The 54,508-nt window shown below is 70.4% G+C and carries 58 protein-coding genes, 1 tRNA gene and 3 pseudogenes (2 of these 62 cut by a window edge); 30 read left to right on the top strand and 32 right to left on the bottom strand.

Annotated elements, in window-relative coordinates:
• The 8 genes from ACIG3E_RS33025 to ACIG3E_RS33060 all read left to right on the top strand — a co-directional run.
• Positions 1-1,505, top strand: partial view of a hypothetical protein gene (locus ACIG3E_RS33025; RefSeq protein WP_399623249.1) — the 3' portion only. It extends 439 nt beyond the left edge of the window; the window shows 1,505 of its 1,944 coding nt (coding positions 440-1,944); its start codon lies off the left edge, out of view; it ends in the stop codon at positions 1,503-1,505.
• 106 nt (positions 1,506-1,611) lie between these two features.
• Entirely contained in the window at positions 1,612-1,818 is a 207-nt protein-coding gene (locus tag ACIG3E_RS33030; protein WP_399623250.1) for a hypothetical protein, read from the top strand.
• A 195-nt stretch (positions 1,819-2,013) separates the two neighbouring features.
• Positions 2,014-2,265, top strand: a complete 252-nt coding sequence (locus tag ACIG3E_RS33035; RefSeq protein WP_399623251.1) for a hypothetical protein — start codon at positions 2,014-2,016, stop codon at positions 2,263-2,265.
• Positions 2,266-2,332: 67 nt separating this feature from the next.
• On the top strand, positions 2,333-2,473 hold the full coding sequence (locus ACIG3E_RS33040; RefSeq protein ID WP_399623252.1) for a hypothetical protein: 141 nt from the start codon (positions 2,333-2,335) through the stop codon (positions 2,471-2,473).
• 230 nt (positions 2,474-2,703) lie between these two features.
• Positions 2,704-3,303 (top strand): hypothetical protein, encoded by a 600-nt coding sequence (locus ACIG3E_RS33045; protein ID WP_399623253.1) that lies wholly within the window; start codon positions 2,704-2,706, stop codon positions 3,301-3,303.
• A 159-nt stretch (positions 3,304-3,462) separates the two neighbouring features.
• Positions 3,463-3,765: a hypothetical protein gene (locus ACIG3E_RS33050; RefSeq protein WP_399623254.1), complete on the top strand. Its 303-nt coding sequence runs from the start codon at positions 3,463-3,465 to the stop codon at positions 3,763-3,765.
• Positions 3,766-4,016: 251 nt separating this feature from the next.
• Positions 4,017-5,084: an aminotransferase class I/II-fold pyridoxal phosphate-dependent enzyme gene (locus ACIG3E_RS33055; protein WP_399623255.1), complete on the top strand. Its 1,068-nt coding sequence runs from the start codon at positions 4,017-4,019 to the stop codon at positions 5,082-5,084.
• Positions 5,085-5,404: 320 nt separating this feature from the next.
• Complete coding sequence (locus tag ACIG3E_RS33060) at positions 5,405-5,938, top strand: hypothetical protein (protein WP_399623256.1); 534 nt, start codon at positions 5,405-5,407, stop codon at positions 5,936-5,938.
• A gap of 86 nt (positions 5,939-6,024) precedes the next feature.
• On the opposite strand, the gene ACIG3E_RS33065 is transcribed toward ACIG3E_RS33060, so the two are convergent.
• Positions 6,025-6,207 (bottom strand): hypothetical protein, encoded by a 183-nt coding sequence (locus ACIG3E_RS33065; RefSeq protein ID WP_399623257.1) that lies wholly within the window; start codon positions 6,205-6,207, stop codon positions 6,025-6,027.
• Between the two features lie 506 nt (positions 6,208-6,713).
• Here ACIG3E_RS33065 and istA point away from each other — a divergent pair.
• Both istA and istB read left to right on the top strand, forming a co-directional pair.
• The gene (gene istA / locus ACIG3E_RS33070; RefSeq protein ID WP_399623258.1) at positions 6,714-8,354 is read left to right on the top strand and encodes an IS21 family transposase; all 1,641 of its coding nucleotides are present in this window, start codon (positions 6,714-6,716) and stop codon (positions 8,352-8,354) included.
• Positions 8,351-9,136 (top strand): IS21-like element helper ATPase IstB, encoded by a 786-nt coding sequence (gene istB, locus ACIG3E_RS33075; protein WP_399623259.1) that lies wholly within the window; start codon positions 8,351-8,353, stop codon positions 9,134-9,136. Before istA ends, istB begins: the two co-directional genes overlap by 4 nt.
• 4 nt (positions 9,137-9,140) lie before the next feature.
• Here istB and ACIG3E_RS33080 read toward each other — a convergent pair whose 3' ends face one another.
• From ACIG3E_RS33080 to ACIG3E_RS33090, 3 genes and pseudogenes are all read right to left on the bottom strand, one after another.
• On the bottom strand, positions 9,141-9,491 hold the full coding sequence (locus tag ACIG3E_RS33080) for a hypothetical protein (protein ID WP_399623261.1): 351 nt from the start codon (positions 9,489-9,491) through the stop codon (positions 9,141-9,143).
• A gap of 425 nt (positions 9,492-9,916) precedes the next feature.
• Positions 9,917-10,104, bottom strand: a pseudogene (locus ACIG3E_RS33085) (IS5/IS1182 family transposase); the annotation flags it as partial.
• A complete protein-coding gene (locus ACIG3E_RS33090) occupies positions 10,053-10,913 on the bottom strand; it encodes a multiprotein-bridging factor 1 family protein (RefSeq protein ID WP_399623262.1) in 861 nt (286 codons plus the stop codon). The gene ACIG3E_RS33090 and the pseudogene ACIG3E_RS33085, both read right to left, overlap by 52 nt.
• A gap of 296 nt (positions 10,914-11,209) precedes the next feature.
• On the opposite strand from ACIG3E_RS33090, the gene ACIG3E_RS33095 reads away from it, so the two are divergent.
• The 7 genes from ACIG3E_RS33095 to ACIG3E_RS33125 all read left to right on the top strand — a co-directional run bounded on the left by ACIG3E_RS33095 (position 11,210) and on the right by ACIG3E_RS33125 (position 18,095).
• A complete protein-coding gene (locus tag ACIG3E_RS33095; protein WP_399623264.1) occupies positions 11,210-11,605 on the top strand; it encodes a hypothetical protein in 396 nt (131 codons plus the stop codon).
• Between the two features lie 100 nt (positions 11,606-11,705).
• Entirely contained in the window at positions 11,706-13,082 is a 1,377-nt protein-coding gene (locus ACIG3E_RS33100) for a winged helix-turn-helix domain-containing protein (protein ID WP_399623266.1), read from the top strand.
• Complete coding sequence (locus tag ACIG3E_RS33105; RefSeq protein WP_399623268.1) at positions 13,079-13,897, top strand: DciA family protein; 819 nt, start codon at positions 13,079-13,081, stop codon at positions 13,895-13,897. Before ACIG3E_RS33100 ends, ACIG3E_RS33105 begins: the two co-directional genes overlap by 4 nt.
• Positions 13,898-14,275: 378 nt before the next feature.
• Complete coding sequence (locus tag ACIG3E_RS33110; protein ID WP_399623270.1) at positions 14,276-14,803, top strand: hypothetical protein; 528 nt, start codon at positions 14,276-14,278, stop codon at positions 14,801-14,803.
• Between the two features lie 8 nt (positions 14,804-14,811).
• Positions 14,812-16,992: a Mucin-19 gene (locus tag ACIG3E_RS33115; RefSeq protein WP_399623272.1), complete on the top strand. Its 2,181-nt coding sequence runs from the start codon at positions 14,812-14,814 to the stop codon at positions 16,990-16,992.
• Between the two features lie 80 nt (positions 16,993-17,072).
• Positions 17,073-17,741, top strand: coding sequence for a hypothetical protein (locus tag ACIG3E_RS33120; RefSeq protein WP_399623274.1), 669 nt, complete (start codon positions 17,073-17,075; stop codon positions 17,739-17,741).
• Positions 17,742-17,930: 189 nt separating this feature from the next.
• A complete protein-coding gene (locus ACIG3E_RS33125; RefSeq protein WP_399623490.1) occupies positions 17,931-18,095 on the top strand; it encodes a DUF397 domain-containing protein in 165 nt (54 codons plus the stop codon).
• A 126-nt stretch (positions 18,096-18,221) separates the two neighbouring features.
• Here the strand turns inward: ACIG3E_RS33125 and ACIG3E_RS33130 are convergent, their stop codons facing one another.
• The 18 genes and pseudogenes from ACIG3E_RS33130 to ACIG3E_RS33215 all read right to left on the bottom strand — a co-directional run bounded on the left by ACIG3E_RS33130 (position 18,222) and on the right by ACIG3E_RS33215 (position 35,588).
• Entirely contained in the window at positions 18,222-19,175 is a 954-nt protein-coding gene (locus tag ACIG3E_RS33130) for a hypothetical protein (RefSeq protein ID WP_399623276.1), read from the bottom strand.
• 1,118 nt (positions 19,176-20,293) lie between these two features.
• A pseudogene (locus tag ACIG3E_RS33135) lies at positions 20,294-20,467 on the bottom strand (DUF5999 family protein); the annotation flags it as partial.
• 63 nt (positions 20,468-20,530) lie between these two features.
• Positions 20,531-21,004 carry a hypothetical protein gene (locus tag ACIG3E_RS33140; RefSeq protein ID WP_399623278.1) on the bottom strand — a complete coding sequence of 158 codons (474 nt, stop codon included), beginning with the start codon at positions 21,002-21,004 and terminating at the stop codon, positions 20,531-20,533.
• Between the two features lie 2 nt (positions 21,005-21,006).
• The gene (locus ACIG3E_RS33145) at positions 21,007-21,462 is read right to left on the bottom strand and encodes a DUF6082 family protein (RefSeq protein ID WP_399623280.1); all 456 of its coding nucleotides are present in this window, start codon (positions 21,460-21,462) and stop codon (positions 21,007-21,009) included.
• Between the two features lie 61 nt (positions 21,463-21,523).
• On the bottom strand, positions 21,524-23,713 hold the full coding sequence (locus ACIG3E_RS33150; RefSeq protein WP_399623282.1) for a hypothetical protein: 2,190 nt from the start codon (positions 23,711-23,713) through the stop codon (positions 21,524-21,526).
• 83 nt (positions 23,714-23,796) lie between these two features.
• A complete protein-coding gene (locus ACIG3E_RS33155; protein ID WP_399623284.1) occupies positions 23,797-24,288 on the bottom strand; it encodes a hypothetical protein in 492 nt (163 codons plus the stop codon).
• 217 nt (positions 24,289-24,505) lie between these two features.
• Positions 24,506-26,317, bottom strand: coding sequence for a glycoside hydrolase family 15 protein (locus tag ACIG3E_RS33160; RefSeq protein WP_399623286.1), 1,812 nt, complete (start codon positions 26,315-26,317; stop codon positions 24,506-24,508).
• Positions 26,318-26,461: 144 nt separating this feature from the next.
• Positions 26,462-26,989: a hypothetical protein gene (locus tag ACIG3E_RS33165; RefSeq protein WP_399623288.1), complete on the bottom strand. Its 528-nt coding sequence runs from the start codon at positions 26,987-26,989 to the stop codon at positions 26,462-26,464.
• A 128-nt stretch (positions 26,990-27,117) separates the two neighbouring features.
• Positions 27,118-27,795: an HAD family hydrolase gene (locus tag ACIG3E_RS33170; protein ID WP_399623289.1), complete on the bottom strand. Its 678-nt coding sequence runs from the start codon at positions 27,793-27,795 to the stop codon at positions 27,118-27,120.
• Between the two features lie 150 nt (positions 27,796-27,945).
• The gene (locus ACIG3E_RS33175; RefSeq protein WP_399623291.1) at positions 27,946-28,521 is read right to left on the bottom strand and encodes a hypothetical protein; all 576 of its coding nucleotides are present in this window, start codon (positions 28,519-28,521) and stop codon (positions 27,946-27,948) included.
• A gap of 38 nt (positions 28,522-28,559) precedes the next feature.
• Positions 28,560-29,819 (bottom strand): acyl-CoA dehydrogenase family protein, encoded by a 1,260-nt coding sequence (locus ACIG3E_RS33180; RefSeq protein WP_399623293.1) that lies wholly within the window; start codon positions 29,817-29,819, stop codon positions 28,560-28,562.
• The gene (locus ACIG3E_RS33185; RefSeq protein ID WP_399623295.1) at positions 29,797-30,480 is read right to left on the bottom strand and encodes a GAF domain-containing protein; all 684 of its coding nucleotides are present in this window, start codon (positions 30,478-30,480) and stop codon (positions 29,797-29,799) included. The genes ACIG3E_RS33180 and ACIG3E_RS33185 overlap by 23 nt, the downstream gene beginning before the upstream one ends.
• Positions 30,481-30,509: 29 nt before the next feature.
• Positions 30,510-31,115: a GTP-binding protein gene (locus ACIG3E_RS33190; protein WP_399623297.1), complete on the bottom strand. Its 606-nt coding sequence runs from the start codon at positions 31,113-31,115 to the stop codon at positions 30,510-30,512.
• A complete protein-coding gene (locus tag ACIG3E_RS33195) occupies positions 31,084-31,464 on the bottom strand; it encodes a DUF742 domain-containing protein (protein ID WP_399623299.1) in 381 nt (126 codons plus the stop codon). Before ACIG3E_RS33195 ends, ACIG3E_RS33190 begins: the two co-directional genes overlap by 32 nt.
• Before the next feature lies 1 nt (position 31,465).
• Positions 31,466-31,900, bottom strand: coding sequence for a roadblock/LC7 domain-containing protein (locus ACIG3E_RS33200; protein WP_399623300.1), 435 nt, complete (start codon positions 31,898-31,900; stop codon positions 31,466-31,468).
• Positions 31,897-33,549: an ATP-binding protein gene (locus ACIG3E_RS33205; RefSeq protein WP_399623301.1), complete on the bottom strand. Its 1,653-nt coding sequence runs from the start codon at positions 33,547-33,549 to the stop codon at positions 31,897-31,899. Before ACIG3E_RS33205 ends, ACIG3E_RS33200 begins: the two co-directional genes overlap by 4 nt.
• A 132-nt stretch (positions 33,550-33,681) precedes the next feature.
• Positions 33,682-34,218 carry a hypothetical protein gene (locus ACIG3E_RS33210; RefSeq protein ID WP_399623302.1) on the bottom strand — a complete coding sequence of 179 codons (537 nt, stop codon included), beginning with the start codon at positions 34,216-34,218 and terminating at the stop codon, positions 33,682-33,684.
• On the bottom strand, positions 34,215-35,588 hold the full coding sequence (locus ACIG3E_RS33215; protein WP_399623303.1) for a DUF6302 family protein: 1,374 nt from the start codon (positions 35,586-35,588) through the stop codon (positions 34,215-34,217). The genes ACIG3E_RS33210 and ACIG3E_RS33215 overlap by 4 nt, the downstream gene beginning before the upstream one ends.
• Positions 35,589-35,854: 266 nt before the next feature.
• Between ACIG3E_RS33215 and ACIG3E_RS33220 the strand changes: the two genes are divergently transcribed.
• From ACIG3E_RS33220 to ACIG3E_RS33235, 4 genes are all read left to right on the top strand, one after another.
• Positions 35,855-36,763, top strand: a complete 909-nt coding sequence (locus ACIG3E_RS33220) for a helix-turn-helix domain-containing protein (RefSeq protein WP_399623304.1) — start codon at positions 35,855-35,857, stop codon at positions 36,761-36,763.
• Between the two features lie 13 nt (positions 36,764-36,776).
• The gene (locus tag ACIG3E_RS33225; RefSeq protein ID WP_399623306.1) at positions 36,777-36,980 is read left to right on the top strand and encodes a DUF397 domain-containing protein; all 204 of its coding nucleotides are present in this window, start codon (positions 36,777-36,779) and stop codon (positions 36,978-36,980) included.
• A gap of 219 nt (positions 36,981-37,199) precedes the next feature.
• The gene (locus ACIG3E_RS33230; protein WP_399623308.1) at positions 37,200-38,606 is read left to right on the top strand and encodes an XRE family transcriptional regulator; all 1,407 of its coding nucleotides are present in this window, start codon (positions 37,200-37,202) and stop codon (positions 38,604-38,606) included.
• Positions 38,603-39,487 (top strand): phosphotransferase family protein, encoded by an 885-nt coding sequence (locus tag ACIG3E_RS33235; RefSeq protein ID WP_399623310.1) that lies wholly within the window; start codon positions 38,603-38,605, stop codon positions 39,485-39,487. Before ACIG3E_RS33230 ends, ACIG3E_RS33235 begins: the two co-directional genes overlap by 4 nt.
• 416 nt (positions 39,488-39,903) lie before the next feature.
• Here ACIG3E_RS33235 and ACIG3E_RS33240 read toward each other — a convergent pair.
• Positions 39,904-40,057 (bottom strand): annotated as a pseudogene (locus ACIG3E_RS33240) (SNF2-related protein); the annotation flags it as partial.
• Between the two features lie 109 nt (positions 40,058-40,166).
• Positions 40,167-40,967, bottom strand: a complete 801-nt coding sequence (locus tag ACIG3E_RS33245; protein ID WP_399623311.1) for a hypothetical protein — start codon at positions 40,965-40,967, stop codon at positions 40,167-40,169.
• A 103-nt stretch (positions 40,968-41,070) separates the two neighbouring features.
• Between ACIG3E_RS33245 and ACIG3E_RS33250 the strand changes: the two genes are divergently transcribed.
• Positions 41,071-41,736: a hypothetical protein gene (locus ACIG3E_RS33250; protein WP_399623313.1), complete on the top strand. Its 666-nt coding sequence runs from the start codon at positions 41,071-41,073 to the stop codon at positions 41,734-41,736.
• A 456-nt stretch (positions 41,737-42,192) separates the two neighbouring features.
• Here the strand turns inward: ACIG3E_RS33250 and ACIG3E_RS33255 are convergent, their stop codons facing one another.
• On the bottom strand, positions 42,193-42,543 hold the full coding sequence (locus ACIG3E_RS33255; protein WP_399623315.1) for a hypothetical protein: 351 nt from the start codon (positions 42,541-42,543) through the stop codon (positions 42,193-42,195).
• A 178-nt stretch (positions 42,544-42,721) separates the two neighbouring features.
• Here ACIG3E_RS33255 and ACIG3E_RS33260 point away from each other — a divergent pair, with 178 nt between their 5' ends.
• From ACIG3E_RS33260 to ACIG3E_RS33275, 4 genes are all read left to right on the top strand, one after another.
• On the top strand, positions 42,722-43,873 hold the full coding sequence (locus ACIG3E_RS33260) for a hypothetical protein (RefSeq protein WP_399623317.1): 1,152 nt from the start codon (positions 42,722-42,724) through the stop codon (positions 43,871-43,873).
• A gap of 139 nt (positions 43,874-44,012) precedes the next feature.
• Positions 44,013-45,017, top strand: a complete 1,005-nt coding sequence (locus tag ACIG3E_RS33265) for a hypothetical protein (RefSeq protein ID WP_399623319.1) — start codon at positions 44,013-44,015, stop codon at positions 45,015-45,017.
• Between the two features lie 109 nt (positions 45,018-45,126).
• Entirely contained in the window at positions 45,127-45,651 is a 525-nt protein-coding gene (locus tag ACIG3E_RS33270) for a hypothetical protein (RefSeq protein WP_399623320.1), read from the top strand.
• Between the two features lie 105 nt (positions 45,652-45,756).
• Positions 45,757-46,182, top strand: a complete 426-nt coding sequence (locus tag ACIG3E_RS33275) for a hypothetical protein (protein WP_399623321.1) — start codon at positions 45,757-45,759, stop codon at positions 46,180-46,182.
• A gap of 141 nt (positions 46,183-46,323) precedes the next feature.
• Here the strand turns inward: ACIG3E_RS33275 and ACIG3E_RS33280 are convergent, their stop codons facing one another.
• Both ACIG3E_RS33280 and ACIG3E_RS33285 read right to left on the bottom strand, forming a co-directional pair.
• On the bottom strand, positions 46,324-46,569 hold the full coding sequence (locus ACIG3E_RS33280; RefSeq protein WP_399623323.1) for a hypothetical protein: 246 nt from the start codon (positions 46,567-46,569) through the stop codon (positions 46,324-46,326).
• Positions 46,570-46,649: 80 nt separating this feature from the next.
• Positions 46,650-46,973: a helix-turn-helix domain-containing protein gene (locus ACIG3E_RS33285; RefSeq protein WP_399623325.1), complete on the bottom strand. Its 324-nt coding sequence runs from the start codon at positions 46,971-46,973 to the stop codon at positions 46,650-46,652.
• 559 nt (positions 46,974-47,532) lie between these two features.
• Here ACIG3E_RS33285 and ACIG3E_RS33290 point away from each other — a divergent pair.
• The 4 genes from ACIG3E_RS33290 (at position 47,533) to ACIG3E_RS33305 (ending at position 49,898) form a co-directional block, all read left to right on the top strand.
• Positions 47,533-48,015, top strand: a complete 483-nt coding sequence (locus tag ACIG3E_RS33290; RefSeq protein ID WP_399623327.1) for a hypothetical protein — start codon at positions 47,533-47,535, stop codon at positions 48,013-48,015.
• A 338-nt stretch (positions 48,016-48,353) separates the two neighbouring features.
• A complete protein-coding gene (locus ACIG3E_RS33295) occupies positions 48,354-49,028 on the top strand; it encodes a hypothetical protein (RefSeq protein ID WP_399623329.1) in 675 nt (224 codons plus the stop codon).
• Between the two features lie 46 nt (positions 49,029-49,074).
• A tRNA-OTHER gene (locus tag ACIG3E_RS33300) sits at positions 49,075-49,147 on the top strand.
• Between the two features lie 187 nt (positions 49,148-49,334).
• Entirely contained in the window at positions 49,335-49,898 is a 564-nt protein-coding gene (locus tag ACIG3E_RS33305; protein ID WP_399623331.1) for a hypothetical protein, read from the top strand.
• A 36-nt stretch (positions 49,899-49,934) separates the two neighbouring features.
• On the opposite strand, the gene cas6e is transcribed toward ACIG3E_RS33305, so the two are convergent.
• The 5 genes in view from cas6e to casA are tightly spaced (at most 11 nt apart) and all read right to left on the bottom strand, a layout consistent with a single transcriptional unit that may run on beyond the window.
• Complete coding sequence (gene cas6e / locus ACIG3E_RS33310; protein WP_399623333.1) at positions 49,935-50,657, bottom strand: type I-E CRISPR-associated protein Cas6/Cse3/CasE; 723 nt, start codon at positions 50,655-50,657, stop codon at positions 49,935-49,937.
• On the bottom strand, positions 50,654-51,370 hold the full coding sequence (cas5e, locus tag ACIG3E_RS33315; protein WP_399623335.1) for a type I-E CRISPR-associated protein Cas5/CasD: 717 nt from the start codon (positions 51,368-51,370) through the stop codon (positions 50,654-50,656). The genes cas6e and cas5e overlap by 4 nt, the downstream gene beginning before the upstream one ends.
• On the bottom strand, positions 51,367-52,554 hold the full coding sequence (gene cas7e / locus ACIG3E_RS33320; RefSeq protein WP_399623337.1) for a type I-E CRISPR-associated protein Cas7/Cse4/CasC: 1,188 nt from the start codon (positions 52,552-52,554) through the stop codon (positions 51,367-51,369). The genes cas5e and cas7e overlap by 4 nt, the downstream gene beginning before the upstream one ends.
• Before the next feature lie 11 nt (positions 52,555-52,565).
• Positions 52,566-53,168, bottom strand: coding sequence for a type I-E CRISPR-associated protein Cse2/CasB (gene casB / locus ACIG3E_RS33325; protein WP_399623338.1), 603 nt, complete (start codon positions 53,166-53,168; stop codon positions 52,566-52,568).
• On the bottom strand, positions 53,168-54,508 hold the 3' portion of the coding sequence (gene casA / locus ACIG3E_RS33330; protein WP_399623339.1) for a type I-E CRISPR-associated protein Cse1/CasA. It continues 183 nt past the right edge of the window; the window shows 1,341 of its 1,524 coding nt (coding positions 184-1,524); its start codon lies beyond the right edge, outside the window — the gene reads right to left on this strand; its stop codon occupies positions 53,168-53,170. Before casA ends, casB begins: the two co-directional genes overlap by 1 nt.

Genomic DNA, 54,508 nt, shown 5'->3' on the forward strand with positions numbered 1-54,508 from the left:
CCACCACGCAGTCCGCGCCGGTGAACACGCCGCCGCTGCCGCCCACCGAACCCGAGGCCATCATGAAGTTGTGGGGCCGGTACATCTCCGACCCCCGCAACGGCACCCACAAGCACCAAGTCCTGTCCGACGTCGTGGTGCGCCCGCGCGTGTGGACCGGCGTGATCACCGCTCCGGCGGGCGCGGCGGTCACCGTGACCGAGGCAGCGGTCTCCAGCGTCTTTCGCATCCCCGCACCCCAGGTGAAGATCACTGATGGGTATCACGCCGGCGACCGCCGCATCACCGTGCACCGCCAAGCCCCAGCCGAGCTGGACCCCAGCACGCTGGCCGGAGCCTGGCGCAAGTGGGTGGCCTCGTCCGTGATGCCCGGCTCCCACCTCGTGGACGTCCAGCAGGACCCGTTCACCGGCGGTGAAGTCGCCTACGTGGTCGCCGACGAAGACACCCCCCGCCTGATCATTCCGTCCCAGAGCGACCTGGCCGGCGCCCTGCGCACCACCACCCTCCTGTGCTCCTACACTCCCGTCCCCGGCAACCCGCGACGCGGCGTCATCCGCACCATGAAGGACAACCCCCTGGAGCAGGGAGTGCCCTTCCCCGGCCGGGACGTGCTGGTCGCCTCTGAGGGCGGCTACGTCCAGATCGGCCGCCATGTCTCCGGCCGGCCCGCCCGCCTGCAGTTCAAGGACCCCAAGCTCGGCGCCCGGCACATCTTCATCGCTGGCGTCACCGGCTCCGGCAAGGGCGGCATCGTCCAACTGGTCGCCCTGGCCGACCACGTCAACGGCCACGGCATCATCTACTCCGACCCCAAGGGCTCCTCCAATCCCGACGTCGAGACCATGTCCGCCTACTCCGGCCTCGGCGAGGCCGGGTGCATCGGTGGCATGCGCGTGGCCTACGCGCTGATGAAGTGGCGGATCCAGCAGTCCGCCCGCCTGGGCATGAAGAACTTCATCGCCACCCCGGACCGCCCGTGGATGCGCTACATCCTCGACGAGGCCCACGTGCCCCTCGCCGAGCTGGAGGAGCACAAGAAGGAAGCCAAGATCATGCTGGAGGCCCTCGCCGCGAAAGCACGCTCCCTGGGCATGCCCCTGTGCATCGTGAACCAAGCCGTCAACGCGGACAAACTGGGCGGATCCACAACGCTGCGCACCAACGTCATCCAGGGCGGATCGCTGGTCATGCTCCGCACCGACACCGACCAGCGGAACCTGACCACCACCGGATTCGAGGGCGTCGACCCCGGCGCCATCCCGGCCACCTGGGACCTGTCCGAACAGCCCTTGGTCTTCGACGAGTCCACCGTCCTGGCCGACCCCGTGTCCACCTACAGCCTGGGCTACACCCTCGGCCCCGGCGGCACCGCGGAGATGATGCGCGGCTTCATCCTCGAATCCGCTGGACCGCACATCCACCACGACGAGATCGTCCTGCCCCACGACTGGCCCGACTGGCAATACCGCGAGGAGATCGCCGCGACCTCCATCCCTCACTGACGGCGACGAGGAGGAGCACACCTCAGCCACCTTCTACGGCGGAGCCGACCTGGCCAAGCCGAAACCGGCCACGGCCGCCGACAAGATCGTCCAAGCCATCGAGGAAATGGGCGGCGCCTTCTCCTACGTCGACCGGTCCTCCATTGCCGACCTGCTTGGCCTGGAGGACTCCACTCTGAGCAACACCCTGACCGCCCTGAAGAAGAAGGGGCGAATCCACCTGGAGATCGTCGACGGGAAAGAGGTGCGCGCCCGCTACGCCCTGGGTCCCGACCCCACCGCGCTTACCGCGGACGAAGAACCGACCACCTGACCTCCGCCGGGCCGTTTGGCGGCCCGGCGGCGCAGTCTGTCCACAGCACACCTCACCTAACGTCGTTCCCGACGCCCCCGTGCTCGCGCGCCTTACCGCCGATCACTGTCCCGGGACCGGGCCTTCGCGGGCCCGGCCTCCACCACCACGACTCGCGGCGGGCGCACGGCAACCCGCCCGGGAAGGGAGGAACCCATGTGCTTCATCTGCCGCGTCCTGATCGCGGTGGCCCTCGCACGCATCACCGCCCGCCTCCTGCTGTACGCGCTGGCCGCCGCGCTGCTGATGGCCCTGACCGTTCCCGTCCGGGCCTTCGTGCTCACGACGTGGGACACCCTGACCGCACCCGCCATCAGCGGCCTCGTCGCTGCCCTCGCGGCCGCGGTCCTTGTGTCACGCCGCCTGGCAGACCGCGCGGCCCGGAAAGCCGCACCCTTTGACTCTTAAGACGTGCGGCGACCTCTGGTGCGGAGTAGCGTCTTAAGAGGCGTAATCGTTGCTCTGAGGGAGCTCTGTGCCCACCGACATCCGCGACGAGGCGTCCATCGCCTTCGGCAGCCACGTGCCCGAGCACATCGACACGTCCTGCCTGGCGCTGATCACCGTCACCCTCGTCATCGCCTGCCTCGCCATCGCCATCGCCATGAAGCGATGACCCAGCATCGCCGACCGGCGCGGACCACCCAACTGCACACCCACACCCCCGGCTGGGGGCGCCTGCCCCGTGCTCGGCAGGCGGCCCTACCCTTTCCCGGGCCCGATGCCGCGCATCCAGCGACCGCTCTGCGACCTCCGGCACCGCCGCCCCGAACCCAGAGGAGGAGAACGACCATGAGACCTCACCCCTCCATGCGGTGCCAGTGCGGCGCCGCCAGCCTGGTAGCCGTGCCCCACCGCCAAGCCGACGGCGGCACCGGCATCACGATGGTGACCTGTACTTCCTGCGGCCTCGCCTGGGATCGCGACATGACTCCCACGGGCCACGGGCCGAACTACGCGCAGGCCTACGGCGACGGCAGCCCGTCCCTCCTCGACGAGGAACTGGCCCTGCTGCTCCTGGCCGAGGACATCAAGGAGCGCGCCACGGCAGCACTCGCCGGCCGCGGCCCCGGCATCGAGGGCAGTGAGCATCGCGACTTCCTTCTGCGCAAGGCCGCCTACCTGGACCGGGCCGCGCGCGAGCTCGAACTCGGGTGGTTCACGCGCACCCTCGACGACACCAGCGTCACGAGGGCCAGCCAACAAGCACGCGATGCCGCCGACGAGTTCTTGGCCTTCGAGCTTCGCCACCGCAGTGGCTTCGCTCTCGGGCGGATCGGGGCCGACGCGCCGGGCTGGTGCGGTGTGGACGGGACACGCGGCTACGTTCGCCAGGAGTACCTTGCCTGGCGGCAGGCCGAGGAGGATGAGGCGGACCAGGACCAGGTCCTGCCGCGCCGCGCCAGTGCCGGTGAGCTCTTCGACGCGGACGGAAGGCCCTTGTGAGATGAGGTGCGACGGCAGTCAACAAGGCGGCCATCTGGCGGGCCGTCGCCTGCCAGCCGGTCACGCCTTCGACTTGATCATCATGCCGCGCATGCACGGACTAGACCCGGCTGGCGGTGCCCACCGTGCCGTCTGTCACCTGACGGCCGGGCGGAGCTGATGCAGTCCGTCAACGACCGCTACGTCGCGAGCGCCCGGACCCCGCCGGGGCGGGCCCTGCGTCGTTGGGCGGTGGCACGAGGCCCCTACGTGCGCGCCGTCGATGAAGCACTGGCCCATGCGCGAGCCCGCGCCGCTGGCCTGCCGGAACCCTCCTTCCCGCGGCTCTACGCGCGCGGGGCGCTGCCGCTCATCCACCGGCACACCGGCGACCGCCGCCTCCTGGACGAGGAGTCCGGTGTCAGCATCCGCACAACCGCCTCCGAAGTACGGGGCGAGCTTCCCAACTCCCATTTCCTGTAGCGCATGTGGCGACCGTCTCGCCATGACAGGCATGCCGCCCACGACAGCCCCGGTCGTAGGGAGCTTCGGGTGGGCGCCGAGAAATGGGCAGATCGTGGCGCGCTGCTCCTGCGCGAAGATCAAAGAGCAGCGCCATACCCCGCAACCTCAGACAGCCGAACTCGCAAAATCTGTCCACAGGATCGTCCTTGCAGAATATGGCTGTACCCCAAGGGCGTCCTTAACGGGCCATGGAGAAGGAGGCGAATTGCGTGCTGAAAACGCTCAGTGCGAGTCTGCGTGAGAGACGGCAGGGCGGAGACCTGACGTCCTTTCCGGACGGTGTGATCCGATTGGACCTCAGTATCTGCTCCAACACCCTGGGGCCGCCGCCGAGCGCGGTGAGAGCGGTCCACAACCTCGTCACCGCGCGCCCGGAGAGCCTCGTCCCCCCTCCCTACGCCGCCGAGCGCACGTACGCGCAGCACTACGCCGCGTACCTCGGCGTGAAACCCAAGCATCTGATATGCGGGCGGGGCGTCACCGAGTTCCTCTTCAGGCTCTCCAAGCTGCTGTACTTCGAGAAGGTGGCCCTCGTCGTCCCCGAGTACACCGAGACGATGAACCGCTTCCACTACGCAGCCTTCTACGCACCCCAGCCCGGCCAGCAGGACACCGCCGAGGATCGGCTGGAGCGGATCCGGCAAGCCATGCAGCGGCACCAATTCGTCGTCATCTCCAACCCCAGCAACCCGCTGGGCCTGAGCGCCACACGCCAGCAGCTGGTGGCCGTAGCCGGACAGAACCCGGGCAGCACGCTCATCGTGGACGAGGAGTATGTGCACCTGGGCCCGCCGGGCGTGAGCGTCGTCGGAGCGCCCGGGAACATCGTGGTCCTGCAGTCCACCGGCAAGACGTTCGGGCTCACCGGTACGCGCGCCGGTGTGCTGTGGACCCGGAACAGCCAGCTGCGCGAGGCCGTCGCCCGGGAGATTCCCAGCTGGCCGCTGTCCTTGCTCGACGTCGCCGCGACAACGGCGGCGCTGCGCGACACGGAGTGGATCGAGAACACCGTGCTGCGCGTGCGCCGCAATGCGCAGCGGCTGGAAAGGCTTCTCGCTGCGTACTTCGGAGCGGCTGTTGTTCCTTCGCAGATCCACTACCGGTTCGTGTACCTGGACAGCCCGGAGCCCGTAGCTGCCCACCTTGAGGAACACGGTATCGCTGTCCGAAGTTTCGACGGTGACATTCGCGGAAGGGCTTCCGGGATACGCGTGATGACGCCCCAGACGGACGAAGACTTCGTCTTGCTGGAACAGGCGCTGCATTCCCTTCCCTGATAGGTTACGAGGCTCACCATGCGCATCACGTTCGACTCGGAAACTGACTCCTACGAACACGTCGTACGCGTCCTGCAGGCCGCCTTCGGCAAAGCTCAACCGGCCGGGCCCTCCCCGGTGGCCCCCTATGCGGGGAAGTTCGTCCTAGAGCCCCTCCCACCGGGAAATACCACGCCTGAACCGCGCCCAGCCCTGTCCGAGCCCGGCCGGAGGCATCCCTGACGAAAGCCGTGTCGGTCCAGGGCGTTGTCCTCCACCACACACCGTCGAAGGGCGCCGCCGAATCCCGGCGGCGCCCTTCAACGCTTCCTGGGAGCTCAATGATCCATCCCGTAGGGGCCGATAACGGAACACAGTCCTCCGAGGCCACCATTCCGGCGCGCTTGTCCCTTGAGGACCGTTTGACCCTCTGCGATGCGGTGATGAGCGTGCGGCTGGACCAGGCCCACGTGGCGTACGAGGTCAACACCGCGCACATCCTCACCCAGTCCTCGGACCTGGCCGACATCATCACCGTGCCCTTGACCCCGGAAGCCCCAACAGGTCCGGACTACCCGACGCCGATTGCGGCGTTGCTGCACCGCGCCTGGCACCGCCTCCTCACCGGCGGCTGGTGCAGCGACACTCTCGTTGATGCACAGGGGGCCCGGTGCATGGCGGGGGCCATTCGAGCCGAGGCCCGCGGCGATCGTGCTCTGGAGAGCCGTGCTGTCGCCGTCCTTCTGGAAGCCATCCAGCGGGTGTTCGGCGAGGCTGAGTCCGTGCCTTCCTTCAACGACACCTTCGCCAGTGCGCGCGTGCCGCTACGTATGGTCGCCCAGGCGGTCGACCTCGCCAGCGCCCGCGGCCTGTAGCTCGCCCCGAGGAGGATGCACCCCCGCTAGCCGGTGCACAGGGCTGCTGATCATGAAGGATCTGCGCATCGACAGGCCGCGTCCTGTCACGAGCGCGGCAAGGGCATCGGGCAGGGGCGGCACGGGCCGTCCGCGATGTCGGCGGGCGCCGCGTGCTGGACCGCCACCTGCTCCAGCACCGCGTACAGCGCCTGAGCACGCTGGCTGCGCGGGCTGCCGAAAGTCCTCCGGCCGGTGGTGAGCAGTAGGAGCCAGTGTGCACCGGTCATCCGCATCCCGGCGGCAGCCCTCACCGCACCGCGGACAGCAGACGCCGGTTCCCCCGCGCCGCCAGCGACCCTCGTGCGGGCGACACCAGCGAAGCGCGAGTTCGTGCTCCTGATCCAGCCCAGGTTTGGGTGAGGAGAGGGACTGGCCGCCGCCCGAGGTGTCGGTGCATGTGTGGCTGGCCGACGGCCCGACATACGCGCACCCTGGACAGCGCACCCAGCCCGCCTCCCGGACAGCCGCCTCGATCACCGAGTGCTCCGGGCCGAAACCCACCGCGACCAGATGGTGCGGCAGGCGCAGTTCCTCCACAGCACGCAGGGCCGCGGCCGCGGTGACATCGTGGTGGCTAGGGCGGCCGTCAGCGGCTCCGGCGAGGCGAGCCGAATTGGCCCCATTTGGAGGGGTGTTCGGGAGCACTGAAGGGTAGTGGCGAGGCGAAGTGGGGCCCCGGCTTGGGCCTTGCGGTGGGACGGTGGTTGTGGTCCGCCGAGGGTGGGTGCTGTGGATGGCCTTGTCGAAGCAGGAGCTGTTCGACCGGATTCGCCGGGACAGCTGGCAGTTGAAGCTGTCGATCCGGGCGTTGTCGAGGAAGTACGGGGTGCACCGGCGTTTGGTGCGGGAGGCGTTGGCCTCGCCGGTGGCAAAGCCGCGCAAGGTGCCGGTGCGGGTCTCGCCGCGGATGGAGCCGTACAAGAAGACCGTCGACGGGTGGCTGCGGGCTGATCTGGAGGCACCGCGCAAGCAGCGGCACACCGCGAAGCGGATCGGGACTCGGCTGGAGGAGGAGTTCGGGGTCACGCTTCCGTACACCACGGTGCGCGACTTCGTCGCCGCCCGGCGCCGGGTGATCGCCGAGGAAGAAGCGGTGCCCGCCGAGGGGTATCTGACCCGGCACAACGCGCCGGGAGCGGACGCCGAAGTCGACTTCGGGGAGGTCTGGGTCGACCTGGCCGGTGAGCGGGTCAAGTGCTTCCTGTTCTCGTTCCGGCTGGCCTACTCGGGCCGGGCGGTGCACCGGATCTCCCGCTCATCGGGGCAGCAGGCGTTCTTCGAAGGCCACGTGCACGCCTTGGCCGTGCTGGGCGGGGTGCCGTCCGGGCAGGTGCGCTACGACAACCTCACCCCGGCGGTCCACAAGGTCATGTTCCGCAGCAGGCTGCGGGAGGAGAACCCGAAGTGGACGGCGCTGCGGGAGTTTTACGGGTTCACGGCGTTTTACTGCGAGCCGGGTCTGCGCGGGGCCCATGAGAAGGGTGGGGTTGAGGGGCAGGTTGGTTACTTCCGCCGCAACTACCTCACCCCGGTCCCGATCGTGGCGACGCTGGAGGACCTCAACCGCCGGGTCGCCGGGTTCGAAGAGCGCGAACTGGAGCGCCGGATCGGGTCGAGGATCCGTACGATCGGCCAGGACTTCGCCCGTGAGGCCCCGCATCTGCTGCCGCTGTCGGCCGATCCGTTCGAGACGGCGATGACCTTCCAGCCCCGGGTCGACCGCTACAGCCGGATCACCGTGAAGATGTGCTCGTACTCCGTTCCGGTCCGGTTCATCGACCGCAAGGTCACCGTCCATCTGACCGGCGACACGCTCGTCGTCTTCGACAACCGGCGGGAGATCGCCCGGCACCCGCGGCTCGCCGGGCGGGGTCTGGAGCACCTGGTCCTGGACCACTATCTGGAGGTGCTGTTACGTAAACCCGGTGCACTGGACCGCTCCGAGGCCCTACACCAGGCACGTCACCAGGGCTCCTTTACCGCTGAGCACGAGGCGTTCTGGGCCATGGCCAAGCGGCAGCTGGGCGACGGCGAGGGCACCACGGCCCTGGTCAAGGTTCTGCTGCTGCACCGTCACCAGCAGCATGCCGACGTGCTCGCGGGACTTCGCGCCGCCGTCGAGCTGGGCTCCTGCAGCGAGGACATCGTCGCACTCGAAGCCCGCAAAGCCGCCCAGACAGCCGGCCGGGCTCCCACCGTCACCGCGACCACACCGTCCCCGGGCCCGCCGGAGCCGCTCGGGCCCGAGCTGCCGCAGGTCAGTCACCTCACCTCGCGCCGCCTGGCCCAGCCCCTGCCCACGGACGGCCGTCCCCCGCCCCGTCTGGAGCAGTGGGACGAACTGCTCCACCTCCGCCGGAAGGATTCGCCATGACCACCGCCCACCACACGCTTACCGCCCAGGCATCCGACGCGGCGATCGACACCGCTTGCCGGGTGCTGCGGCTGCCCACCATGCGGGCCCAGGCCACCGAGACCATCGCCCGCGCGGAACGCGAAGGGCTCTCTTACGCCGGATTCCTCGCCGAGCTGCTGATGGCCGAGTGCGAGGACCGCGACCGTCGCAGGGCCGAACGGCGCATCCGGGCCGCCCACTTCCCCCGCGAGAAGTCGCTGCGCGAGTTCGACTACACCGCCAACCCCAACGTCACCCCGGCCACCATCAACAGCCTCGCCACCTGCGAGTGGATCGCCAAGGGGTACCCGCTCTGCCTCATCGGGGACTCCGGCACCGGCAAGTCCCACCTGCTGATCGCGCTGGGCACCACGGCCGCGATGGCCGGCTACCGCGTCCGCTACACCACCGCCGCGGCCCTGGTCAACGAGCTGGTTGAGGCCGCCGACGACAAGCAGCTCGGCAAGACCATCGCCCGCTACGGACGCGTCGACCTCCTCGAAATCGACGAGCTCGGCTACCTCGAACTCGACCGCCGCGGCGCCGAAATGCTCTTCCAGGTTCTGACGGAAAGGGAGGAAAAGAACAGTATCGCGATCGCCTCCAACGAAGCGTTCACCGGCTGGTCAAAGACCTTCACCGACCCGAGGCTCTGCGCGGCCATCGTGGACCGGCTCACCTTCAACGCCACCCTCATCGAGACCGGCACCCAGTCCTACCGCCTGGCCCGCACCAAGGCCAAGAACAGCGAGTCGGCATAGCCGCTCACGCGGGCGGAGGGACCTCCCGCAGCGTTCCCACGGCAGCTCCGAGCCGCAGGGCGAGCGACCGGTGCCCATAGGTGTCCGCGAAGCCGCGGCAGATCGCCGGAGCGACGTCGGCGGGCGCGGAACCGGGAAGCGTCGAGTGACACGTCACATGCCCTCCCTCCGCCACCGCGTCAGCGACCATGTCCCGGATCCTCGAAGGCATCGTCGTCCTGAACGGGTTGCCCGGACGGAAGATGCACGTCGAACACCGCTCGGACAGCACCCGCACCTCGCCCGTCGACTCATCGGCAACCGGCACGCAAGCCGCGGCGTCGTCCGCAAGGAAGTCCTCGGTGGTCGTTGACATAAGGACCATCATGCCAACGCCGTCGCACGCCCACCGGTGATTCCCGGCATTCGCCACCAGCTCCGCTGGTCCCAACTCAAGCCGCCCCACGGGACCGCGTCACCACGCCTGATCTTCACCAACCACCCGCGAAATGGGACCAACTCGGCTCGCCTCGCCGGAGCCGCTGACGGCCGCCCTAGCCAATCGTGGCCCGGCACGAACCACTTGCCCACCTCCGCGTTCTCGCCGCACCCGCATAAACAGCCCCGTTCCCTCGTCTCCGTCACGACCTGGTCTCCTTCCTCGCGTTCGCGTGAGGATCTTGGCGCATGCGAAACGTCGGTTGCCGCAGGGCGGCAGCCCGCGCGATCGCATCACTCGATGAGCGGATACTGAGTCGGAGCCGAGCAAGTCTGGTCGGTTCAGCGCGTGCGCCCGACGGGTTATAGATGAAGCCAGAGTCGGATCGAGGCCACGGTGACGGTGCCCTGGAAGGTGTAGGCGCGCTTGTCGTATCTCGACGCCATGGCGCGGGAGTTCTTGAGGACGTTGATCGTCCGCTCGAAGTCTCGTTCCTCCTTAGTCCGCCGCCGGTCCGGCCACCGCGTCGTGCATCTGCGCGGCCATGTCGCTGATGAAGGCCACGAGCTCCGCCCGCGCCGCCGCAGGCAGCTCACCCTGGTCCTGCGGAGCTGTCGTACTCGCGTAGCGGTCGCGTACGGCGCGGGCCGACACCACCAGGCGTGCGATGTGCGGATCTCGCGTGCGGAAGTACACCGGCGGTACGCCGTAGGCGAGGGCTAGGGCGTCGAGCGTTTCCACGGAGGCTGTCTGCGTTCCCTCGCGCAGCGTGCGCACGACGTGCGCGGTGAGCACTGGACGTTCGAACGCGCTGTTGCCGGCCTCCGCCAGCTCGGCGTCCGTCGCCGGCGCCAGCGGGAGCTCCTCGCGCAGGAATGCCAGTTTCGCCGCCACCGTGCTCGGCGGCGGCGTGCTGGACCTCGGCGCGATGGCGGGCACGTCGTGCCCGAAGCTGCGCTTCTGCGCGGCGCGGAGCTCGGCGAGCGAGACGCCGTAGGCCGCGGCCAGTGCCACCTCGGCCGGAGCTGACAGCGGCCGTTTGCCGGTCTCGGCGGCGCGCAGGGGCATCGCGGACTTGGTGCCCAGGTGCACGATCGTGTCGGCGCGGATCATGCCGGCGTCGCACCGCAGATCGGTCAGGTCAGGCAGGCCGGGCCGGGGGAACAGGACGTCCAGGTCGGCTTCGAGGGCTCGGGCGATGCGCGGCAGCTTCTCGGGAGGCGGAACGGCTTCGCCGGCCTCCCACCGGGCGACGGCGTTCGCCCCCACGCCCACAGCGTCCGCCAGCTCTCTTCGCGACATGCGCTTCAGCTCGCGCTGGGTGCGCAGGCTGCTCGCGTTGAATGTGCGCTCGGGCATGCAGGGCTCCAACAGGTCGGCGGGCGTGCGCTTTAGCCACTTGATCGAATCACTAGAAGAGGATAGTTTCACCTTCTGGTGATCGGCGCATGGTTTCGGACGATCGACCTCACCCACCCTGTCGCGGGCCCCTGGCCTTTCGCGGTGCAGCGGCCGTTCCGCCGACTGTGCCTCCCAGTCCACCACACCGACTTCGCGGCGCTCACTCCACCCGCGCGCCGGACGTGGATCCGCGCCGGGACGCCGCGCCCTTCGCCGCCAACAGCCCGCTGACGAGCACCTCAAGGCGGTACGAGATGACCGACAACCACCCCACGAACAGCACGACGATCCGGCCGGCGGCGGCCTGGCCCACCTTCGAAGCCGACCACGCTCGGGCCGAGCTGGAAGCCATGAAGCTGCTGTGCGCCCGCGTTCCGATGCGGAACGTGACGGTGCGCACCGGACTGCGCATGGCTCACGTGCGGTGGCTGGCGAAGCTGGTCGCCGAGGACGCCACGACACCTGCGCCGCGCAACGTCCTGAGACACCCGCGCCGCCCGCGCGCCGCGCGCATCCGCGTGATCGACCTTTCCGGTCAGCCGCCGCTCCCACAAGCAGGCCAACCCGGGGGCGGCGAGCAGTTGGCCCTCGGGCCCGAAGCCGACGACGGGGCCTCGGCACAGCGGGCCGCCGGATCCCACCAGCCCTGACCGTCGCGAACTGACCGTAGCCCCGCGGTCCCTGACCTGGCCCTCCGATCCGCAGCTCCCACGCTGCGGGTCGCTCTGCGCTTCCCGGAAACGGAATCAGGTGCCCTCTCCTCGCACTCCGCACGCAGCTCCACTGCCCATACCCACATCCCCCGTACGTGTCGCGCCCGCCGAGCAGTGGGTCTCCACGACCCGGGGCCGGATCGCGCCCGACGGCTTCTCCTGGATGCAGGCCGTCTGCTGGGTCCACCACGCCGACACCTACCGCCCCGCGCGGGACCACGGCCCGCGCAAGGTCGGCGACACCACCTTGCGTGTCGCCGTGGAACTCGCGCGCCTCGCGCCGTGCCGCCCCGGCGTCGACTACCTCGCGCGCGTGCTCCGCCTCTCCCGCCGCACAGTCCAGTACCACTTGGGGATCCTGCGGGAGACCGGACTGCTCGCGTACCGCCTCAAGGGCACCCGCGTACGCGGGGCGGGCAGACGCGCTTCGGAGTTCGTGTGGACCATCCCGCCGTCCTTCGACACCGCCCTGCACCTGCGCACCCGCCCCCACGGGCAGCTCATCCGCTCCCTGTGCGGCATAGGGGAACAGGGCCGCCGACCGATGAAGCGACTCGCGGCGATGGCCCAGAAGCTGATGCGCCGCGGCCGCCGCCCAGGACCACGCTCACGTTCCTCGCGTTGCACCCCAATGGGGGGTACTTCTACCGGCCCTTCACCTGCGGGTAGTTCCTCTAACCCCCCTGAGAGCAAGCTCGCGCGCGGGCAGCACGCATCCCCCCGCCCCACCGCACAGACCCGCCGACCGCTGAACACGACAGGGCGCCGCTTCCAGCTCGCCGGCCAGATCGTCACCCGAGTCGCCTGGCTGCGCGGCAGCGCGGTGCCCCGGATCGCCTGGGTGATCCGGGACCTGGCCGATGCCGGTTGGAGCGTGGATGAGGTCTGCGCGTGGCTGCACCTGCGCGGCCGCTCGACCAACGTCCACCGCCCCTCAGGCCTGTTGGCAGTACTGCTGCGCGGCGCCGCCGACGTCCTCGACACCCCGGCCAAACGCGAACACGCCGTGGCCCAGTGGCACGCCGCCGTCGAAGCCGCGCGCCGTCACCGCATCCAGGACGTTCGTGCACGCCAGGAACGTTTCGAGGGGCCCTGGCGCGCGCCGCGCAGCGCGGCCGTCCGCCGCCAGGTCACCGAGGCGGTCTCCTCGATACACGTCGCGGCTCCGCGCGGCGAGACGGTTCCGGCCCTCACCGGCCCGCAGGACCTGACCCACGAGGACCTGCAGGTGATGAGGCAGAGCGCCTGGGCGGAGGTCATGCAGGGGCAGAGCGCACTCGTGCTGGCCGCCATCGAGGCATTCGGGCGCCCCACCGCGCAGTCGATGTACGGGCGCGTCCTGGTCGACCGCGTGCTCACGCTCGCTGCCCGGCGTCCACTGGAGCCCACGCACGCCGGGCAGGTGGCTGCATGAACGACCGGCAGGAACAACCCGCCTCCGGTGTCGACCTGGCCCGCGTCGCCCTGCGCTCCGCGAGGGAGGCCGCACGCCGAAGCGGCCGGACCACCGAGGCGCCCGCGCGGCGCCCGCGCGGCCGGTCGGGGCCGGGGCGAGGCGCCGAGGGGCGCGAACCGCGAGGGCTGGCCGCGGTCCTCCTGGGCCTGGTGGCCGACCGGGCCTGGGAGGCCCCCGCTGCTGGGGGCAGCATCGTCGACCACTGGCCCACGGTCGCCGGCCCGCGGCTCGCGGCCCACGTGCGGGCCGTGACGTTCCGTTCGGCCGAGGGCGTCCTCGAAGTCCAAGTCGACTCGCCCGCCTGGTTCACCCAGCTGCGCCTGTCGAAGCCGCAGCTCCTCGCCCGGTTCCGCGAGATGTGCGGCCCGGGCATGGTGAAGGACATCGCCCGCACTCGCTCGGCCCCCGCACAGGCCGCCGCCGCGGGGGAGCCGTCGATCTCGGCGACGACGTCCGCGGAGGACCCGCAGGCGGCACCCTCCCCCGGATACCGCGCGGCCCTGGCCTCGCACCAGGCCGTCACGCGCACCCGGTCCCGTCCCGGCCAAGCACCGTCCCGGCGGTCCTGGGCACGCGAGCCGGAGAGGGGCTCCGACCACGGCACGGCAGACCAGCCGGTGCGTGACCTGGCCGCGGTCACCCGCGCCCGGGCCCTTGCGCGGGCGCGGCACGAGCGGGCCCAACGCGCCGCCGATGACCGATTGGACCCTCCTAGCAGCCCGGCGCCGCCGACCCCGGAGGGCGGCGGACGTCCCCCGTCTCCCTCGACTTGAGGTACTGCTGCTTTCGTTCTTCGCGTTCGCGCTCGGTGAGGATGTGGCAGCCGCAGACGGCTTCGGGGATGAGTTCCGAGTCGGGGTTCTCGCACCACGGATCAAGGCAGTAGTGGCGGTCGGTTGGAGCGACGAAGACCATGCGCTCAGCTTCGCCGGCCCTGACGGCGCCAGCGGACTGACACGCTCTTGCCGCGCCCATGTGCCACTGGTACCGCGTACACCGCTGCCCCGGCTGAGCGGCTCTGGAGCCGGACAGCGCGTCACGGCGCCCGGCGAGGGACAACGATCCGCAGCCGGTTGAACTCTTGCGAAAGGTGTTGCGGAAGTATTCTTAGGAATTCTAGAGTTGGGGCACACACAGAGTGAGGGGGCGGCATGACGGAACGGCACGCCGACCAGAACCAGGTCCTGGCCGTCAACGTCACGCGGAGATGGGGCGAAGTCGAACGCGGCATAACACCAGAGGGTGACGTCGTCCTCGGTGCCTGGTCGCCATGGGCGGGCAGATCGACCACGGTCCAGCTCTTCGACCCCGACCGCATCGCTGTCGTCATGGCCTGCCGCCGCGGAGAGACCATGGCCGTCTACGACGTGGACGGATGGCACTGGACGGACGATCACCCCCGCCGGCGGATCGTCTTCCACGGCCAGCCCTCAACCACCTACGCCGCACACCTGAACGCCCCCGCCCCCACCTGGAAGGTCGGCGAGGGCATTCCCGTGAAGCTGCTCCCCCTGAACGCCCTCGCCCAGGGAGACCCGTCCCGACCGGGCAGCGAACCGGCGCACCACGCCGTGGTCGGCCAGGCAGTGATCGTCCTCAACGAGGACCACCTCACCGTTTCCGTCCCGCCCCACTACACGGTCACCCTCACGACCCGCCCACAGCACCGAGTGGAGTAGCAGAGCCCATGGACAGCAAGAAATACAACGCGGGCCTCGCCGAACTGCGCGGTCTGCGGGACGACATCAAGAAGGCCCAGGCGGCGCTGCGCAAGCTCGAAGACCGCCGCGACCGGACCCTCAAGGCGGTGGCCGGCTACTCCAAGGCCAAGGCCGACAGGATCGCCCCGGCTGCCGGCCTTTCCGTGCACGAGGTCGTTGAGCGCGCCCCGCACCTGGGCCCCGACTCCCCGGCCTCCCAGCCCTCGCCGGCCGCCGTTCCCGCTCCGCACGCCACCCCGGCCCCGGGCCCGGGTGCGGCAGCACCGGCGATGACGCCGGTGCCCGTACACGACGAGCGCGACACGGCCGCGCCCGAGCCCGGAGCCGTCGAGCCTGCCGCGGCCCCCGACGAAGGCCCCGCGCTGAGCCCGGTACCGCCGTCTCCCGCAGCGCCAGCCCCCGCGTCGGCGGCCGTCGAGGCCGAGCCGACTGGGGCCGCTCCTGTCCCTCGGGAGCTGCCGACGATCCCCGAGGGGGAGAGCGGCGACCGCTGGCTCCAGTTCGCCCGCAACCTCGTCTCCGAGCGGCCCACGTTCACTCAGCAGGTGCGGCCCACCGTCTTTCTGGATGCCAGCACCGGCGACCTGATCCACCGCGACCAGCGCATCCGCCTCGACCTCGGCCACGCCAGCGCCGACGAGATCCTCACCGCTGTCTTCGCACACGTCCCCGACACCATCGAGCGCATCTACATCACCGCCGGTGACCCCTGGCACCGCGACGCTGACCGCTACCCCTACCTCAAGGACGCGGTCCACCACTGGCTCGATGCACCCATGCCGGGAGGCTGGACGGTCGAATCCCGGCGCGGGAAGGACGCCATGGCCGGCCACTTCCTCCACGAACGCAACCCCGTCGGGCGCTGGGAACGCGGCCAGCAGCATGTCGAAATCCGCAGCATCCGTGAATGGTTCGACCCGGAGGACACCGACGTCGCCACCATCCGCCACGCCTTCACCCTGCTCTGGCAGGCCCTCAAGCGCAGCTGGCCCGACGTCGTCCTCATGGGCTCGCCCAGCCAGACCGGCCGCGACCTGTGGAGCCGCACCATCCCCACCAAGGAGGGCGCCCGCTGGGCCGACGGCTACCCCGTCCTGTCCGACGAAATCCGCCAGCTCCTCCACGCCACCTCCGGCCAGGGACGCACCGAGCTCATCACCCCACCCCGCGTCCCCGAACAGCTTCCCGAGCTTTACGAGTTCGACCGCACCCTGGCCTACGGCAAGCACACCTGGGCCTCGGGCGTCGGCATTCCCCAGCGCGTCACCGCCCGCACGTTTGCCTCCTGGACGCAGAAGCAGCAGACCGACGCGCTCTTCAGCCCCTCCCACTGGCGGGTGAAGGTCACCATCCCGGACGGCTGGGAACACGTGGGCATCCTGCCCTTCGCCATCGAGGGCGAGCGCGCATGGATGTACCCGCACGAAGCCGGCCGCACCTTCGTCACCTGGGCGGGCGGCGCCGAGGTCAACCTCGCGCTGCGCAACCCGATCACGCCCTGGCACGTCGAGGTCCTCGACGGCCTCGTCTGGGAGAGCGGCACCCCGCTCAAGGAATGGTCCGAGCGCCTGAAGCAGGCATGGGCCGAGCTCGGCGCGATGGCCGAAGCCGCCGGCACCGAGGACCTGCGGCGAGCCTACAAACTGGCCTCCCGCGCCGTACGCAGCATCCTGCTCTACGGCATCGGCGGCTTCGCCCAGCGGCCCACCATCACCACCGGCACCGTCCCGCGCGACCGCGAGAACCAGATCCCCAAGGGCGCACGCATCAAGACCGTCGACTCCACGAGCATCACCTGGGAGCAGGCCAAGATGAGCCGCAACCCCAACGCCCACCCCGAATGGGCCGCCGGAGTCTGGTCCGCCGCCCGCGCCGCACTGCTCTCCACCCGAGCCAAGACCACCGAAGGCCAGACCACCCACGTCGGAGCCCTGCACCTGCCGCCGCACACCGTCGTCGCCCTGCGCACGGACGCCATCTACACCACCGTCAACCCGAGCTGGCCCTACCACGGCAAGCCCGGCGACTACCTCCTCAAAGGCTTCATCCCCAACCCGGCGCCCGCCCCCACCAGCGACAGCGACTTCTACACCCTCCAGGTCCTGGGCCGGGCCTACCTGGAAGAGCAGCAGACCTCCACCATCTGACACCCTCCGAGGACCAGCCGATGCCACCGCGCCGCCGAGCCAGACCACAACCCCCCAACGAGGCCGCACGCCTGACCAACGTGCTCCTGGACGAGGGCTTCAACAAACGGCAGGTCGCCGAGATCCTCAGCCGTAACTCCGCGATCGTGTCGCACTTCTACACCCGCGGCCCCGGCGCCGGGCAGGCCTACGTCGAGGCCCTGCGCGCCGTCGTCCAGGAGGTACAGGCCGGCGGCCCGCGCGATGTCACGGCACTCAAGACACTCGCCGGCCGGTACATCCAGCCCCGCCGCACCAAAGCCGGCCGACTCGCCCGCGTCCGGCAGAAGGACACCCTGCAACACGCCCCCCACGACCAGTGGACATCCGGCTACGCACGCGCCGGGCGTCAGCACGTCGCGGCCGGCGCCTCCCGACTGAAGCCCATCGTCGACGCGGCCGCCGAGTCCGATGGCGCCATCGCCTTCACCGTGCGCGCCTCTAAGGGCCGCTTCCTCATCGACTCCGGCCGCGACGACGACAGCCCCCGCGTCCGCGACCACGTCGTCCAGCGCCGCGACGGCACAGAAGAACGCCGCTACGGGCACTCCGGCACCGGCTTCGATGCCCGCGAATGGCAGCAGCGCGTCACCCGCGCCCACGGCGACGTGACCACAGCCATCACCGACTGGATGGTGGAAACCGGCCGACTCGCAGAGGGAGCCAAAATCTCCCACATCGAGCTCCGCGGCTGGAAGCCAGGCGTCTGAGGGCGGAGAACGCAGGGGCGGCGATCTTCGCGGTAGGCTCCTGTACGGCGATCTCGGCCGCGACGACCCGGGTGTGCGGATGCTTGGCCATGGTGGTGGCACGGAACGCGGACTCATCGGTCACATGCTGATCTCCCATGAAGAACCGGGGCCCACTCCAGGCATTTCCTACACGAGCGCGCGCCAGGACTGAGAACCGTTACGTCAACCCTTCCCCACTGCCGACGGGTCGGCGTGCGGGACTCCAAGGTCAGAAGCGGCCCCGCCTTCGTCGTCAGCAGCAGCACCTGGAACTCCTTTGTGAGCCACGTCGGCCGCGATACCAATTGGGGCGTGGCCTGCTCAGTCGCGTAATCGAGGCAGCTGGGTAGCTCCTCGCTGAACCGGCCCCACAACGAGGGTTCGCCTCCCCAGGCCAGGCCATTGCCAGGGGAGGCGAACCCGTCGCGCCCTTGACGGGTAACAAGCAGAGTCGGGCGTTCATGGCCGCGCTGGCGCCCAGCGCGGCCGGGTGGCGGGCCTGCCGCCATACGCACCGGGTGCGGGAGTGGTTCCCGGGGGGATCTCGTCGTAGACGAGGAACGTGATGCTGTTGTCGAGATCAGGGTTCGACGGTCGCTCGCGGCGCCGGATCACGTAGTCCGCGTCCACGAGCGTTCTGGTCAGGTGGGCGATGCCCTGCGCCCAGTGCGCGTACGCTCCTTGGTGCTTCAGCGGCCGGTTGGGGTTTCGCCGGTATGGTGGGTCCGGCTCCCATGTGACCAGGTGGCAGTCGGTCGTGCCGGGGGGCCACAGGTTCTCATCCACGGCGTACACGAGGCACCGCCCAGTCCCTGTCGCCGTATCGGCGGCCTGATTGTCGCGCCACAGGGGCGGTTCAGCTCTGGAGAGTACCGAGTGCAGCTTCCACAACGCGGTCTTGGATCCTTCTGACCTGAAGTTGGGGCGCGGGGGGTGTGCGTAGAGCAGGTCAGCGGGAGACCGGGGGGCCGGTGCGATACCAGGTGGAAGCCGGTAGGCGATGAGGTCGGCACCCGAGTGGAGCTCTGGGGTCATGGGGACCCCCCACTCCTCGATGACGAACCCGCGGGTGGCGAGCGCGGTGGCGCAGGCATCCAGCCGCTGCGTCCAGTGCTGCACCGCACCGGCCGGTACAGCCTGGGTTTTCGGGTTGCGGCGGAAGAGAGGGTCCGGGTGGAAGTGCACGATCACAGCCAGCTCCGCACGGGCGGGCCACAGCTCTTCGGGCAGGGGCCTGGCACGGCACCAGCCGAGGCCCTCCGGGATGGATCGGGGCACCTTGGTGAAGTCGAGATACAGACCCCCCAGGTGGAGCTGCTCCAGGTGCCAGTTGACGAGAGCACACCCGCTCCTGGAGGGGGCCGTGCGGTCGTAGGGGGGCGGGTTCATCGTGCCGCCGGGGAGGTGGATCACGACGAGTCCTTTGCTGAGCGCCGGAATCGGTCTCGGAAGGCGGTGAGGCGGGCGATGGTGCCCGTGGGTCGGGCCTGGGCGGACGGCTCGTTGGGGTCGGCGGCCGCGGCTTGCACACGCTTGCCGATCTTGTCGAGCAGGATGCCCGCCGAGATGGCGATCAGCACCTGGACGACTATCGGCAGGGGCTTCTGGAGCCCGGCGCCCACATCAAGAACCAGATGGCCGATGATCAGCGGCACGACACGGCCGTGGCGCAGGAAGATACGGAGACGTCCAGCGGCGAAGAGCACAAACCCGATAGCGGGCGCCCCGAAGTACCCGTGGAGGAGGACCTCCACCACGCAGACCACGGTGTAGATCTGCCAGACCGGCCGCCCCGCGGCCTGCATCAGAGCAGCGGTCGCCGCGACGACCACGATGTCCTCGATGACCACGACCAGCACGACCCCGACGAGCAGGTCGGCGGGGCCAGTAACGCCGACGGTCTCCAGTTGGCTACCTGCCATGACCGGCAGAGCACCCACGTCCAGGAAACGCAGCGCCTGTAAAAGCGCCATGGCCGCGAGCCCGCCCGCGCAGCATGCAACGAACGCCTGCTCGCTGAGGGCCCACGTCTGGGCTCGCCTTCGCTGCGGATCCGGCTCGGCGGAGGCCCGCTCCAGGGTGATGCCGTGCCACCGGCACACCTCCACTGTGAGCCACGTGAGCGCCCACGCGGATACCAGCGTCTCCGCATGGTCATAGGTGTCGTACCTGGCCACGAAGAGCGATGCGCAACCGCAGACGAGGGCTGCCGTGCGCTGCACGATTCGCTGGCGTGGTGAGACCCGGTCGAGGGTGGTGCGGCCTATCACCAACCGGGCCAGCCAGGAGTAGATCCCAACTGCCACGACGATGTTGATCAGGTCGTAGTAGCGGACGACGACCGGCGACCAGCGCACCCCGTACAAGGCGCCGATTTCGAGCACGGTGATGTACAGCGGTGTGGCGGTAGCGAGCAGGAGCAGGGCGATGGCGTGGCCCAGGGCACGGCGTGATGCCACACGGCACAGCCGGCACAGCGGGGCGGGCTTCGCGTTGGTCGAGTTGGTCACGCGGCCACGCTCGCGGGGGGCCGGGCGGTGGGGGGCGATGGTCTCGCCGCTCGGCAGCAGCTCACCGGTGTCCTCGAAGAGGACGACGCCGTTACACAGCCGACTCCAGCCCTGTTCCGGGTGGTGCTCCACGAGGGCCGCGGCCACCCGGTCGGCGGAGTCTGCTGGCGGGCACGGCGGTTTGTGCTGACACATCGTAGTTGCCTACCTGGAAAGTTGGGACGGTTTCTATCGATTTCGCAAGGAGGACGGCGCGCTCTACGAGCGGGTCGCGCGTTGTGCCGGGGGCCGGCGTGATGGTGCGCGAGGTGTGCCGGTCAGGGCGTGGCGAAGGCGGGCCCCATCCAGGGGCCGGTGTGCGTACGGTGGGGTGAGCCAGTGGATATCGGGGCCGCGCACGGCGCAGACGGGCGGGACCTCCACCGTGACGCCGTCGCGTAGGAATCGGGTTCCCGGCACATCCCACTGGTCCGGCCGGGTGCCGGGAGGCAGCAGGAAGATCATGTGGCCGTTGCCGTTGCCGCAGATCACCGGCCCTTCCCGCAGGTCCGGGTCGGCCTTCAGGGCCCGTTGGGCGTCGCCGAAGGCGACACGGACTGCCTGGAAATGCTCGCCGTTGGCGACGCGGAGCACCGTGGTGGGCAGTATCCAGTGCCGGTGGGTGAGGCGGCGCCGGGGGCGGGCCAGGGTGGGGTTCTTGGCGGCGGCGGTGCTGATGCCGGTCCTCGGCATGGTCAGGCCACCTTCTCGTCGTGTGGGCCTTCGACGTCCGCGTAGGCGTCGTCGAGGATCTGGGCGAGAGCGGGGTCGCTGCTGTGGGGGCGGGCCTGCGCCGCGCGTTGCGTCCGCGTCAGGCGCCGCATCGTCCTGGCGAGAGGGGCGGTCATGAACGCTGCGGCGTTGCGCCTGATCTGGACGGCCGTGTGCACGCCGACGTTGAGGCCGACCCGCCAGTGCTCCACCCATGCCTGGAGCAGCAGTAGCGCTCCGGACTGCTGCCTTTCGACGTCGTCGGGGTGGGCGGTCTCCCAGAGCGGGTCCAGCTCGGGGTGGGCCACGGCGGTGCTCAGGATGGCGAGGCGGGCTCGGTGAATCCCCACCTCCAGGAGAGTTTTGTGCAGGCGGTGCAGGGCGTAGACAGCGGCCGCGCCGGTGAGGGCGGCGCTCACGACGAGCAAGGGGTGACGCATGTCGCTTTCCGTTACTGGTAGGCAGGAGGGGGCGGCCGGTTCGGGGGCCGCCGGTGGCGGACTAGGCGAGGGTGGTGATCCGTTGGGTCAGCCGTGCCGTGTCGTGGGTGTTCAGCGGCTGGTAGAGATCCCGGGCCCGCGTGAAGTGCGCACGCGCCGTCTCACGGTCGCCGTCGAGCTGCGCGGCTTCACCCAGCCACTCCTCGGTGCGTGCCACCCAGTGGTGAGCCCCTACCTGGTCGAACTCCTGCTGCGCGACCCGCAGCGTGATCGGCGCGTCGGCGAAGTTGCCGCTGTGCGCGCTGTTGCGGCCGCACCACGCCAGCGCGCGGGCGGCGTCATACCGATCGCCTTCGGCGAGCAGCGTGGTGCGTGCTGTGTCCAGCAGGGCCGCGGCTTTCGGGTGGTTGTGCAGGAGGAAGTGCGCCTGGGCGCTGACGATGTCGGTCAGTGCCACCCCGCGGGTGTAGGCGAGCTGCGTGCGGATCTCGCGGGCCCGGCGCAGGAAGTCGAGTGCCTGATGCAGGAGGTCCTCGGGCTGGCCGGGGTCTTCCTCTTTGGTCTCGACGTGGGTGGCGCCCAGCTCGTGCAGGGCCTGGCCTTGCATGCGGTTGTTGCCCTGGCGGCCAGCCAGGTAGAGGACTTGGGTGAACGTCCTGATAGCGTCGGTCAGTTGACGGGCGCCGCGCTGGCCGATGCCAAGGGTGTTGAGCAGCCGCAGCTCTACCTCCGGTTCGCAGACCTCGTCCTGGCAGTGCCGCGCGGCGTCGAGGGCGAGTTCGTGGAGCTCCATCCAGATGGGATACGGGCGCGTCGAGCGCAGCCAGGGCCACAGAGCCAGCGTCAGATAGCAGGTGACCGCGTACTCCTGCTCGGCGTGTGCGGCGCGGATCAGCGCGATCAGGTTCTCGGCCTGTGCGGTCAGCCACGCCATCGCGAGGTCGGCGCTGGCGGTGAACTCGTCGCTGTCCTGGTGGTGGCGGGTCAGGGGCGGGGGAAGGGGCAGGTGATGGCTGGGGGTGATGATCGCCTCAGCGGCGTTGGCGCCGTTTACGGCCCACAGCAGGGCCCTGCGCAGTACCTGCGGAGGCCGGTCAGTGGCGGCACGCCGACGGGCGTGGTCGCGGACCGCGGCGGAGGGCCAGCGGTAGAAGGTCTCGCGCACGGCGTGGCCCGGCCCGGTGGTCAACAGCCCGGCGCGGCCCAGGTCATCGAGCATCCCCGCCGCCTGCCCGGGCTGGACCTCCAGCACGGCCGACACCAGCGAGGTGCCGATCTCCACCACGGGCACCAAGGCGAGGTCCCGGTAGGCGGCTGAGGCTGAGGGTGTCAGGTTGCGGTAGGCGGCATCGAGGTCGAAGTCGGCCATGAGGGAGGCTCCCAAGTCGTCGGTGGGCACGGGATCAGGGACGGGGCGGGCCAGGAAGGGCGCGGCGAGCTGTGCCAGGGAGGCATGGTCACCGCAGCGGGTGAGCGCGGCGGCCTGCAGCGTCAAGGCGCGCGGCACGCCCCCGGAGCAGTCGACGAGACGCTCGGTCAGCTCGGGCTCGGCCGTCAGCCGCTGCTGCGTGCACCGGGTCAGGTAGGCCCAGGCCGCTGCGCGCGGCAACGGGCCCACCTGGCGCAGCACGGCGCCCTCGGCGACCAGGTCCGCCAGCGGCTGCTGGCTGGTGACCACGATCAGGTGCCCGCTGCCGCCCGGCAACAGCTCCATGACGGCCTGGGCGGACGCGGCGTTGTCGAAGAGCACACACAGCCGGTCGCGGGCGGCGCTCACCGAACGCCAGCCTGCGGCCAGCTGCTCGGGCGCTGCGGGCACCGGGCCCGCCCACACCGCGCCCATCAGCAGCGCGAGCGTGTCGGTCAGCGGGCGCGGCCCCTCAGGGGCGTACCCACGCAAGTCCACATACAGCTGGCCTCCGGGATAGGCCGCGCCCAGCTCGGCCAAGGCCCGTATGGCCAGTGCCGTCTTGCCGATGCCCGCGCGGCCGTGGAGGACCACGATCTGGTGTGCGCCCGCGACCGGCTTCTGGCGGGCGAGCTCGCCCAGCCACGTCAGATCCGGTACGCGGTCGACCCAGGCCGCCGTGACCGGGGGGAGCTGGCGGGGCAGGGGCGGCCCGTAGCGGGCTGCCGCTTGGAAAATCACATCGCCCGTGATGGTGCCCGCCTGGACGACAGCTCCGGTCTGCGCCCCGGCGAGGTAGTTGGCGGTTCCACGGTGGTCGGGGTCGTGCCCCGTGCGAGGCAAGGGCGGCGTCGGGAGCGGGTGTTGCGACGGGTGCGGCGTCGGGCCGGGCGAGGGGTGTGCGGGCATGAGCTGGATCCAGACGGTCAGGGGGTGGTTTCGGCGCGCTGCAAGGACAAGAAGCCGTCAGCGCCGTGCAGCACGTGCAGGAAGGCGACGTAGAGGGCGCCGCTGGAGGAGATGTCGGTGCGTGAGACACAGACCAGGCCATCGGCCTCGCGGCGCCGTATCGCAGCCAGTGCCCCGGCCAGGCCAGGACGGAGCAGCGGGTCGGTGCGCCAGTGCTCCTCGACGACGGTGCGCACCACATGCAGCCCCTGGCCCTCCGCGTGCCGCCGGGCCAGGGCGAGCCGACCGCTAAAGTCCTGGGCGGACCTGACCAGGACGTAGGCGAGCACCCTGGACTGAGTGGGAGTGCGGGTGAGGCGGTGCTGCTGCGCCTGGCGCCACGCGCACAGCCTGCGCGGGTCCTCGGCGGTGTTCGCGAGGGCCGTGCCCGTGGCGATGTGTCCGGCCGCCGCCCCACCGGCGCGGGGCAGGGACACCCGGCATGCCTGGGGCGGCCAGGGGCGGGTCATGACCACCCACCCCGGCACATCAACCGGTCGGCCAGCCGGTTAGGGCGGGCCGCCCATCGCGCGGACGCAGGAACACCACAGGCGCGGGGGGCGGGGGAGAAGGTGGCGAAGGGGCCGTAGAGAGCCTGTTGGTGCTGCCACCAGGCCTGCCCCGGGGCCAGCCGGAGCAGGAAGGACAGCAGGCTCTGGAGGGCGGCCGCCCGGGGGACGGTAGGCGTCATCGGCTCTCACCACCCTCGCAGTAGCCGTCGGCGTGATTGAGGGCCAGCGCGGCCTCGATGAGCGGGCCGTGGCTGAAGGCCTGGGGGAAGTTGCCGACCTGGCGCTGCAGGCGCGGGTCCCACTCCTCGGCGAGCAGGCCGAGGTCGTTGCGCAGGGTGAGCAGCTTCTCGAAGAGCTTGCGGGCCTCGTCCACGCGGCCGATCAGCGTCAGGGCCTGGGCCAGCCAGAACGAGCAGGCGAGGAACGCGCCCTCGTCGCCCTGAAGGCCGTCCACGCCCGCGTCGTCACCGGAGGTCGGGTAGCGCAGGATGAAGCCGTCGGGCGTGGACAGCTCGCGCTGGATGGCCTCGATGGTGCCGATGACGCGCTTGTCGTCCGGGGGCAGGAAGCCCACCTGCGGGATCAGCAGCAGCGAGGCGTCCAGCTCCTTGGAGCCGTACGACTGCGTGAAGGTGTTGCGCCCCTTGTCGTAGCCCTTCTCGCAGATCTCCCGGTGGATGTCGTCGCGCAGGTCGCGCCAGCGGTCCAGGGGGCCGTCGGCGTCGCCGGACTCGATGAGCTTGATGGTGCGGTCGACGGCGACCCAGGCCATCACCTTGGAGTGCACGAAGTGGCGGCGCGGGCCGCGCACCTCCCAGATGCCCTCATCCGGCTCCTGCCACCGCTCCTGGACGGTCTGCACCAGCTGGACCAGCAGCCCGCGGAGCGGCGCATCCAGTATCAGACCGCGGCGCGCGCTGAGGTAGAGGGCCTCGATCACCTCGCCGTACACATCCAGCTGCCACTGCGTGGCGGCGGCATTGCCGATCCGCACCGGCCCCGAGCCCTCATAGCCCGCCAGCCACGGCAGTTCCCGCTCGGGCAGCTCGCGCTCCCCGGCGACGCCGTACATGATCTGGAGGTTCTCCGGGTCGCCCGCGACCGCGCGCAGCAGCCACTCGCGCCAGGCGCGGGCCTCCTCGCGGTAGCCGCAGCGCAGCAGCGAGACCAGCGTGATGGCGGCGTCGCGCAGCCAGGTGAAGCGGTAGTCCCAGTTGCGGCAGCCGCCGATGTCCTCGGGCAGCGAGGTGGTCGGCGCCGCGACGATCCCGCCGGTGGGCGCGTACGTCAGGGCCTTCAGCGTGAGCAGCGAGCGGATTACGGCGGCCGGGTAGGGGCCGTCATGGGTGCAGGCCGATATCCACTGAGCCCAGAATTCCTCGGTGGCCTCCAGCGCCTCCAGCGCCGCTGTGAGGTCCAGCCGCCGCGGCGGCGGGGCGTGGGAGGGCCCCCAGCTCAGGGTGAGGGTCACCCGCTGCCCGGCGGTCAGGGAGAACTGCGCGTGCTGGGTGGGGGCTTGGGCGTCGGTGTCCAGCCACACCGCGTCCGATCCGGCGACCGCCCGCATCCGCCCGTCCTCGGTGGTCACCAGGGGCGCGGTGCGGCCGTAGTGGAAGCGCGGGTTCATCGTGGAGGTCACCGACACCCTGCCGGTGACCGCCTGGGCGATGCGCACCAGGCACGGTGGCCCCTCCTTTGGGGGCATGAAGTCGGTGACCCGCAGGAGGCCGTGCGGGGTTTCCCACCACGAGTCCAGGATCAGCGACTCCCCGCGGTAGCCGCGCCAGGTCGCGGGGGGCGGCGCCTGCCCGGCGTCGGGGGTCGGCCCGAGCCGCCAGAAGCCGTTGTCGGCCGTGCCCAAGAGCCCGGCGAACACGGCGGGGGAGTCAAAGCGCGGCAGGCACATCCAGTCGACCGTGCCGTCCAGGCGCACCAGCGCGGCCGTCTGTAAGCCGCCGATGAGTGCGTACTGCTCAAGTGGAGCCATGAGATCCGTCCTGGCAGGGAGGCTTCGAGCCGAAGCCACGGGTGGGAAGAGAGCCTGGGGTGCGGGTGCGGGTGCGGGTGCGGGTGCGGTGGCAGGTGGCCTCCACGCGGGCGCAGCAATGCGCCCGACAAGGCGGCAGAGCGCTCAGCGCGCCGCGGGCGCGTCAGCGGGCGGTGCGGGCACGGGCACGCTGCTGGCGACCAGAGCGGGCAGGCTGGGCAGCACCTCTGCCGAGGTCTGCAGCATCACGACCGAACCCCCTCCACGGCACGTGCGCGTGCCCGCGCGCTGCCACCCGCAGGTGCCCATGAGGTAGGCGAACTTGCTGCTGTGCCTGCCGTTCAGCTCGTCGCCGCTGGGAACCTCACACCGCACCCACCGGCGCCCCAGACAACTGGTGTAGTGGCGGGCCCACAGCGTCAGCAGCCTGCCCGGGCGATCCGAGCGGCCGGGCAGGGTACAGGCCGCGGAGATCAGCACGCTGGTCTGCGCCCGCTGCTCCGCAGTCCACCAGGACAGGTCGGGGGCCAGCTCCACGCGCATCACGCCCAGGGGCTGGCTGTCCTCGGTGAGGACCACGGCCCCCGGTCCGTCACCGAGCGCGGACCACACGGGCTCAAGGTCGCCGGGCAGGCCGCTCTGTTCGAGCCAGCGCTGACGAGCCTTCACCATGCGGAGGACGGCAGGCCGATGGGCTGGCGACACAGGACAGACCTGGTAGGGAGCAGGGAGCATCAACGCATCCAGAAGCGGGAGACGGGGGCGGGGGGGGCGGGGTCGAGGGCCACGCGGCGGCGCGGCTAGGCGGGGGTGGTGAGGGCCTTTGGCGCGACCCGGCCGCACCGGAGGGCCTCGATGGCGTCGACCGTGGTGGTGGTCGTGTGTGTCGGCGCCGGGTCCTGGGCGGTCCGCGTGCGCTGCCCGGAAACCCAGATCGTGTTCATCCCCGCCGCGGTGCCGCCCTTGATGTCGGTCCTGAGGTCGTCTCCGACCATGACCGCCATCGAGGCGTCCGCGTCCAGGGCGTCCAGCGCCAGCTCGAAGATCGCCCGGTGCGGTTTGCGTAGCCCGCACGCACCCGAGATGACGATCACGTCGAAGCAGTCGCTCAGCTCGGCGACTTCGAGCTTGAGTCGCTGCGGGCCGGGGGCGCCGTTGGTGACGACACCGAGCCGCCACCCGGCATCGGCGAGCTGCCGCAGGGCAGCACACACCTTCGGCCGGACCGGCACGAGCTCAGCCGAGCGCATCCGGTATTCCTGCAGGAGGTCGAGCACCGAGGTCGAGAGGCGGAGTTCGTCGCGCAGCGCGCGCAGAACGTCGTGCCGGTAGGCGTACTGCTCTGCGATTCCCCTGATCCGGGAGACGGGGATGCCGTGCTTGGCGGCGAACTCCGCCGACCACTGTGCGAGCGCCGCCGCATGGTCGGTGAGCGTGCCGTCCAGGTCCATCAAGGCGACGGGTGCAACGGCGGGCATGGCGGGCATGAAGGCGGCTCCAGGGCGTATACGCGGTGAGCGGGGCGGGCGATGGCGTGGTGGGAGGCGGAGGAAGGGGCGTTGTGCCCTCAGGGGGCGGGGGGGAGTTCTCGCGCGGGGCTGGGGCGGGGCCTGGTGTGGGGTGGGGGGTCAGGTGAGTGCGCCGCGCGGCCTGGCTGGTGCTGGCACTGGCACGCGGCAGTGGACCTGGTGGGCCAGGGTGGGATCGGCCCGGGCGGTGCACACCAAGAGCGTGTATCGGTGGCCGGTGCCTGCCGCGGCGGCGAACTCCCAGCCGCAGAGCGTCGTCAGGTGGGTGACCAGCCGCGTGTGCGCACCGCAGGTGTCCACCGGAATCTCGTGGCAGAGCTGTTCCAGGCCCGCGCGGGCAGCGAAGTCGCGGGCCCACCTGGTCATCAGCGCGCCGGATACCGGTGCTTGGCCGACTCGGGTGCACGCGGACACGATGCGCAGGCTGGGCACGGCGCGGTGGGCGTCGGGCCAGTGGCCGGGCAGCGGGCCGTGGTCCAGGTGCAGCAGGCCGTCCAGCACCCCCTCTGCGCAGAACCCCACCATTCCGGTACCGGCGTGGATGGCGGCGCTCAGATCGCGGGTGTTGCACGGCTGGCGGTGCCGCATGGACCAGCGCACTCGCTCCTCCACGAGGTGGAGGGCTGCGACCTGGTCGTCGCAGGTCAGGGGGCGTATCTCGTAGACGACAGTCACGGGGCGTTCCCTTTCAGCAGAGCAGTCGTCCGCTACGGTCAGGCTGCGGGGGCGCAGTGCGGGGTGAGGCGGGCGAAGCGGCCGGACCAGGAACCGCGGTGCACTCCGCGGACGCTTTCGCCGATCCGGTGGCGCTGGATGTCGTCGGGGCCTGCGGGGGCGTGAGTGTGACGGATGTCGCGGGCCGTGCGGGCCAGGGGAGAGTCGGCGAGGATCGCGTAGCCCCCGAAGAGCGCCTCAGCGAGTTGCGTGTTGGCGCTGGCCATCTGGCTGCTGTGGAGTTTGGTGTGGAACAGCTGGGTGTCGCACGCCTTGGCGTGGTCCAGGAGGCGGGCGGCATCCAGCACGGACGACTCGGCGGACATCAGCCGGGACTCCATGTCCGCGAGGTGGTGGGAGACCACCGGGTGATCGGCCAGCCTGGCTCCCTTGCGGGCCCGGGCCGTCAGGAAGGCGACGGTGTCATCGCGCAGCCGGTGGTGCAGGCCGAGCATGACGGCTGCGAGGTTCAGCCGCCCGCACACCACAGATGCCCCGGTGGCTGCGGCGAACCCGTCGCCTTCGTGTCCGAGCAGCCGGTCGGCGGGAACCCGCACATCGCGCAGCTCCAGCTCGCCGAGGGTGAAGCCGTGCAGGCCGACCAGGCGCGGCTGGGTGACGGTGAGTCCGGGCTGGCCCGCGTCGACGAGGAAGGCGGACAGCGCGTGCGGGGAGCGGTCCTCGGGAGCGCTGGTGCGGGCCACGATGAGGTGGACGCCCGCGATGCCGGAGTTCCCGGTGAAGCACTTGCGGCCATCCAGCCGGTAGGAGCCATCGGCCTGCCGCCGGGCGGTGGTCTCTATGGCCAGGATGTCGCTGCCGCCGTCCGGCTCGGTGACCGCGATCGTCGCCCACAGACCCGCACAGATCCGCTCCAGCCACTCCCGGCGCTGCTCGTCACGGCCCAGGTGACGGATCGCGAAGGTGGGTATGAGGGACGCCTGGTAGATCGCGGCGGCCGCGCCGTTGGCGTATCCGAGCGCGGCGCACACCAGCGCGCGGGACACATGGCCCAGATCCAGGCCCCCGTACTCGCGGTCGACGAACACCCCAAGCCAGCCCAACTCGCCCATCAGGCGCGGCAGGCCGGTGTCGGCGTGTGTGCCCTTGGACTCCATGTCGGCAACGCGCGGCACGAGTTCGCGCTCGATGAAGTCCCCGACTGCGGTGTGCAAGGCGACTTGGCCGGGGGTCAGCGCTATGTCGCTCTTCAGCGCCAGGACCGGTGCGGGCTGGCTACTTCGTGCTGGCAGGGTCATCGGGCACTCCCTCGTAGCGGGTGGCAGGGGACGATGCGAGGCGGAGGTCCTGGGGGTCGCGCGTGATGACCCACGTGTTGAACTGGAGAGCCCGGCCCTTGATGAGGTCGACATGGCTCTTGGTCCAGGCGGTGGGCCGTGTCGCCACGGCGCAGATGGTGCCGAACGGCACGCCGGTATCCGGGTCGACGACGCGCATACCGAGGTAGGCCCTGGCGCCGAGCCTGTAGGTGGCCCGGTTGCCCCCGAAGCGGGGGAATTCGTAGACGTCCCTTAGCGGAAGAGCGGCGTGCCGCTCGATGGTGTGCACGCACCAGCCCTCGTTAAAGTCCATGGTCCGGCTGACGGAACGGGACGCGACGGGCGCTGCCTGGCTGGCGCCCGCGGACAGCCGGGGGACGTGCAGCCCCGCGAAGTACTGGCCCTTGTCACCGATCAAGTTGGCCATGGCGTACAGGCCGTCCACCCCGTCGGGCAGACCCCCCAGCGCCACCAGCTCCTCGGCGACGCTAGTGGCGAACGCGTCCAAGACCTTGTTCGGCTCGTGTCGAGCCAGATCGAGGCGTTCCAGGACCGCGCGCCGCTGCTGGGCACCCTCCGGCATAGCGGTCGGCGCTTTCATGGTCGGGGAGGAGAGGTGCGGGGGGCCAGGCGTGGACATCGAGGGCTCCTAATCAAGGGCGGCTGGACTCAGGCCGGGAGGAGGTTGTGGGCGTACTCGACCAGGCTGATCAGCACGTGGCGGGCCGAGTCCCGTTCGCGGGCGTCGCAGCACACCACCGGCACCCGCGCATCGAGGCTCAGGGCCGAGCTGACCGCCTCGGGGGGATAGCGGCGCGCGCCTTCGAATTCATTGATGGCGACAAGGAAGGGCAGACGGAGGGTCTCGAAGAACTCCACCGCGGGAAAGCAGCCGGTCAGCTTCCGGGTGTCTGCCAGGACCACGGCCCCCAACGCGTTCTTGGCCAGCAGGTCCCACATGAACCAGAAGCGGTCCTGCCCCGGCGTCCCATACAGCAGCAGCTGCACGTTCATGTCGCTCTGGCGCAGGGTGAGGCGCCCGTAGTCCATGGCGACGGTCGTGGTCGTCTTGGGCTCGGCCCCGGTGAAGTGGTCGATGCCCTCACCAGCCGAAGTCAAGGCAGCCTCGGTCTGCAGGGGCTTGATGTCACTGTCACTGGCCGAGCCGACGAACGTGGTCTTGCCGACCATGAAGCCGCCCGCTACCAGCAGCTTCAGGCTCACCTCCGGGACCAGGGCCCGCTCACTGGGCGGCGCGGAGTCCGTCGAGAACACGGTGCAGCAGCTCCTTTTTGGTGTGGGCACCATCGGCGTACTCCTTAGGGGTCGGGCTGATGAGATAGCCGTCGTGCATCAGGTCGGCGAGCCCCATCCCGGCCTGCTGCAAGGTGGTGCCGACGCCGTGCGCGATCTCCGTGACCGACAGCACCACATCCCCGGTGCCCTCCCAGCAGGAGAGCAGTTCGGCGTGGAAGGGCCTCAAGGTGTGGTCCTTGGGCGGCCGGGCGCTGCGTGTCAGGAGGACCCCGGGATCCAGGTACCGGTCGGGCCGGGGCTGCCCGCCCAACAGCGCGTAGGGCCGCACCGGTCCGCGGAGGACGGTGTCCTCAGTCAGGTCCTCCATTTCACTGCGCGCTCCCCTCGGGGGGCAGCGGCTTTGACCGAGAGTCCACCGACAGCGACACGGGCCGCTGCCGCGCCAGCAGGTTCACCGCGTTGGTGACCTGTTCCAGATCGGCGCCCATGGGGACGACCGCCGCTACCACGGTGTTCGCGTGGCCGCGCACCATCACCACCGATTCCCCCGACTCGAAGGCCACCATCTGGTAGGCCACGGCACCCGGGTCTCCCAGAGCCAGCATTCCGACCTGCTGCGTCAGGCTGAACATGGTGCTGACCACGGCGCTGAGCGGCTCGTGCGCTTCGGCGGAGACGCCCGCAAAGCCCAGCGGTAGCCCGTCCTCCGACGCCATGAGGACGGCGTCGACCCCGGCCGTCGCGTTGAGGAAGTCCGCCAGTACCAGGCTCTGGGCATGCGTCGAATGAGGCACGGAGGTCACGAACGCTCTCCTTGACTGGAGTGGGGGGTAGAGGAGTCGATTTCACGTTGCGAGCTACACCAGCCGCGCTGAGCGGCACGCACCGCCGCACCCGGGTTGCTGGCCTGCGGCGGAGGCGCGTCATCCCCGCCAGGGACGGCAGCGCCTCGCAGTTCCGGCGCCATGTACGACGTGCCGCGGCGCCGCGTCGGAAGCCCCGACGCCGTCGCAGCGGGCGCCGGAGGCTCGGCTGGTGCCGAATGGGGTGCAGGGAGCGCTGCCCTGCACGGGTCTTCTGCGGCGACCGGCAGGGACTCGGTGCCGCCCTGGAGGGTGTGGGGGAGCGCCATGTCCTCTTCACAGAGGGCCGAACCGCTGGTGGCGCTGTCGCTGTCCGAGTGCTCTTGGTCCTGTAGGGTCTCGGGCTCCTCGGTGTGGAGCAGATGCTGGGGCACGATGACCACGGCACGGGTGGACCCGAAGACGTTCTCCTGGAGCTCCACGCGCAGGCCACGGCGGGCAGCCAGCTCAGCCACCACACACAGTCCGATACGCCACTCTTTCAGCGACTCACTGCGCTGCCGTGCATCCGGTTCGGCCAGCAGCCGGTTCCACCGCTCCCGCTCGGCGCGCCCGAATCCGATTCCCCGGTCGTCGATCTCGATGGCCACACCCGTGTTGACCGTCGACACGTGGACCTCGACCGGTGTGCCCGGGGGCGAGAACGCCGTGGCGTTCTCCAGGAGTTCCGCCGTGATGTGCACGAGGTCATAGGCGGCATTGCCGGGCAGAACATGCTGCACGTCAGGCGGCACACGCACCTGCTCGTAATTCGTGACCTCCGCCACCGCGTGGGTGAGCACCGTCGACAACGGCATGGGCTTCAGGTTCCGGTGGCCGCGCGCACCGCCGAGCACCGCGGCGGACCGGGCGAACCTCACCGCGCGGGTGACCTGCCCATCAAGCCGCCACAGTCGCGCGAGTTGCTCCGGGTCGTCGGTGTGCTTCTCCGCGGTGTCGAACCCCTCGATAACCTTTGCCAGAACCGCCTCCGAGCGGCGCCCCAGGGTCAGCAGCGCCGCCTGTTCCCCCCGCGCCGTGGCCAGGGACTGAGCCTGGCCCACCGCAGTGCCCAGCAACTGCACCGCGGCGTGCACAGCCTGCAGCGGGTCCCCTCCCCCGTCGAACGCGCTGGGCTGCTCGCTCGATCCGCTGCTGGGTGTATCCGTCAGGGCGGCACGAAGTGCCTCCATCTCCGCCACCACAGCCTGAGCCCACTGGCCAAGTTCGTCCTGGTAGGCGGCCTGGTTCTTCCGCTGGCCAGCCAGCTCCTGCCGGGCCTGCTGCGCCGAAGCCTGGGCCGCCGCCTGGTGCTCTTCCGCGAGCTGCACGGTGCGCTGGTGGAACAAACTCACGAGGCATCCGGCGCGCCACCGCGTGGCCAGGAAGGAACCCGCCACCACGCACACCGAGCAGGTCGTCGCCACCCATCCGGGCAGTCCCACCGAGGCAGACCACACAGGGTCGATGACCACCGCGGACACCGCGACAGCGGCCGGGATCGTTATCGTGCGCGTCAGCTGCCCGCGCAGCCCGGCCAGCGCTCCTGAGGCCGTGGGATCGAATCGGCCGGTGCGCGGTTGGCGGGCGGGCGGGGGTGGGTGCGGCATGGAGTTCCTCAGGAGACGCAGGACGGGTTGGACAGCGACGGACGGATCAGCTAGCGCTCGACAGCGGACGGCACCCCACAAGGAGGGGGGCGGAGTGCGAGCCGGTCTGGCATCGCGACGAGGGCGACAGGTTCAAGCGCAAGACGAGGTCGGCACCCATGGGCGTGGAACATGCTCGCGGTCGTCGATGGGCACGCCGTGCGCGGGCCAGTCCGCCATCGGCTCGTCCTGGGAGAACGATTCCCGGGGCCGAGGCCGGTAAGACATCTGTGCACGGATCGTGCTCAGCCCGTCGAACAGCGACCGGGCAGCATCAGCGGTGAAGGGCACGTCGCAGGGCGGCAAGAGCCAAACACGGCAGCAGGGCTGCGCGGGACCACACTCCGCCAGGTCGGTGCACTGCCACTGCTGTCCGGGGCGGCACTGTGAGTGCGGGGCGCGCCGCCACCAGGCACTCGCCTGGTCGACCACCGGCACGTGCAGCAGCTGGTGACGCGGGCAGATCAGCACCGGCCCCACCATGCCCCTTTCCATGAGCGGAGCCAGTGCGGGACCGCCGAGACCAACACCGACCTGGACCACGTCCATGGCGGCTCTCCCCGGTATCGGGGACGGGCGTTCGGTGAGCTGCATCCGCCATTGCGGCGGCGGGATGAGTAACGCGGTCATCGAGGCTCCCAAGCGCTGCCATCCGACGGCGCCGATTCGGTGGTAGAGGAGGGGCGTGCAGAGTGAGGGAGTGATCGGCAGGCGCATGACCACGTGTCGCGTCCGAGTGGAGAGGCCGCCCAACTGCCCGCTCCCGGACGCGTGCTCGGTCCCTGCCCCGGGGCGGGCATTCCGCCGTAGAACTCGGCGTGTGCGTCGGCGCTGCCCTGGGGAGGCTCGGCCCCCCACCGGACGATGGTCTTGCCGTCGCATGTGGTGCGAAGGCGGAGATCCGGGAATCCGGGACGGCCTGCCAGGGCCGCCATGTACGCCTCACCGACCTCGGGTTGGTCTACGCGCAGGAACCCTCCCCGGCGCCCCTCTCCAACAGGAATGGCAACCAAGGGGGCCCGGAAGGCCGCCAGTGCCACCGCGTGCTTCAGCAACTGAGGGTTTGCTAGATGCATCGCGGCGTACTCGAAGTCATAGGCCTGGCAGGCAGGCAAAACCCGCACCCAGGACGCCTGGCCGTGCCCGGGCGCCACTGCCGCGGAGGAAGCGAGTTCCTCATCGAGGAACGGCCCCAAAGGGCGCCCCTCGTGCCGATCGTCCGGCGCCGCTGAAGCGCTACCGCACGCGAGGTCGCTCCGTGTCACCGGCGAGGCGAGAGAAGGGGCGGCGCTGAGGACACGGCATGGACCCGAAGGGGGCTTCATGCGAGTGCCGTACAGGCTAGGCGCCACTTCACTGGAGAGGTCGGGCAATCTCTTCCACGGCGACCGCGATGCTTGAGCCGTTTTGCCCACTGTGGTCGGACACGCGCTGTGAGCATTGTGGGTTGGCCGAGCGAGTTGGTCCTGTCCCGGGGGCACGGTGCGATCGCCGGTCATTTCCCTGGCAACGCGGGGCACACGCTCCCCAGCCCGCTTGCACCACACCACCTTGCCGGTCCCGCTGCGCCGCCACCCCCACTCGTCGGAAAGGGCATGGACCAGGCGCAAGCCCCGGCCGGAGGCACGACTTGGGTTGAGTTCGCACAGTTTCGGTTCTGCGGGGGACGCGTCCCTGACCTCCAGGTGCACAACCTCATCGCGAATCCTCAGCAGCACGGTGACTGGATCAGCGCCATGCCAGAGGGCGTTGGTGACTAGTTCGGAGGCGAGGAGCACGAGGTCGTCGACCGCCTCTACGCCCCAGCCTCTGAGTGCTTCCCGCACGGCCTTTCGCGTCCGCGAAACCTCTGAGAACTCGTGCTTCAGATGCAGAGCTACCTCTCTGCAGACCGTGACGCGAGTGCCGCTGGGCTCCGCGCCGTTGCCCTTCTCACTCATGCCTGACATACGCTCACCTCGCTGACACCGGGTCGGCAGCGATCGCCCGCCCCAAGACATGGCTCCATTTGGCCGTCGGCAGGCGGTCGCGAAGCTGGTCCCAGCAAGGAGCCGTCGTAGGAACGCAGACGTCCGCGCTGAGGTCGCTCACTGCTCCGGTCAAGCCTTCTGCGGCGATCGGCTTGGAGTATGGCGCGGGATCTCTCGCCATGTAACGCTCATAGCGAGAGTGTCCGCATGACCCGCGGCACGTTCCGCCGTGTAACGTCTCTTCGTGGGCGCCACACGACAGCCAGGACACTGGCCGCACTTAGAGGAGCGCCAGCATGACAAACGAGTCGACAGCGCCAGGCGGGAGGCCTGGTCAGACTGAGGCGGGGCCGACCCAGCGGCGACGGACACTGGGACTCCGCCTCTTCGAGCTCAGAAAAGCGTGCGGCCTTTCAGCCGAGGCAGCTGGCCTGCAAGCCGGGGTATCGAAAGCCACGGTCAGCCGCTACGAAAAAGGCCAAGGGAACGTACGCTGGAACCAAGTTGAAGCGCTTTGCAAAGTCTACAACGCCCCTGATGAGGAAATTGCCGAGCTGATTGAGCTGGCAAAGAACAGCAAGCTCACCGACAGTTGGTGGATTCCCCTCGCGGGCAAACTTTCCAACCCCATGCGGGTTCTGCTAGGTGTCGAGAACGAGGCTCCCTTCATCTGGCAGTTTGCTGCTGGTGCAGTGATCCCGGGACTCCTGCAAACGAAACGGTACGCCGCAGCGATTCAGTCAACACCCGGGAACTCTCTGGAGCCCGAAGCCGTCACCGAATTTCTCGACATGAGGATGCAGCGCCAGAAGATCCTCGCGCGTACGTCCCCACCGAGCTACCACGCCATCCTGGATGAGAGCGTGCTCCGCCGCAGGGTGGGTGGCGTGGATGTCATGGCTGAACAGCTAGACCTCCTGCTAGAACGGCGGCAGGAGCGGAACATCACCATCCAGGTAGTCCCGTTCGACGCAGGGGCGTACAGCGCTGCGCTGACGAGCTTCATCATCTACGGCGGAACCGAGCCGTCCCTGGACGTCATCTTCGTTGAGACCGCCGTCGGCTCCCTGTTTCTTGAGGAAGGAGGGGCACGCCATGCGTACGAGAACGTCTGGTCCTTCCTGCGCCAGGAGGCGCTGGACACTGATACTTCGGCGCAACTGATCGCCGAGGCCCGCGAGAATCACCTGCGAAACCGAAGGTAAGAGGAATTCTTCCGTGACCGAGAAGCCGCAACAGCCTGTATGGTTCAAGAGTAGCTACAGCGGCAGCCCCCAGGCTGAATGCCTGGAAGGCGCCGACAAATCGAACAGTATTTGGGTGCGCGACTCCAAGAATCCGGACGGCGGGCACATCGTCTTTTCTAGGGCGGCGTGGGAAAGCTTTACCGTGCACCTGCAAAAGGGCCAAGTCTTCCCCTGAGCTCGAAGCGCCCGGCCAAGTTAGCGCAGCCCGGGGCCTTGCGTGGCCCCGGGCACACACTTTACGCAAGTCGGACATTCGGCCTGTTTAGCACATGAGGTGTTACTTCGTGCTGCTGAAGCGCCGAGTAGTCCGACGGAAAGCCTGTGCAGTGGACTGTCGATGCGGACAATGAGAGGACTGCAGCGTTGTCCGCGTCAGGGCACCGAAGGGGAAGTCATGCCGCAGAAGCCCAAGCACCTGGACGCGACCCTGTCGGCTCGCGCCTGGTGGGGCTTAGAACTCCGAAACTGGCGACGGGTCAGACGCCTGTCGTCCAAGGCGCTCGGCGCAAAGGTGCACCTCAGCGGCACAATGATCGAGCGTATCGAGAAGAATGAGCGTTCCTGCAACGCTGCCTTGGCCGCTGCTCTGGACGAGGCCTTGGACGCGGGAGGCGCCCTCGTTCGGCTGTGGAACCTCGTCGCAGAGGAGGAAGCGGAAGCGGACAGGGTGCGTGCTGATGCGGACAACACCCAAACCGAACGCGCGCTCGACGACTCTGGTGCACACGCCACGGGCATCCTTGGGGTGAACCCGCTCACCCTCGCGGATCGGAGTCTGTCAGCCATGCAGCGCCGCGCCCTTCTTGCCCTCGGCGGAATAGCCGCCCTTGCCCCCGGTACATTCACCGCCCTCCTCCCTGAATCGGGGCCAACGGCGCTTCCCAAGGTTGTCCGCCCAGAGGACATCGACCAAGTGCGCACTGCTGCGGATGCACTCGCCGGATGGGACAACCTCTACGGCGGGGGCGGGATCGCACGAAGTTCTGCCGCAGGACTGTTCATCTGGGCGAAGGGGCTGCTCACGGTGAAGACTCCGACCGCCTTGGAGAACGAGCTGTACGGCGCGGTAGGCCGCCTGGCGATCGTGATGGGCGCCTCCGCGTTCGACGCGTACGAGCACGAGGACGCAACCCATCTCCTCCGATTCGGAGCATGGTGCGCGGAGCAATCCGGCAACTGGCACCTCCGGGCCTCAGCGCTCAACTGGCAGGCCCGCCACGAGATCTGGTGCGGCCGACCTGATGCGGGCCTTACCCACGCTGAGAACGGTCTCCTGCGCTCCGACCGCCTTACACCCCGTGAGCAGGCCATGCTCCACAACGCCAGGGCTAGGGCCTGGGCGAAGATGGAGAACGCCCGGGAGACCCTGGCCGCCATCAGCCAGTCGGACGATGCATTCGCGCACGCTGAGAAGGACCAAGACGTCGCGTGGATGGCCTACTACGATCAAGCTCAGCATCACGGGGACACCGGACACGCAGCGTTCGACATCGCCATGCTGCCGGGGCAGTCACCCGTGATGGCTGCACGCCGCTTGCAGGCTGCGACCGCGGGGCACACAGATGCCTACGTGCGCTCTCGGGCACTCTCGGGCACCAAACTCGCCACTCTAACCATGGCCACAGGCGACCCGCAGCACGCTGTAGCTATCGCCCACCGTGCGCTGAACGAAGTGGGGCGCCTACGCTCCAAGCGTGCTGCGTCCGACGTCCAGGATTTGGCCAAGGCATCGATGAGACACGCCCGGAAGCCGGAGGTGGCCGAGCTCTGCGAACGAATCAACACCACGGTCCTCGCATGACCGCGCGCACCGAGGAGTCCAACGCCGCGCTCCAGCAGGCCCTATCCGCCGCCGGGCTACCCCAGGACGGAGCTGAGCCGATTCGGCTCGCCGAGAACGATCTATGGAAGCTCCCTGGCGGCATCGTCGTTCGGATAGCCCGACCCGGCCAGGAGGAAGCGGCAGCCCGCGAGGTAGCTGTGGCCCGCTGGTTGGCCCAGAACAACATCCCAGCTGTACGACCCATGCCGTGGGACCAGCCTGTGCACGCTGGTGGCCGCGCAGCAACGTTCTGGGAGCTCCTCCCGCGCCACCGGCATGGCACAGAAGCTGACCTCGCCCCGCTCCTGCGCCAAATGCACTCGCTACCCAGGCCTTCATTCCCTATCGGCCAAGTTCAGCCCTTCGTCCGCATCACCGAGCGGCTTTCCGCAGCTCGATCGGTGAGCGCGGACGACCGGCGGTGGCTCCTCAACCACCTCCGCGAGCTCAAGCAGCAGTGGTCCTGCCTCCCAACAGGTCAACCGCAGTGTGTGATCCACGGCGACGCCTGGGGAGGCAACTGTGCTGTGCCCGAGGAAGGCGCAGCGCTGCTCTTGGACTTTGAGCGCACATCGATCGGGCCCCCTGAGTGGGACTTGACATCGACCGCCGTCGCGCACGACACCTTCGGCTCGCTCTCTACAGACCGGTACGCCGCCTACTGCAAGTTGTACGGCCGTGATGTCAAGGACTGGGCAGGGTACCCAACGCTTCGCGGGATCCGGGAGCTTCGACTTGTGACTTTCGCACTCCAGATCGCGGACCGTGATCCCATGGCTCTCAAGCAGGCCCACTACCGTGTCGCGTGTCTTCGAGGCATGCACGGGCCGCGTCCCTGGCACTGGCAACCCGTGGGCTGACGGAGGCCCCCTACCGGGCGACAGCGCGGAACTGCGCCGTCTCTGGCCTCCAGAGCCGGGCCGCCCGTATGAGGCGGTCTGGGCTTCGTCAGCCCTGCGCCGCTCTTCGGCTGTCAGTGCGAGCCGTTGGCAGCTTGGCTCCTCCCCACTGACCGGTTCACTCCCCCCCCGGCAGTGAGGGTGAGTGATGGCATGCTCTGCTCTGACCACCCGGTGTTGGAGCGAGAGGAGCGCGGTGCCCTCGGTAAGGCGTCCCACGCTCAAGCCGCCCCGCCAAGTAAACCGAGCGCGGCGTCGTCAAGCAGGGCTGCGGGCAAGGCGCGGGTCGAGCGCGTACCAACGCCCGTGGACAGTACCGAGGGTCCTCGCACGGGGCTTTGTGCCGCTACGCGGACACCCGGGACGGCGGCTCACGAAGCGGGTCCGGAGCGTCTTGAGCGGGCCGAGGAGTCCGGGGGTGGCCCAGTTCAGCACCGCCCACAGTTCGCAGAGGTCGTTCCCGACCGGCGTGCCGGTGAGCGCGACGCGACCGCGGGAGGGGATGTTCCGCAGGGCGCGGGCCGTGGAAGCGGCGCACGCTCGTCGAGGGGCGAAGCGGCCGATCTCACGTTCCCAGTTGAGGAGACCCGAATAGGTGATAGAACGCTCCTGCTTGTCCCGCACGGCGGTGGAGCTGTGGTCACGGGTGGCTGGGTGCTGGCGGGGCGGATTCCAGGAAGCGGTTGATAGTGGTGCGGGCGATGCCCGAGACCCGGTGTAGTTCGGCCTTTGAGATGCCGGAGGCGATGGCCCAGTGGACAAGGGAGCCACGGCGGAGGCCTTCGTCGCTGTTCTGCCAGCGCTGGACGACCAGCGGAAGGATCGGGCCGTGCCAGGGCTGCTGGGTACGGGGGAGACGCGGGCCGTCTGCGCGCTCCCAGGTGCTGGTGAGCGGCGGTAGGGGTTCGTCTGCGAGGGGCAGCGCACTGGCGGCGGCTTTGCGTGCTGCAATGCGTTCGCGTTCGAGGCGGGCCGTGATGGCGGCGCCGAGGTGGTCGCCGGTCAGGTTCGTGGGGTCGTCGTCGGTGGCGAACCGGTTGATCTTCTCGGTCCACGCCGTGGGGTCCCATTCGCGCCGCACCTCGAACTCGTCTTCGCGGTAGACGTCGATGTACCCACGGGTGCGCAGGAGGTTGGCCAGGGCGTCCTGACGGTCTGCGAGGTGCCAGGAGTGGACGAGGTGGGCGATGGTCTGCGCCCAGGGGGCGATCTCGGCGATCGCGGCCGCTTGGAGGCGTGGCTGGGCGCTGCGGTCGTCGATGAGCTCGGCGACGGCCAGGGTAGTGCCGCCGTCGTGCAGGTACACGGCGGTGCCCGTGTCGATCACCCACTGCGAGTAGCCCGCCCGGGTGTGGAACTCGCCGTACTCGGTGCGCACGATGTGCAGACCGGGCGGGTGGTGCTCGCCGAAGTCGATGATGGGGAGGTCGGGGAGCGTCATGCCGCCTCTTCCAGTCGCTACGTTTTGGCCGTTGAAAACGTAGCGGTGGCGCGCTACGTTTTCAACGGCCAAAACGTAGCGCCTCTGAGGGAGGGCACCTCCGATGACCGTACCCTGCCAGCTCACCGCGCCCGCCGCCGAGTTCATGGGCGACCTCGTGCAGGGCGGCGCCGAGGAGCGCGCCTGGCGCAGCGGCTCGATCTCCCCCAGCGACATCTCCGCCGTCATGGACCGTAGCCCCTACCAGCCCCGCGCGGACCTGCTGCACCGCAAGGCCACCGACGGCAGCCGCCCGCCCCTGCGCAACCCGGACCAGAAGGGCGTGGGGTGGGTGAAGCAGCCCGAACTGGCCGCCGAGTTCGCCGCCCGTCACCCTCAGTACCAGGTCACCACCACTGGCTATTGGCGCAACGTCGAGCGGTCATGGCAGCGGTGCCGGCCCCACCGGGTCTTGATCCCCGCCGCCCACGATCAGGCCTGCGGGCCCGCGCCCATCGTTGCGACGCTGACCCTCCGCACCACCCACGAGACGCTGGATGAAAAGGGGTGGGGCCCGGACGGCGGCACCCAGATCCCGCTGATCCGCTACGACGAGCACCAGTGGCTGCTCGACGCGCTCGGCCTGGACTACGGTCACATCGTCGCCTACAGCCGCCATGATCACGAGACCCGCATGTACCGTATCGACCGCGACGAGGAGCACATCGCCACGCTGCGCGAGGCCGCGCGCGTCTTCCTGGAGGAGGTCGCCGTCGCGAAGGGCCGGTGATGGACGGTCGTCTGCGCGGAGGCTGATGTGCGTGAGCTGCCCGCTGTGCTCTGGCGCAGCGGGCGGGTCCTGTGTCTGGACGGGCCCCTGGTCGGTCCGGTCACCGTCGGCGAAGGGCGCGGTGGGAGCGGGGCGCGGTCGGTGGCGGCCCGGCGGACGTCGATCTTGCTCGGAGGCCGTACCCGTGCTCGTCGTCGAGGCCGGGTGCGGGTACGACGTGAGTGCCGGGGCGGGCCGCGGGGCCACCGGGGGCTGTGGGCCTGGATGGTGCTGGATCGGGCCCGCCCTTATGTCTTGCCCCGGATACCCGATCGTGGTCGTGGTCGACGAGAGCGGGTGTCACCGCCGAGGTCCTGGAGCTGAGCCCTGCTGCGCGCACGCGTAGAAGAGGGGTTCAGCCCAGATACGCCGGAGGGCGTATCTGGGCTGAACCCCTCTTGTGTTAGAGCCTCGTGTTCACAGCCCCCACCGGTCGTTGATCTTCTTCGCCCACTGCTCGGCCTGCTTCCGCGTCCCGAGATAGGTTCCACTGCCGTGCAGATGCACGGCGGCGAGGTGGCCCTCCGCCGAGCGCACCGCCCAGTTGGCGGGCGCCTGGAACCCGTTCTCCTGACGTGCCTGGTAGGGCTCGGTGGGCGCGTCGTGCACCGTGCCGTAAGGGGTTTCCTCGTACCCGCCGTCGTAGCACACGAACTTGTCGTCCCGCTGCTGGGCGGCGCCGCTGCGGTGGCCGGGGGAAAAGTCGGCCTTGCCCCCGTAGATGCCCTCCAGCGGGCCGATCGGGTGAGGCGTCGTGATTCGCTGCATCGATGTCCCCTCAAGTGAAGTGGCGGTCACGCCCAGCCTTGCAGCACATACGCGTCGGCGGACGCGGCGGTGGCAACGGCCGCTAGACGTCGCGGTGTCGCCGCCCATGACGGTACCGGACTGGAACCATTGCTGGCTACCTTGCTACCCGCTTTGTGGTGCGCTACCGTCCATTCTCATGGATCACTGGGACGTGAAAGCGGAAGTGCAGCGGCACCGGGCCGCGATGCACGCACGACAGCGCCGGGTTGCCCTGCTGACCGCGCAGGTGCGCCAGGCCGAGGCCGACCGGGACCAGGCGGTGGCGGCGTTCGTGAAGCTCGGCGAGGAGCACGAGGAAGCGCGGCGCCAGGCCAGCCACCGCAGCATCGGCCGTGAGCTGGGCGTCACCCACCGTGCTGTGGGGGGCATGGTCGAGCGCGCCCGTACCCGCGGCGGCTCTCCGCCTGCCCCGGCGGTCCCGCTCGTGCCCGTGCTCGGCGCCGAGCAGGCCCGCGCCTACGTCGAGTCCGGCGCGCTCGGCGACCTTGCCCGGGTCATCGTCGCGTACAGCCCGGGCGACGTGCTGCTGGAGTGCGGCCTGGACCCCGCCACGCTCATCCACGGCCCCGACGTCGATGTGCCCACCCTGCTCCTGTACGGCACCAACGGCACGGTGATCGGCGTGGAGGAGTGCCTGGCCGGATACCAGGGCACCGGCCCCACCAACTCCCTGCGCCTGCTCAAAAAGCTCGGCGTCGCGGACACCGTGGCCCGCGAGGTCTACTACCATCGGTTCATCGAGCTGAGCCCGCAGCAGGTGATCCGCGCCAGCGCCGAGGGCCTGCACGACGTCGGCGGCGGCCTCCAACTGTCCGCCGACGGCCGCCACTTCGTCGTCCGCGTACGCGGCGAGCGCCCCTACCACAAGGGCGACTGGACGCTGCGCGACACCGTCACCGCCTGGCGCACCGAGGTCATGGACCACCCGGACCGCTACCCGTGGGCGGCCGGGACCCGCCGCGCCCGCGTCTACCTCGACCGCGACGCCGCCGCCCCCCTCCAGGAGCCGAAGAGCCCCTACTGGACGGGAGCGCCCGCTTCCTACTCCGTCATCATCGAGCAGGGGCGCCTGCAACTGTGGGTGTCGGCGATCTACCCGTACAACTTCGCCGACCTGATCAGCACCGAGCAGCTCAGCGTGCTCGACGCCGCCGACCTGCGCCCCGAGGGCATCGAGCCCCGCACGTGGCTGGACCGCTTCCTGCCCCACCGCCGCGAGCGTCCGGATTTCCTGATCATCAGCGACGACCGCCAGGACCTGGTCCACCCGCCCGAGGGGACGCAATGAGGCGCGCGTTCTGCCGTCCCGCCCCGCTGCTCTGCCTGCCCGGAGTCCTGGGCGTGACCGAGCGTCACCAGTGTTTGATACGGACGCCGCCCGCCAGCACGACCCTTGCCTTGCCCGGAGTCGACACCTGAGGAGAACTGTGCTTGAGAACGCCACTACCCCTGCCCAGCCGGATGCCGAGCAACTTCGGGTATGGCTGGCCGAGCAAGACCCGAACCGCCAGTGGGCTGCCGAGGCGATGCCCGATGGGGGGCGCGTGTGGATCGACGGCCTGCCGGATGTGTCCAGCCCGAGGGCTCTGTGGATGGCCCTGACGCGGGCCGCCGACCTGCTTGAGGGAGCGGCGAGTCCGTGGCCCTTGGAGGTTGAGCTTGACGGCGCCGCGCTGATCGTGCGGACCGTCACGCAGGAGGAAACCGGGCAGCGGCGTGCCTCGCGCCACGCAGAGCGCGGGGCACAGCCAGCCCGAAGCGGCGGGACGGCAGCGCGACTCCAGCAGGAGGCGCGAAAGCGGCAGCGCGCCTATCAAGGGCTCTTGGCGGATCGGCGGCGCGAGGTGGAGCAGTGGAGGCAACGGCACGCCACCAACCGATACGTACAGCGCGTTGACCTGGCCGAACTGCCCGACCTTGCCTACTCGCACGGCCCCGGCCGCTACCGCGGGTGGAGCGAGCCGCGGACGTTTCGGCCGCCGGGGCGGGTCCCGTTGACCCGCGGTGCCATGCCGCAGCGCGGCACGGGCCTGTGGACTTCTCCGGTTCGGCAGACCAACGCCGCCACCGGCGCGGTGCTGAGCACCGTGTGGTCGAGCCACTGGGAGCAGGCGGGCCGGGATCCGGAGCGCTTCAGCCAGCACGTGCGGATCGTGCCGGAGCCGTACGCGCGCATCGTGCGGGTGGACGACCTTGAGGATCTGCGCGCGCTGGTGCGGGCCTACCCCAATCCCGTCGGCCTGGATGAGGACCAGCACCGCTTTCCCGACTGGCCGCGGCTCGCGCAGGACTGGGACGCGGTGTATCTGACGGCCAACGGCGCGGCGGAGACCGCCCGTACCCCCGACAGTGACGGGCCGCACCTGGAAGGCTGGAAGTGCGAGGCCGTGCTGTGGTTGCAGCGCGCCTACACCGTTGCCGAGGGCCTGTGACGTGGCGGACTCAACTACGCCCGGCGGCGGCGAGGCCGCTCGCGGGGACGCACACTGCGGCCGCCTGGCGCCCGCAGCGCAAACTGACAATCGAGAGGGGATGGGGCCAGTGAACCAGGACCGTATCGAGGGGCAGAGCAGGCCGCTGCCCGCGCCTGAGGACCTGAAGGAGGCCTTGCGGGTGCTCGGCTTCGACGCCCGCGAAGACGGGCTGGAGGGGCCGTGGAAGATGCTGGGGGTGCTCAGGGCCCTGGTGGAGCAGTTCGAGGCGGCCATGTACAGCGACAGCAAGGTGGGGGTCGATGAGTGGAACGAAGCCGAACTCGGCTACGCGCACGGGTACGCGCGCGATATGCGCTCCATCCTGCTGAACAGGAGCCTTCTGCTTCAGCACGAAGGGATGTACATGGAAAACGCCGCGGATTTCCTCCTGGCTCCCGATCAGGCGGTGATCGCCGGTTTGTCGATGCTGGCGGCATCAAGGGCGCTGCTCGCGGCGGGCCTGCTGGGGGCGGCCGACTACGGCAGCAGGGAGGAGCAAGTTGGCTGGGAATGCGCGCAGGAGGCGGCGAAGGCCGTCGACGAGCTGAACACGCACATCAGCAACATGCGGGCGCCACACGCGGACTTGTGAAGCAGGCCGCCGCGGACGGTGCTCGCGGCCCGCTCGACGAGGAGGCCCTGGCTCCCGGCGGCGCCGGGGCACCCGCCCGCCACCCAGACCTGCCAGGAGGGCAGCATGCTCGACCAGTTCGCCATCGACGATGGCCGTCATCTGCCGGAGGTCGTCGTCGACGAGGACGCCTCTGCCGCCGCCGGTAGGGCCCGCTTCCGGGCCACGTGCTCCTGCGGCCGGATGCCCCGACAGCGGGCGGGAACCCGCGAGCAGGCCCTGGCCTCGCATATCGCCCACGTCAACACCAAGATCGGCCCGTCCAGGGGGCCAAAGTGGCTTCCCGTGGGCGCCCGCGTCGCCGTCCTGGCGGTGGCCATGCTGATCGTCTGGGGCGCCTGCTACGCCACCGGCCAGTTCGTCATCCACGACCAGGACCTCACCGGCGCCACCGCCAAGACCGTCCTCGGCGGCTCGCACCTCACCGGTCTTGCCCTGGCCTTCGGCCTGATGGTCGCGGTGCGGCGCTACATCGCGCCCACCCGCGCCTGACACCGCACCACGAAAAGCGGCGCCCGAAGCCATAAGAACCCATCTCTGAACCTCTGTTGATCTTGCGCCCGCAGGAACCGTGGTGCGCACGACCGGGCCAACCTGGTCTATCAGGACGCCGAGCAGGATGACGTCCTCCTCTCAGGTGCGGCAGCCGGTCTCTTCGTGGAGTTCGTGCCCCAGGCGGATCACCCCCGCAGGCGCCAGCGCCGCCGCGCAGCGCTGCGCGGCCCGGGCGTAGGGCTCACCCTTGCGCCGCCGCACAGCTGGCAGCCTCCACGGCTCGCCGGCAGCCGACGCCCCGGACCGGACAACCGCGACCCGATGCCACGGGTCGAAACAGGCGAGGAAGACGTCACTACCGACTTCTGGTGCATACATGCGCATGCGGGAAAGGTAGGCCGGGCCGGCCTGCCGCGCGCGTCCACACGCGCGGGCGGGAGAGTCACCGCACCGGGCCGCGGCCGCTACCGGGGCGAGCCGACCGGGGGCAGTGCCCCGGGGCCGGGCCAGAGCTGGAAGCCGAAGACGGCCTCCAGGCGGGCGATGGTGCCAAGGTCACACAGCACCCTGCCGTGCAGGACACGGCTGATGGTGGAGTGCGTGATCCCCGTGGCATCGGCGAGAGTGCGCAGGCTGTACCCGCTGACGGCCAGGGCGTTCTCCAGGTTGCGGGCGAGCGCCTGACCGTAATGAGCGCTCACGGGAGCGTCCGGCACAAGAGCGGCATGCGGCCAGGCGTCATCGGCGACATAGTCGCGCGGCACCTTGTCGTTACTGCTCCGGGGCATGTCCGGATCATCCCACGCACCCGTCATCCGTCGACCTCCTCCTTGCCCCGCACCCGGCGTCCCACCGACCTGACGGTGCATACATACACCACACTCTCCGGCCGTATCGATACCCGTCGATGTGTCGGCGCAACCGCACCCGCAATCCAAGACACGGACGCGGAAGACACCCGGCGCCGATCAGCCCCGGTGCACAGACCGCACCGGGCCCCGCAGGCAGAAGCGGTCAACCGCCGCGGCCCGGCCTGGTATCCCCCACGTCTGCGCGAGCGCCGTTTCACTCCCGTGCGCCCCTCCTTTTCTGCACGGGCCACACTGACGCTGAGTAACTGAGGCCAACGGGAGAAAAGCCAGGCCAGGGCGCGTGCGACCAGGAATCCGCCTTTGTGCGGCGGGCGACTTCCCGTGGCATTTCGGATTGCGTTCGACGCTGCCGTGATTGACCTGCTGGGGCTTCATGGGGGAATTCCGGGAGAAGATCTACCCCACTGAGACGCGGATGGCTGCGCTCACAGGCGTTTTCTGGAACCGGCAATTTGCGGGGTAGGGAGGTTCTTTCATGCAGTCGCACCGGGCACTGGCGGTCCTCAGCGAGCTGAGGGCTCTGGCCGCGCAGGACGGCACCCGGCTCGCTGCGGCGCAGAGCCGCCTTGTGCTGGCGGAGGCGGAAGTGGCCGCCGCCCGCTCGGCATGCGCCTCGGCGAGCATGCGAGCCGAGGTCTCGCAGCGTGTGACGCTGCGCGCCGAGGAGCTTCTCGCCCCGGCCGCCGGCCCCTGCACCGGCCCGCCGCCTCCGCCCCGGGACCAGTCCGGCCCGCACGGCAAGCCGCGGACGATCGCCCAGGAGGTGCTGGACTTCGTCCGGCTGCGCGGGAGCGCCACCCGGGCCGAGATCATCCAGCAGGTGCGCCGCACGCGTCCGGGCACGAATCCCACCAGCGTCGAACGGCGACTGGGCCGACTGGTCAATGCCGGAGAGCTGGTACGAGTGGAGCGCGGACTCTACGCGCTCCCGCCGACAGCCGCAGAGGGTGATGCCTAGCGGACACCATTTCGGCTTCTGAATTACCGCACACGCGTACGTGCCGCCGAGGACAAGTCGGCGACACGAGGACACGCGTTTTCTGGGCTCACGTATCGCTTCGATTCTAGGCGCTTGTCGCGCCGACGCGTGAGCCCGGCTTGAATTCGGCCAGAAATAGGCCGGGAAATGGGCTCACTGTGTCTTCTTCTTCCTCTGCGCAGGCAGATTCCGGCACCGGCCGAAACACGGGCCGTCCGGGCACCTCACAGCGCCGCGAGCGGCGGCGCCGGGCCGCCGCCTCTCGACGCCGTACGCAGCCCAGCTACCGGGCGGCTCCGGGCAAGCAGATCGACATCGTGCTGGCGCTCGACGACCTCACGGTCAACGGCGCCGCGGTGCAGCGGACGGCATTGGCGCAGCGCGTCGGCATCAGCGCAGCCACCATCGGCGACTGCATGGCCTTCCTGGCCGACATCGGACTGCTCACGGCAGGCCGCGGCCAGTACACGATCACCGAGCGAGGGCGGGAGTTCGCCGGCGCATGGCGCAGCGACCGGACGCGGGCGCGACTGGTGCTGCGCCCGCTCCTGCAGGCGCACTGGTCCGCCGCCGCAGCCGCCGATCACCTGGCCGACGGGCCGCTGCCGCAGGAGGAACTGGCCCGCCGGCTACGGGCCGGACTGCCCGGGGTGCCCATGCGCGGCCAGTACATGGTCGAGTGGCTGGACATCGCCCTGGTCGTGGAGCGTGACACCGAGCGGCTCCTGGTCCGCCTGCCCGCCCCGGACACTCCCCCGCCCGGGCGCCCCTGTGGCGCGAAAGGGGAGAACGAGGCGACAAGAGAGCAGGCTCCGGGCCCGGAGGCGGAGGCCGGTACCCCTGGCGCCGAGGGGGGCGAACCGCAAACCGACCGAGCGGCTCCACTGCTCGGAATGTCCCGCTCGGAGATCCAGGACCTGCCCGACGCCCGCTACTCGGCCTTCCTCGAAGCCATTCTGCAGACCCTGATCGCCGTGGCCCCGCGCGCCTGAGCGCCCGCACTGCCAGGGCGCCGGCCCTCACGGGCCGGCGCCCCGCGGGTGGCGTCTGGTGTCCGCGCGAGGCTCTGGAACCTTGGGCGCGGAGGGTTCGATCCCCTCGCCATCCACCACGCATGGCCAGCATGACAGCCCGTCGCCGAAGGGAGCCAGCCGTGATGTTCACCCACCGGGTTTGCCCAGCTTTCTGATCGCACCTCAGCACCCGCACCGAACGGGTGCTCCTGTCACCGGCATGGCCCGCTCCTGTTGCCGGAGCTCCCCGGCCTCCCCACGGTGGTGCATGTTCGCACCACTTGTGTGGAGGTCACACCATGCCCGACGCCGTACACCCATCCCCTGCGCCAGGGCGCCGCGTCCGCCGCGCGGCGAAACCGGGGCCTGCACGTGGCCGCTGACATCACGCTCAGCGCCGCCCTCACCAGCGTCCTGGACGCCTGGCAGGAACTGGTGGCGCGCGGAGCGATGTCGGAGCAGACACTGAGCCGGTTCGGCCAGCTGCTGCGCCGCTTCGAAGCCTTCGCCACGGTCCGCGGCGTGCGGCTGCTCACCGGGGTCGACGCCACCGTGGCCGCGCAGTTCATCGACGCGCACGGCCGCACCCGCCACGGGCGCATTGCCCCGGCGTCGCTGTCCACCCGGCACCTGCGCCGCAGCGTGCTGCGGATGTGCTTCGGCACCGCCCGCCGCCTGGCCCTCACCGACACCGACCCCACCCGCGACATCGACCTGAGCAGGAGGTGCGGGAGCATGCATGGGGGAGGTGGCCGCGCCGGGCTTCGCCGAGTGGTGGCAGCGGGGCATCTGGCTTGGGCGCGACGACGGGGGCAACATCGCCGTCGTTGGCGGGCACGGCATCGGTGAGCGGCAGCGGGAGCAGGAGCGCCTGCTGGCTGGTGGTCAGGTGGTGCGGGTGGGGGCGAGGGTGAGCAGGCCGCAGCCGTAGGCCTTGGCGCGGCCGAGGCCGTGGGTGAGGGTGTGGCGCAGGGTGTCGGGGTCGGCGACGTCGAGGTGTCCTTCGTAGGTGGCGGCGCGGATGTGGACGCGGTCTGTGCGGCCGGTGGGCTGTGTGCGGCTGAAGTTGAGCAGGTGGCTGCTGATGACGGTCGCCTGGTGGTCTTCGGGCTGCTGGGGGTGGGTGATGTGGGGCATCGGGGGGATCTGGAATCCGGCGTTGGGGGCTTGTTGGAGGAGCCAGCGGAGCTGGTGGGTGGGGGTGGTGTGCGCAGTGCGCGCGCCGCGGCCTTCGGGGCGGTAGGCCATGTAGGTGGGGTTGGCCGTGAGGCGGAAGTACAGCCGCAGTCCAGGCTTGAGGCGGTCCAGGAGCACCTGGTAGGGGCGGGTGTTCCAGCCGGGGGCCTCGCGGGTGGCCAGGTGGGGCCATCCGGCCTGTTCGATGACGTGGGTGAGGTCGGGTGGGGTGGCGCTGACGATGAGGAGGGTGGTCTGGCGGTGCGGGCTGGTGGTCTCGTCCAGGCGCCACAGGGCGCGGTGGGCGGGGGAGTGGCTGTGGGTGCCAGCTGGGGGGAAGGCGGAGGCGATGGCGGCGTGGAGGCGCTGGGGGTGGGCGGTGAGGTGATGGGCGCGGGCGGGGTTGAGGTGGCAGCGGGTGAGGTAGGTCATGTGGAGCCGTCCAGGTCGTCCAGGTCGTCCAGGGCGTCGTAGAAGTCGCGGGGTGGTGTGCCGGGGGCGGGGGGCAGGGGGATGGTGGCGACGGGGCGGCTGGTGTGGCGGCGCCGGGCGGTGGGGGAGAAGTCGAGGGGCTGGTCGGGGTGCAGGCGCGCGGCCCGGTCGGCGGGGTGGGCGTCGTGGTGGATGGTCATGCGGTGGCCGGGGCGGGCCCGCTGGTACCAGGCGGAGGCCTGCCAGGGCAGGGTCTGGAGGACGGCGACGGGGTCGCTGGTCTCGGGGTGGAGGCTGTGCAGGGGCGGGCGGGCCGGGGGGCAGGAGCGGCGGCCGAGGAACAGCGGGTGGGCGGGGTTGCGCAGGGCGTGCTGTGCGCGCTGCAGCAGGGGGGCGTCTCCGGCGAGGGCGGCGGTGTAGACGGCGTCGGCGAGGTAGTAGCGCTCGGACAGCGGCATCGCCTTGCCGTGGCGGGTGCGGGTGGTGTGGAAGTCGCGGATGCGGGTGCCGGGCTGGTCGGTGCGCACGGCGAAGGTCAGGGCGGCCAGTTCGGCCAGGGCGTGGGTGTCGGTGCGGGCCAGGCCCAGGGCGGAGGCGAGCAGGCCGGTGACGCCGGACTTGGTGGGGTGGGGGCCGGTGTCGCGCAGGGCGTGGCGGCTGGTGGTGCCCCAGGCCTGCAGGGGGGCGGCCAGGACGAGGACCAGGACGCTCACCGCTGCCCCTGCCCGGCGGTGGGGGTGGTGGCGCGGGTGCGCTCGGTGAGTTCTGCGGCGGCGGCGTCGGCGAGTTCGGTCAGCGACGCGGTCACGGTGGCGGCCTGGTGCAGGGGCGCGGTGGCCTCGGGGTTCAGGGTCAGCAGCCAGGAGCGGGCGGTGGGATCGCCGTAGGCGGTGGTCAGGGCGTGGTGGTGGTCGGCCAGGCGGCGGGCGGCGGCGGGCAGGTGACCGCCGTGGTCGGTGTCGGGGGTGATGGGGGTTTCGAAGGCGCCGATGAGGTTGACGGGCTGGCCGGTGACGGTGGCGAGCAGCAGCGTGGGGCGGGTGGTGTGGGCGTAGGAGGTGATGTGGCCGGTGGGCATCGACTCGGCGAAGGCGCGGATGAACGCGGCGGTGACCTGGGTGAGGTCCATGGCGCCGGCGTAGTCGGCCAGGTTCTTTTCCAGGTCGGGGCCGGTGAGGACGGCGTGGCGGTACAGGGTGGGGGCGAGGAATTCGCTGCGGCCGATGATCCCGGCGCCGGTGTCGGCGGCGAGGTCGTCGACGGCGGCGAAGAAGTCGGTTTCCACGGGGGTGTGGTGGACGGCCAGGGCGTGGGCGACCTGGACGGCGGCGTCCAGGCTCAGGTCGTCCTCGGCGGCGACCATCCGCCCGAACAGGGCGATGTCGACGGCGTCGCGGCTGGCGGCGGCGGTGCGCACGCCGGTGGCGTTGTCCTTCTTCTTCAAGAAGGCGGTGATGTCGTCGGCGCCGTCGGCGGCGAGCTTTGCCAGGCGCTCGATCTGGCGGCGGCCCAGGAAAAGCGTCTCGCGGGTGGCCGGTGCGGCGCCCACGAGGGTCTTGCGGCGGGCGGCGGCGGTGTCGGTGGCGGCGCCGGTGGCGAAGACCAGGACGCGTTCGGCGAGCTGGGAGGCGTCCTCCTCGCTCAGGTCGGGGCGAAGGGGGCGGATCGCGTCGGCGAGCAGGCCGATGCCCTGACGGGTGCGCACGGCCAGGTCCTGCTCGGGGATGAGGCCCGCGGCGGTGAAGTGCTCGCGCATCGCGCGCTTCCAGGCCTGGGAGGAGACCCGGGCGCGGGGCACGCCCCCGTACACGGCGGACTTGGGAGTGCCGAGGTCATCGCGGTTGATGTTGCTGGGGGGCAGGGTTTGCAGGGCGTGCAGGACCAGGTGCACGGTCATGGCGGGGCCTTTCAACTAGAGGTCGGCGTAGCAGAGTTGTTCGTGCTGGTGGTGCGGGCTTTGGCCGTGGTGTAGGCGTGGACCCACAGCTGGCCGACGCGGCGGGGGCCGTCCTGGGTCTGCCAGGTGTAGAGGTCGCGGGCCAGCAGCGCGAAGTCCAAGCGCGCCGGGGCGGCGTGGTGGAGCAGGACCAGCAGGTAGCGCAGGGCTTCGGGCAGGGTGTGGGCGCGCAGGAGGCGGGCCAGGTCGTCTTCCCCGCCGGGCCGCGCGGCCACCGCGGAGGCCAGGGCCTGCCCCAGGACGGTAGGGCGTTGGGCGGTGGTGCGCTGGTGGGTGAGGTCGGTGCGGGCCCACAGCTGCGCGGCGGCGGTGACGGCGGTCGCGGCCCGCCGGTAGGCGTGCTCGGCAAGGTCGGCGCCCGCCGGGTGGAGGCCGGTGAGGTCCAGCAGCAGCCACAACGACGGGTCGTCGGGGGGTGTGCTGCGGATGAGCTGGGCGGGCACGTGCCGGTCACGGCCGTGCGCGAGCCGCCCTTGCAGGCTGGTCAGGCGCGTGTGGGTGGTGGTGAGGACGAGGTGGGCGATCGGCTCGCCCGCGCGCTGGTCGGGGGCCATCAGTGATCTCCTTGCGGGACGGGGGAGGGGGCGCTCTGGGCGAGCGCGGTCCGCGCGGCGGTGGCCACGCGGGCCAAGGCCATCAGCCGCCCGCGGCCAGCGACGGGCCCGGCGGTCTGCTCGACGGCCGCCTCCAGCGCCCGCCGCCAGGCATCCTCGCCACCGGCGGGGTCCTGGGTGAACTCCTGCCAGGCGCCGCCGAGGTGAGCGGCGATCGACAGCTCCGCCCGGCTCTGGGCCGCCTGGAGCAGCAGGTGGAAGGCCTCGGCGGCGGTGCGGGTGAGTGCGCGCTGCACCTGCCCGGGCCAGCGCGCGGCCGCGGCCAGCGCCGCCCGCTGCCGGGGATCGCCCAGGGCTGCGGCCGGACCGATCGGCGCGGCCAGGTGGGTCAGCCCGGACAGCGCGGCCCGGTGGGCGGTGGTGTGCTCGCTGCGCACGAGCGCCGCCTCGATCGCCATATCGGGCGCCAGCGTGCCGCGTTCGGCGGCCGCGACCACGTGGTCCACGACCGCGCACCGTCCGCCGGACACCCCACCCGCCTCAGCCGCCGCGCCCGCCGTGTCCGTGGTGTCTGCGGTGTCTGTGGTGGGCAGGAGGGCGGCGGGCGCCCAGGGCAGCAGGTGCCCGGCGCTGTCGGTGAGCGCGAGCCTGCCGCCGCGGGCGCCCAGGGCCGCGCCGGGGTCCCAGCGCGCCCCGGTGGCGGCCGGATCGGTGAGACGGTCCCCGTCATACACCGCGACCGCGCTCACCCGGCCACTCTCGTCGGGGATCAGCCGCACCCGGCGGGTGGGCCAGGTCCACACATCCAGCGGCCCGGCCGCCTCCCGCACCGCCATCGGCGCGGGAGGAGAGTCGCGCTCCCACACCGGGCTGTCGCCGTCCGCGCGCTCAGCGACGGGCAGGTTGAGCAGCACCTCGTCCTTCAGACTCGCGCCGGTGATCCGCAGATGGGTCAGGGTGCTCAAAAGGCCGGGCTTGCCGCCGTAGACGCGGTTGCCGCGGGTGGCCGGGTCCGTGGGGTGCCCGGACTGGATGCCGCCGGGATGCCACGCCTGCAACAGCAGCAGGCCGATCGCGGCATCCGCCGGATCCATCGGGCCCTGGTCGTGCAGCAGACGGGCGGCGAAGTGCGCCGTGCCCGACCCCCAGGAGGCCAGCTCCAGCACCCGCCCATCGCGGTTGGCGTCCGACGCGGACAGGCCCGCGCTCTGCCCGAAGGGATGCGTGGTGCTGAACAGGTCGAAGCGGTCCGCGTACGCGTCGAGGTAGGCGTCCACGCACGCGGTATCCAGGGCGTCGGCGTGCCAGGCCGCATCCCACTGGGCGCTGTCCGCGGGGCG

This window comes from Streptomyces sp. NPDC053474, assembly GCF_044544845.1.
GTDB lineage: Bacteria > Actinomycetota > Actinomycetes > Streptomycetales > Streptomycetaceae > Streptomyces.

Bases quoted from the DNA above. Each gene is read 5' to 3' on its own strand.
- ACIG3E_RS33030 (WP_399623250.1), top strand. From the start codon at position 1,612: ATGGGCGGCGCCTTCTCCTACGTCGACCGGTCCTCCATTGCCGACCTG.
- ACIG3E_RS33035 (WP_399623251.1), top strand. From the start codon at position 2,014: ATGTGCTTCATCTGCCGCGTCCTGATCGCGGTGGCCCTCGCACGCATC.
- ACIG3E_RS33050 (WP_399623254.1), top strand. From the start codon at position 3,463: ATGCAGTCCGTCAACGACCGCTACGTCGCGAGCGCCCGGACCCCGCCG.
- ACIG3E_RS33060 (WP_399623256.1), top strand. From the start codon at position 5,405: ATGATCCATCCCGTAGGGGCCGATAACGGAACACAGTCCTCCGAGGCC.
- ACIG3E_RS33065 (WP_399623257.1), bottom strand. From the start codon at position 6,207: ATGACCGGTGCACACTGGCTCCTACTGCTCACCACCGGCCGGAGGACT.
- istA (WP_399623258.1), top strand. From the start codon at position 6,714: ATGGCCTTGTCGAAGCAGGAGCTGTTCGACCGGATTCGCCGGGACAGC.
- istB (WP_399623259.1), top strand. From the start codon at position 8,351: ATGACCACCGCCCACCACACGCTTACCGCCCAGGCATCCGACGCGGCG.
- ACIG3E_RS33080 (WP_399623261.1), bottom strand. From the start codon at position 9,491: ATGTCAACGACCACCGAGGACTTCCTTGCGGACGACGCCGCGGCTTGC.
- ACIG3E_RS33090 (WP_399623262.1), bottom strand. From the start codon at position 10,913: ATGCCCGAGCGCACATTCAACGCGAGCAGCCTGCGCACCCAGCGCGAG.
- ACIG3E_RS33095 (WP_399623264.1), top strand. From the start codon at position 11,210: ATGACCGACAACCACCCCACGAACAGCACGACGATCCGGCCGGCGGCG.
- ACIG3E_RS33105 (WP_399623268.1), top strand. From the start codon at position 13,079: ATGAACGACCGGCAGGAACAACCCGCCTCCGGTGTCGACCTGGCCCGC.
- ACIG3E_RS33110 (WP_399623270.1), top strand. From the start codon at position 14,276: ATGACGGAACGGCACGCCGACCAGAACCAGGTCCTGGCCGTCAACGTC.
- ACIG3E_RS33115 (WP_399623272.1), top strand. From the start codon at position 14,812: ATGGACAGCAAGAAATACAACGCGGGCCTCGCCGAACTGCGCGGTCTG.
- ACIG3E_RS33140 (WP_399623278.1), bottom strand. From the start codon at position 21,004: ATGCCGAGGACCGGCATCAGCACCGCCGCCGCCAAGAACCCCACCCTG.
- ACIG3E_RS33145 (WP_399623280.1), bottom strand. From the start codon at position 21,462: ATGCGTCACCCCTTGCTCGTCGTGAGCGCCGCCCTCACCGGCGCGGCC.
- ACIG3E_RS33155 (WP_399623284.1), bottom strand. From the start codon at position 24,288: ATGACCCGCCCCTGGCCGCCCCAGGCATGCCGGGTGTCCCTGCCCCGC.
- ACIG3E_RS33160 (WP_399623286.1), bottom strand. From the start codon at position 26,317: ATGGCTCCACTTGAGCAGTACGCACTCATCGGCGGCTTACAGACGGCC.
- ACIG3E_RS33165 (WP_399623288.1), bottom strand. From the start codon at position 26,989: ATGGTGAAGGCTCGTCAGCGCTGGCTCGAACAGAGCGGCCTGCCCGGC.
- ACIG3E_RS33170 (WP_399623289.1), bottom strand. From the start codon at position 27,795: ATGCCCGCCGTTGCACCCGTCGCCTTGATGGACCTGGACGGCACGCTC.
- ACIG3E_RS33180 (WP_399623293.1), bottom strand. From the start codon at position 29,819: ATGACCCTGCCAGCACGAAGTAGCCAGCCCGCACCGGTCCTGGCGCTG.
- ACIG3E_RS33185 (WP_399623295.1), bottom strand. From the start codon at position 30,480: ATGTCCACGCCTGGCCCCCCGCACCTCTCCTCCCCGACCATGAAAGCG.
- ACIG3E_RS33195 (WP_399623299.1), bottom strand. From the start codon at position 31,464: ATGGAGGACCTGACTGAGGACACCGTCCTCCGCGGACCGGTGCGGCCC.
- ACIG3E_RS33205 (WP_399623301.1), bottom strand. From the start codon at position 33,549: ATGCCGCACCCACCCCCGCCCGCCCGCCAACCGCGCACCGGCCGATTC.
- ACIG3E_RS33210 (WP_399623302.1), bottom strand. From the start codon at position 34,218: ATGACCGCGTTACTCATCCCGCCGCCGCAATGGCGGATGCAGCTCACC.
- ACIG3E_RS33215 (WP_399623303.1), bottom strand. From the start codon at position 35,588: ATGTCTTGGGGCGGGCGATCGCTGCCGACCCGGTGTCAGCGAGGTGAG.
- ACIG3E_RS33220 (WP_399623304.1), top strand. From the start codon at position 35,855: ATGACAAACGAGTCGACAGCGCCAGGCGGGAGGCCTGGTCAGACTGAG.
- ACIG3E_RS33230 (WP_399623308.1), top strand. From the start codon at position 37,200: ATGCCGCAGAAGCCCAAGCACCTGGACGCGACCCTGTCGGCTCGCGCC.
- ACIG3E_RS33235 (WP_399623310.1), top strand. From the start codon at position 38,603: ATGACCGCGCGCACCGAGGAGTCCAACGCCGCGCTCCAGCAGGCCCTA.
- ACIG3E_RS33245 (WP_399623311.1), bottom strand. From the start codon at position 40,967: ATGACGCTCCCCGACCTCCCCATCATCGACTTCGGCGAGCACCACCCG.
- ACIG3E_RS33250 (WP_399623313.1), top strand. From the start codon at position 41,071: ATGACCGTACCCTGCCAGCTCACCGCGCCCGCCGCCGAGTTCATGGGC.
- ACIG3E_RS33255 (WP_399623315.1), bottom strand. From the start codon at position 42,543: ATGCAGCGAATCACGACGCCTCACCCGATCGGCCCGCTGGAGGGCATC.
- ACIG3E_RS33260 (WP_399623317.1), top strand. From the start codon at position 42,722: ATGGATCACTGGGACGTGAAAGCGGAAGTGCAGCGGCACCGGGCCGCG.
- ACIG3E_RS33275 (WP_399623321.1), top strand. From the start codon at position 45,757: ATGCTCGACCAGTTCGCCATCGACGATGGCCGTCATCTGCCGGAGGTC.
- ACIG3E_RS33280 (WP_399623323.1), bottom strand. From the start codon at position 46,569: ATGCGCATGTATGCACCAGAAGTCGGTAGTGACGTCTTCCTCGCCTGT.
- ACIG3E_RS33285 (WP_399623325.1), bottom strand. From the start codon at position 46,973: ATGCCCCGGAGCAGTAACGACAAGGTGCCGCGCGACTATGTCGCCGAT.
- ACIG3E_RS33290 (WP_399623327.1), top strand. From the start codon at position 47,533: ATGCAGTCGCACCGGGCACTGGCGGTCCTCAGCGAGCTGAGGGCTCTG.
- cas6e (WP_399623333.1), bottom strand. From the start codon at position 50,657: ATGACCTACCTCACCCGCTGCCACCTCAACCCCGCCCGCGCCCATCAC.
- cas7e (WP_399623337.1), bottom strand. From the start codon at position 52,554: ATGACCGTGCACCTGGTCCTGCACGCCCTGCAAACCCTGCCCCCCAGC.
- casB (WP_399623338.1), bottom strand. From the start codon at position 53,168: ATGGCCCCCGACCAGCGCGCGGGCGAGCCGATCGCCCACCTCGTCCTC.